Source organism: Pseudomonas sp. D47 (genome assembly GCF_045447305.1).
Classification (GTDB): Bacteria; Pseudomonadota; Gammaproteobacteria; order Pseudomonadales; family Pseudomonadaceae; genus Aquipseudomonas.
On record NZ_JBJGXU010000045.1, the window covers coordinates 1 to 47880 of the forward strand.

The window sequence follows — 47880 nt, forward strand, 5'->3', positions numbered from 1 at the left end:
ATAGCCTCGGAAAACCGATCCAATCAGGTATCTATGTGATCACCATGACCTCGCCTTGAGCGTTAACGGTACGATTCATATCCCAGAAGACTCTCCGATGAAGTACTCAGACGGGCCGCGAATGCTTCCTCGAACATGTGCCATGTTCGTACCTTTAATGTGTTGCAGGGCTGAACGAGTCCGTAAAAATCTCGCCTCATCCCTGCCGAAGATCACGTGACTAACGCCGAAATCGATCACGCCGAGGCTACACTCAATAGCTTGGCTCTATCACTAGCATGGAGCTCTGCCCAAAATGCTGAACGACTTTTCTGAGCCATCCATTTGGTAGGTGCAGTTCAGCTCACCAGCAATCAAACCTTCGCGCGGAAACTGCGCTTTGCTCGTGCCCCCAGAGCAGTCTGCCTTCCTGAATCAAGGCAACCGCTTCAGCTGAAAATGTAGAAAAGGTGGTAAGGCCACAATAGAAGCCCGTGATGATCAGAAGGCGCCATTCAGGGCTTAGGGTGGGACGCGCGACTAGAAAGGCGATGGCCAGACCGATGATATAACCCTCAACCATGTTCGCGACCAAAGTGCCTGGAGGAATCGTGGGAACAGGGCGTTTAGCTTCATGGCCAGTAGCCCGAGTATCTAGCTGCTAAACAGTACTCATCGCTCTGTGGGCTGTTGAACCAAAATGACAGCGTCATCGCCCATCACGGTGGCGATCACAGCATTTTCAGTGGGCCAGTTCACTATGACGGTGCCGCGCGGGTGCTGTATTTCAACGCAGATATTCGATGATGATGAGTGGGACTTGGCCCCGGCCAACGGCACGGGTAGATGACTTGGCCGGATGCATACGACGCTTACTACGGCGTGATCATGATTGGTGAAGCGTCAGCCGCAGTGACAGGAAGGTAGGATGGTTACGCGACCAATTGAAGCCGAGGGGCGAGCGCGAGATCGTCTTTTGGCATAGTCGCCAGGAGTCGTGCGACTTAGACTTGTGGAAGCTTGGCAGAAAGCAGCACCTCAAGCTTTTCAATACGCTCTTGGACTGCCCAAGCACGATCCCGCTGAACGCTGAACCTCTTGGCAGCTACTTTCTGTTCTACGTGCACCAGGTAACGGTTGCGGCCGTAGGTATAGCGCATCGTGACTTTTGCTCGGGGCTTCCTACTCGACCGACTCCGTGAAGGTCAGCTCAAAGAACAGCCCGTCGGAGTTCTAGCGTGCAGAGGACTCAACACTTGAGACTTGTCTTATAGTTCAGCGACCATCTTTCCTCAGAACTCAATGCCTCATGAGAACCAAAAATTTTAGGCCTCGGAGATTTGGATCGCTAGCAAGGGCCGGGTGAGGAATCAAGTAACAGCTTTGTTTCAAGCGCGTCAAGGAACTGAAGAATTTCGCCGACAAGACGCCGCTGGTCTTCTACAGGTGTGGCACTGGATGACTCTTCCAGCGTCCGGCACGCCTCGACCAGACACTGATGATTAGCCAACTGCGCGCTGCCTCTGATCCTATGGACCAGTCGAACCATCCCCTCGTGATGGCCCTGCCGCAGTGCCGCAACAAGTTTTTTGCCGTCCTCTTTGTTGGTACACAGGAGTTGCTCAACTAGCGGTCCGTACGCATCAGGGTTCAGCGCGCGAAGTTTCTCCAGCTCGCTGCCGGCACGCGCGGCTGACGACCGGCGCTCGGCTTGCAGTGCAATTTCTGCAAGTAAAGGGGATAGGGTCTCAACACCCAGTGGTTTGAATAGGCAGCGGGTCATCCCCGCTGCCATACAGCGGTCTACGATTTCGTTTTGAGCGTTAGCAGTCAAACCAAAAATAGGGTGCGGGGAAGCAGCTAGATCGCATTCTTGGTCCCTCATTCGACTCGTCAGCTCGTAGCCATCCATGTGCGGCATGTTGCAATCGGTGATGGTCAAATCAAAAGGCGGCTTTGCATCGCTCCATAGTCGCAACGCTGCCTCGCCGTCGTTGCAGGGTACCGCCTCATGCCCCAAGTATTCTATTTGCTGGCATAACAACAGGCGGTTGGGCGCATGATCTTCAGCTACTAGGATTTTTAGTCGGTGGAAAGAGTTGCCGGCTGTAAGCGCACCATCGACATGATTATGTAATGCCTCTGCGGGCTCGGCGTCGAAGCGTAGCGTGAAGCGTGAGCCCACACCCTTCTGGCTCTCAACACTCAGCGCCATGCCCAGCACCTGTACCAGGCTATTACAAATACTCAATCCCAAACCGGTTCCGCCTTTTTGATCGGCGTGGGGACCGGCCTGGACAAAGGGCTCGAAAATTTCTTGCTGCTCTACCTCGCTCAAACCGGTGCCTGTATCGCCAATTTGGATTTCGTACGCGTAACGACCTTCGACTGGCGGTTCCGGCAATTCACGCAACAGCACATAGACCGAGCCCTGCTCGGTGAACTTGACCGCGTTACTGATAAGGTTCGCTACGATCTGATTGAGCATCAGCGGATCGATCATCACCCCTGGATGGAGAACATCCATTACAAGGCGATAATCTAATCGCTTTTTGAGTGCGTTTGGTTCGAACAAACGGTGAACAGATTCAATTAATTGGCTCAGATGGGTAGGACGCGGCGACGCTACCATGGCGCCTGCCTCAATTTTCGACAGATCCAGAATGTCACCTATTAGAGACAGTAGGGACTGCGCCGACTGATGCGCCACCTCGAGGCTCTCCTCCATCTGCTCTGGGCTGGCCTGCTGCAGGCGTAACAACTCGATCAAGCCGATCAAAGCACTGATAGGCGTACGGATCTCGTGACTCATACTCGCCAGAAACGCTGACTTAGAACGGCTAGCTTGTACGGCCTCCTCTTTAGCAATCTCTAACTGAGTGACCAGGTGTTCTCGCTCGGAGATATCCAGCCAGCCACCGATTAAGCCCAACGCTGCCCCGGCAGTATCGCGGTACGGCAGTATCCAGTGGTAAAGCCGGTGATGCTGTCCAAACATCTCTACATCAACATCATTCAGTCTCGGCTGCCCTTGCTTGAGCACATCCATATAAATGTGGTGATGGCTTGAACTGAACTCCGGGGTCGAATGGCTACTTTCTATCAAGGTTTTGCCGATCAGCTCTTCCCGGCTTTTTTTAACGAAATCCAGATAGGCTTGGTTGCAATGCACCAGCCGGGCCTCCTGATCCCGCACATACAACGCTAAGGGCGCACCATCGATGAGCGTCCGGCTAAACTCTAATTGGTTTTCCAGATCACGTTCTGCTTTCCGACGTTTTTGGATCTGCCTGCGCAAGTAGTAAATCCATATGAGAAAAACCAGCCCGAATAGGAGGGCTACGCCGATAATTTGGTACACCAGATCGTGATAGGTACTCCAAGAACTGGCCGCCGCCGGGGGGGTATTGCTGCGCCACCGGTCTGTCAGTCCCTTTAGTGCTTGCGGTGAGATTTGCAGAAGCGCGACGTCCAGAATGTCCTTTAAGATCAGATTATCAGGAGCAACCGCCATCGCGACTCTGGCGTACGAAGGACCAAAGACCGACGCGATATGCAGATCTGAGCGAAAATGCTGGGTAACGAAATAATCGGCGCCAAACCAAGTATGTACGGCGCCGTCGACCTTGCCTTCGGCCAGCATCTCCAGCCCGCGCGTAGCATTGTCAACTGGGACGATCTTGATCTTCGGGTAATGCTGCGTCACCCATTCCGACAGCGGATTACCTTGAGTAAGGGCAAGGCGCATGCCATTGAGCCCCTCAAGACCATGGATGCCTGTTTCAGAGCGGCGGGTGACCACTACGAACGGGCTTATAATGTAGGGTCGAGTAAATTGTCTCGGCTCAATCCAATGATCACCGATTATCAGTGTCGCTAGGACATCCACTTGATGGTTTTGCAGCTGGTTAACCATGTCGCTGACGCTGTCGCTACGTTCGATCTGAAATTTCAGTCCTGTGTAGCGCTCGATCAGCTTTAACAGTTCAATGCTTAAGCCTCGCAGCTGTCCTTTTTCGTCGTAGAAACTCAGCGGCACATTTGCCCCCGCTACTATCAGCTTTGGGTTCGGATGTGCGGCAATCCAAGCCTTCTGCTCTAAGGTCAACGCTAGGGACTGACGTGCCAGAACACAGTCGTCACTCAACCCCCAACTGGACGTGAGTCGTTGCATATCTGCCAAGAGAATAGCAGCTAGTGAACGGTTCAGAGCGTCCAGCAACTGCGGCCGCCACGCACTGACCGCGAAATCAATGTCGGCCTGGGGCGAAACATCCGCGTCGTCAGCGACATACACATCGTCTCGGTAGAACCGTGAGGTCAAGTATTCTGCAGTGATAGCGCCACTGCGCATGGCGTCAACTTGGTTGTACGTTAGTGCGGTCAGGGCTGTCAGGTGATTGGTGTACGAAATGAGGGTGGCCCCGGGGTACCGCTGACGTAGCCGAGAGGCCAAAGCTTCATTAGGCCCGATGTAAGCAAGGCGTTCATTGGCTAAATTAGTGGTGGACTTGTCTCTATCGCTGCTGCGTCTAAGAAGGATTTTACGATTGAGCAGATAGGGAGTAGTGGCATTCACCAAAAGGTTTGGAGCAACAGTCGCGTCATTGAACGCGAGCATATCAACTTCGTCCCGAGCAATGGCCTCTAAAGCTTCGACTCGATTTTTATAACGAAGAATTTTGAATTGCAAACCAAGCATCGGCTGCAGGGTACCCAGAACATCAGCAGTAAGTCCCTCGAAGACGCCGGTATCGTACCCCATATACATTGGCGGTCGCGAACCTCCCCAGATTGCAACCCTCACCGCAGGGGCGCGGTCAAGCCAAGCACGGGTATGAGGCGCGAAGGACACTGGAATCGAGTGTGTTGGAGTGCGCACCAATAACCTCACCTCATCAGCCGCCACGGCTGGCACAACGCCCAGTACCCATCCGGATATAGGAAGAAAAAACCAAGTAAAACACTTAAGTGATAAATTCACGTTCCAGATCCGTTCGGGTAGTAGATAGTCATCGGCACCGGCGGCAGGCGTCGATGGTGTCCAATGAGGGAGGCGCCAGCACGTCTGGCTGGCCGCCGCGAAAAAATGCGCTCCCAGCGAGAATCTGTTCAGATGCGCTTGGCAAAAATAGATTTCTCACGACAGACTATGTCAGATTAATCATCATCCTTTAAAGGCTAGGTGCTCGCACTGATAATGCTAAAATCTGGCAACGCGCCTGAACGCTTTACCCTTTGTTTTCATACGATTGCGGAAACGCGCTCTTGCGGTTCTTTTTCAGAAGGTAGATTTCATGAGGTGGTCCGAGTTAAAGCCGCTGCAAATAGCTCTGCTTGATGATCATGCGCTTATTAGGGACGCACTGAAGGCGCGGCTGTCGCTGGAGCCCACGTTCAAAGTTGCCGGCATTTACTCGACCAGTCGAGGCCTGATGGAGGGTCTGCGCGAGGCACCAGTCGATTTGCTGATTCTGGATTACCAGTTGTCCGATGGTGAAATGGACGGCCTGCGCTTAATCGACTGGCTGCGTAAACAGTACCCGGAATTACGCATTGTGGTTTTCTCATCAATGGAGCGTCCCGCTACTGTGAACATGAGTATCCGCGCAGGTGCCAGAGGTTTTGTGGGTAAATCCCAGGAGTCTGACGACCTGATACGTGCAATTCGAACCGTGGCGCTAGATCGCATATACCTGGCGCCCAATATGGCCAGCGAACTGGAAAAATTACCTGTACCTCAGGACCAGGATGTCGGTGACAGTTTGGAAACTCATGCGCTAGCTAACTTCTCTGAGCTTTCGCCTAAGGAAAGCGAAGTCCTGCGTTGCTGCCTGGACGGCTTATCCGTTTCACAGATCGCCGAGAAATTTTCTCGCAGCCGTAAGACAATCAGCGGGCAGAAACAGTCGGCGTTTCGAAAACTAGGCATCCGAACCGATACAGAGCTGTTTAAGCTGCAGAATCAGCTGGGCTTCTCATAAGGTAATGAGAAACACGCCAGGCATGGCGGTTGAGCCCAGAGGGCCCTTTCCTAACAGAAGCGGTTCATCGAGTTCACTTTTTTCAAGCGCATCCACAATGTCATTTATACCTAATTCTCCTGAGCTATTCGCCTTGCCCAAGAGTGTTAGACAAGGTGAGCAAAATAGGCCCCGCTGGACTTAACAGCAGAAATGGCGTTCAGCAATTCCGACATATTGTCCTGCTTGCTGACGAAACCGCGTGCGCCCATCTCCTGGCAGCGTATTACGACATGCCTAGCGGTCTCTGAACTCAGCACGATGATGCTCACCGGTAGCCGGAGGTCAGTGATTTGTTTGATGACGCCAAATCCGTCCAGACCGGGAAGGCCCAAGTCCAGTATCAGCCAAGACGGCTTAAGTCGCTGTACCAGCTCCAGCACGTCTTCGCCGTTATCTGACTCCGCGACAATAGTGTAACCCTCATCACGCAGCAACGCGCTGACAGCCAGGCGAACAGATGGGTGATCATCAACCACGATTACTTGATTATTCATAAGATGTACTCATTGAGAGTGATGATGGAGTTTACGCATTTTTAAGATTCTACAAATACTAGCAAGGTGAAAATCCGCACTTTTGAGACAAATCCTAATTTATTCACGGCGCAAAGACTTTATTCTTAGCTGCATAAGGGCTTGCACAGAGCAAAGCGACAGCGGTTTAGAATATGTACTGACTGAAAAAAGGAAACTCTTTTCTTATGGCTTGTTACCACTAGCTTTTTTAGCATAAGGCTGGCGCTTAACAAATGATATTGCTTTGAGGTTAAGTAATACATGAGTTTTATTCCAATTCAGCACCAACCTAGAATCCTAATTGTCGAGCGCTCGTTCGAGCTTGCAGTAGTGATAGATAGGATACTTTGCAGCATGCAACAATGGAGGATCTGCAGAGCTTCAGAAGTTGAAGAAAGCGTAGCTTTGAATTCAATTAACAATACGCCCTTTGATGCTTTAATCACCTCGCAATCAATGGCCCGAGGCCTGCTTCAAGAAATACAGGTGCGAAATTTGTTCATCTACAATTTTCAAGCTGCCGCAACGGATTTGCCGCTGGCAGCCATCGAATGCGTCGACCTCTCCACGGGTATCCCTGACTACCGGGCACTGAATCAGTTCATCGGCACGCTACGTGTGAAGGCAAAAGAGTCGATGTAAAACTGAGATAATTTCGGTTGTGAACGCTGGACGATTGTCCAATCTACCGTCCAATATGCGAGTGCATATCCAATCGGCTTCAATCAGATGGCTTCATGGTCGAATTAGACCTAGAGCCGCGCGATCTAGCTTTTCTTTAGCTGCAAAAACACGTCTCCCACGGGGGCGCTGGGCCGAAATCATCCGAATGCCGTTTGAACTGCGTATGTCCGTGATGATGCCGCTGGACAGATTGGGAATCTTATATTAAGAGATTTCACTCAATTCCGCCTTTGCCCTATAAGCACATCGACGATGTTGCTAGGTAATCATCTCGTCGTGTTGGCCGATCAACAATTACATGATCATCTTGTCGAGCGACTATATTAGACTTCCGACCAGCAAAGCGACATTACGATAAATAAGAACGATGCCGATTTATATGCGGAGAAGTCGTCTCGTTAATCACGTTTTAATAGCCAACCGTTATTGTGCAAACCAATTGCTCTATCTATTAAAGGTTTTCCCGATGCATCGATTGTTTCTATTTTGGCTGCTGTTGTTTTCCGGTTTTGCACACGCCGTCAGTCCCTTCGAGCCCAACATCGAATTTCTTCCAGCTAAAGAAGCGTTCACGTTTACCTCCTCACGTTTGGATTCCGGCGAAACACAGTTGTTCTGGCAGATCGCCGATGGCTATTACCTGTACCAGCAGCGCCTCAAATTCGACGGTCTTGCCGAAGCGCAAAATCCCAAGCTGCCGGAGGGTGAAGACCACAGCGACGAGTTCTTCGGCCAGCAGCAGGTGTATCGTCAAGCGCTAGAACTGAAGATTCCCGCCGGCGTCACCGGCAAGATCAAGGTGGGCTTTCAAGGCTGCGCCGATGCCGGCCTGTGTTATCCGACCCAGACGCAAGTGGTGGACCTGGGCGGCACTACCGCCGCGTCGGCCGTCAATGAAGCGCCTGATCAAGCGTTGGCCAGCGGCCTGCAAAAACGGGCTTTGGTCTGGAGCCTATTAATATTTTTCGGCTTGGGACTATTGCTGGCCTTCACGCCATGTTCCCTGCCAATGCTGCCAATCTTGGCCGGTTTGGTGGTGGGCAGCGGGGCCGGGCAGAGGCGCGGTCTGGCGCTGGCGGGCAGCTGCGTGGTCTGCATGGCCTTGGTGTACGCCGCGATGGGCGTGCTAAGGGCTCCAAACGAGCTGATGCTCATGGGCTCGGCCGAGCAAGTGTTGCCTGCGCTGTTGCAGGCCACACCCTCTTCATAGGACTGACAATGTCTTGGGAGTACACGCGACCGCTTTCGTAGCCCTTACTTTGCAGGCCCTCTGGGCTTAGGTGATCCTTCGGACTCTGATAGCAGTCGGCTATACGCATCCTCTAAGCCTTCCCGAGTTTGCGCGGGCAATGCTGGTTTCTTCTCTCGCTTGGGCGTCGAAGGGAGATTGGACGGTGAACCCGGTGGATGGAGCTCCTCGAAAGTCTTACGCTCCTCGGCTGTAAGGGATGAAACAAAAATCTTCTCGCTCACCCGTGCAGCTCGATCGTCCTTGGTGAAGCTCAACACGTTGGATGGCACCGGCACCGGGAACGGACAACGAAGGTCAGGCCTGCCCCCGGTTTTGCTCTTATGAATGCTGAGACGAATTAGCTCTTCGACGTCGTCCCTACTGCTGGAGTAGGCGGCTGAAAGGTATGCCTTGTTGACGTCCTCCAAAGTAATCGTATGGCGACGGGCTGCACGGGCTTCAAGATACGCCACCTTGATCAGTTGAACCGCCAGACGCTTTATACCGAACGTCCAGCGATACAGCTCATGTACCAGGGCACTTGGATCTGCAGATACGCGCCCCCCGCTCACCCGTATGCATTCTAGAACATATTCCTTCCAGGCCTTCGAGTCAGGATGGTCCGGTAGCATGATACGGGGTTCAGAGAGAAGCCGTTGCTTGTCCTCACTATTCCTTGTCAGCAATTTGTGACCCAGGCTGTAGTTGGCCACATAGATCATTGGAACCCCAAGCCCGGCCATGGTGAGGAGAATATCCGTAACGCGGGCCACCCCTTGACCAGTGCTCTGATGCTGCATCTCTTCGAGCATCATTAGTGATACACCATCACGATTCACCCTACGCCGGCACTCCGTCAGTAGCTTTGATGTATTCGCTCTAACTCCTGTCGCGTCGCCACCGAGGAAGTCTTCCAACAGCTGCCTGCCGCCAGCCTTACCCCTGGCGCTGGCGTACCAATACGAGATCAATATATGAGGTTCGTGGTAATGAGCGGATGCATAAGGTGCAGGTCCAGGCATCACCTTCATCAGCGCACTGATAGTTTGGCTCTTCCCAACCCCTGCAAGGCCGGTGAGGCAGATAGGAAACGCCTCGTTCTCCGGGGGGTGATACAGCCGCCGCTGATATTGCTGGTCCGTGGAAAAACTCTCAGCCGAAAAGCTGCGCGCACGATCAACGCTGTCTTTGATGAAGTCCAAAGAAAACTGGTTGGGAAGGAAAATCGTCTTCAGTACCTCTGACAAACGCTCAGCGGCCAATGCAGGACTCAACTCCTCAAGCCCGGCTACCGGATCAGGTTGCACTGTAATCAAACTCCGGATATCAGCCAGCGTGTCCAGCCCGTCAAAGCGCGCAGAAAAGATGTTAGTCATTGCCTTTCCCCATCAACCGCTTCTGGTCGGCGGCATCACGCTCAGCAGCTCCGCCCTTCGCAGGGCGCCCAGGCTTGCGGATACCACTGTCCCAGGCCTTGCCAGTGGCGTGAAGAAATTGGGCATTGCGATCCTGAAGGATTGCGGGCTGCTCTTCACGAAGCTGCGCATTGCCGCGCAGCCGATTCTCATTGAGCGCCTGAAGATCCGACAGCGAAATGTCGACGCTGCTGGGATGGACGCTCGCTGGCTTTACAAAGTCCAGCTCGTACAAAACACCTTCTAATTCGACCCAGATATGTCTGACACACATGATCATGACATAAGCGGTTACCGGTATCTGGCCATTGAACGCAATCCGGTCAAAAACTTCGGTTCCAATCAACTTCGATGAATTGTATTTACGACCGTAAAAATAAACGCCACTCCTTTTGATGTGCGCCGGACGAGGAGTCAGAAATTCTCTCACTGCGTAGTCAAAACTCACCTCCGTGCCGGAATCGTAACCAAGATCACTATAGAATTTGTAAATGTTATGTGGCGTGGGACTGAAGCCCACCTCCAACATCTCAGGCGTCATCTTCCCTTCAGTACCTGAAGCATGGTTATCGTAAATAGCTTGCAGAATATGCCGCTTGCATATCTCTACAAAGTTGAGAGAGCTATGAAAGTGTGTTGGCTGATCATTGTCAGATTTGGTCCTAGGATGCGACGATTCAACCGTTGCTTTCGACTGACCCGAGTGAGTAGGAGTCAGTTCAAGTCTGGATAACCAACTCATCATTTCGCCACGGGCCACTGCTTCTGAACGAATCGGTACGCCCATGGTAGAGCCTGGTCCACGGTCAAAGACGATGTTTTGCGGCAGTCCGTAAGTGGGCCAGTCTTCTTTTCTGATCGTCAGGCCAAACAACGATGCAAATTTGACCTTGCAAATGGCCATTGAGAACAGGGCCATGCGGTAGGCTTCCATGGTTTCTTTGTTTTCGGAGAAACCCAAGGCGACTACAGCACCAGACTGGCCACACACCCCTCGAACTATACAGGCCGAATCCATAGCGGATCCTTCGAGCAAGCCAGATATCTTGCCTTTGGGGTTATAGCCGTCAAATTCAACAAGTTGGTTTACATTGACCAAGTCATGGGAAAAGCTTCCAACAAACCCGGACTTAGCTCGAGCCCCACTGGTACCTCTACGTGCCTTCCTATATGCCTTGGTGCTTATCGCCTGACCAAGGTAGTAATCGTACTGTCCTTTTGTGGGGAAAGGCTTACCTTCGGGGTGATAGAACTTCTTATTTCCTGCCGATGTTGTAAAAGGAATACAACCGAATTCACCCACCAGCACGGCACCAAAGATTTCAGCGTCAGATTTAGTTTTATCGTTGTATTTGATGAACCCGTCCAGGATAGAAGTCTGCATTTCGGCCGTAGCAGGAGATCGGGATTTACGTCCTGACTTTGGCGGCCTTCCCAACATTTGCCCGTCTGCGGTCTGTTCCCTTTTGCCTCTACCGCAGCGGTCGAACTTGGGCATAAGCGCCCACTTCGAGCGGCCGAACACCAGATAGCTAAAAAACCAAAACCTCAACCGGGCTGCATTCTGAGAAGGTGACTGATTGGCAGCATGAGCGTTGATGATCGATTCGGGATTGTCGTTCGAGAGGATCTCTTCAGCATGATCTACCAACTCCGCTATGGCGAGGTAACGCTTGTTAACCATTTCATCGTAGCTTTTCGTTGCCCTTACCCGATCTTTTTCCAATTGATCCACTGAAATGCCCCGGATGGCCATTAACCAAGGAGGTGTGGCGTCACTACCGCATTCCACAAGATCACCATTGGTCAGGGCCAGATCAAATTCAGGCCGGGAAAGCGTTAGCAAACTCGCAGTGGTGCCCTCTTCATCAAAAAATACAAGGCGTGCCCTGTTTGCCCTGCCGTCACCTGCAAGGAAATAGTATTCGACATCCTTCGTCAGCCCTTTGAATCCTTCAGGTGCTCTCAGCTTAGAACCAGTGATCATTCGGAAAGCCCGGCAAAAAGTGAGCTATAGACCTGCAGAACATCCGGCGCATCCGTCACCAATGGATGATTGATAAGGATCGGGTCAAACAAACTGACCGGTAGTTTGCGCTCCCATATGTCTTTGTAGATCTTCGTCAGAAACAGATCACGCCGCCCCCACCGCTGTCCGTACCTCAAGGCAACGGACGCTACTGGTCTCCCTTGAGTGACACAGTCTTCGATGTCGTGTGAGAAATCCTCGAGAAGATTTGATTCGAGACTGATCTCGCGATCATGGTAGCCATACAGAAGATCCAAGTTGGCCACTAGGACTGGATCCAGCAGATCCCTGGAAACCCTCACAGTCCTGATGCCTGCACTGTGATAGTAAATCTCTTCCAAGGCGTGCCGTAAGCGAGCTTTCTCGCGGTTTTCTTTCTGTTTCGCCAAGCTTTTCAAACTTCCCCGAGCGACCTCATCAAAATCCATCGCATTCAACTTTACCGTCCAGTTCACGGCATAGGGGTCCGAGCCTTGCGGCTGGATATAGAGAAGCAGATCGCCCAAATAGGGGTGGGGAACCCTCTGGCGCTCACCATCATCGTAGGTCACGACAGCTGTAGCGTGTTTGAGACCGATTTCCTCTGCAACCAATGATGTTCCCTTCACTGGCAGAAGTTTCAGCCCAGCAGCTAAGGGGTTTCCTTGAAGTGGATGAACTTGTGGAATGGGGCTGAGCATTTTCTGCTCATGCAACTCGAACACGTCGGGGTTATAAAGAGCCAGTTGTGCGAAAATTCTTTCAGGGGTAGAAAGAAGATGCAGTGCTCGTCCAAGCTTCCTGCTATTAAGGCGGCATATACGAGAGCCCTTGGGCGCTTCACCAGGGACCGCATAAATTCCGGATAAGTAAATATCTCCCCATTTGAAGCGGCCTTGTCGACCTATTATGCGGAGTAACGATTTCTTTAGATCCACTTATGTTATCTACCATCCATTCAATCCTTAGCAGGTGACGAATAACAGTCCACCTACATCGGTTGAATAAGCTATCCAATAGCGCGGGCACGGCGATAGCTACACCACGCGCAGTATACTTTTCTGGAGACGAGCGGAGCCGTGCAGGGCTTGACGCCCTACGCGAGGGGATAGACAATGGATTCGTCAGGAGTCGAAAGCTGACTTATCCTCAAAGGCCCAAGGTCACACTTGGGCCTTTGTCTATCTGGCTCCTGGGTTTCTATCCAGATTCCATGTTGTTTTTCCTCAGGCTTCAGTAATAGGCACTTAAACTATCTCGTTTGAGATAGCTGCGCTTTGGCAGTAACCTCGACGTTAATTAGGTAAAATTTGCATCAGTTATTTGTAATGCATCTTCAGTTTCAGTACTGCCTTTAGTAAACGTCACTTAATGATGCATGGTACCGCCGAAAAATGTCGGTTGACAACTGGAATAAAACATCTAAGTTGCGCCTCCGCCGGCGCTTTTTTACTGACTTCCCAGTGTTTTCGGTGCTTGGAGCGCCAAAAACCGGCATGCATAGATGACCCGGTAATTAAAAAAATTTGGTAAATCCCCCCAGTTATGGGACCTACGATTCGTGAATAATCGTCTACCTGTTTAGGCGAAATTGATCCGTAGCACGAGTAGCCGGCCGCTAAACTCATTTCCTCTGTTTCCGCTCGGAGGCCACATGAGCGTCACTTCAGGTCACGAATGGGTGAGTGGGCAATTCCCTCGGCTGGACTGGCTACCCGACGAAACACTATTCAGCCTATGCAGTCGACAGCATCTGGTAATGGGTAACCTAGACCCTGCGACTACATCGACTGCGATGTTGGGCCTATCTGAGAAATTTATAAAGCATGATATTCCTTGCGGCATAGCAGCTTTAGAACAGAATGGATTTCATTATTGGGGAAACGCTGATTCGATTCTCTTACATCACACAATATTCTCAGTATTTGTACCGTTCCAAAATAAAATCAAAATTGAAGATGCAATAATAACTATAAAAAGCGATCGAATTGATTCACTTAAATATCGACTTGGTTTGGTATCAAGTGGTTTTGGCGCTGAACACCCGTTGAAAGCATGTACGTGTTGTATGCGCGAGGATGTGTACGCCCATGGTATAGCTTACTGGCACCTCACACACCAATATCCAGGTGTGTTGATCTGTCCACGCCACCAAGCTTGGCTCATGGTATCCACCAAAAGTAGGCGGTGGTCAGGTAGGTTTGAATGGTCGCTACCTACCAAGGACTGCTTGATCCATCAGGCCTGCTCACAGAAACTGTGGTTACGCCCGGTTTTCCTGAACTTGGCAAACAATGTCATCGATCTTTCGGTCATCGGCAGAGTAATGTCCCTCGAGTCCTGCGCCGTCGCTGCGACCTATCGAACAGCTGTGCTCCAAGGGGGTAGATCTGCATCGCTGCTTGATCGCATAGAGCCGCTTCGCCGCTTTCATCTGTTTGAATCATTGCCGCAAGATGAGAAAAGCACTGAGTCATTTATGAACCAGCTTATCCGTACCCCCCGCAGAAGCATTCATCCTTTGAAGCATCTGGTGCTGATTGATTGGCTATTTGATGACCTGCACTCGTTCCTAGAGTCCTACAAAGCTGAAGTGGCCAGATCAGCCCAGCAAGTGGCAAGCGCTCCATCGCGGGCACCTGATAAGCGAGTCTCGCTATCAAGCTCTCCAGCCAAAAAAGCTCTCAGGCCCAAACGACTAAAGGGCCAGGTCAAGGAGGAGCTGCTGTCAAAACTGGCTGAGGGCGTGTCGAAACAGGTGCTTTGTGACGAGTTTCAAATCTCTGTCTCCACGATCAATAAGCTATTACGTGCCCATCCAGCGACCTACGCCATGGCACTTAAAGCGAGGCACTGCCGCGAGATTGATGAGCACAGGAGTCAGTGGCAACACTTGCACAGTTTGTATCCTGAATTGGGAGTTCAGGCTTTGAGGGACACAATGCCTCCTCTCTACGCCTGGCTTTACCGAAACGACAAAGCCTGGCTGATAGCCGAAGTGCAAACCTTCGCCAAACCAGCGCACGTGAACAAACGACATGTTGACTGGGAGGCCCGGGATTATCGGCTACTGAGCATGTTACAAACGGCGTGCGAATCGATCGCTTTACCGCAGCGCGGTCCGGCCACAATGGCCCAGCTGTACGCCATGATCCCCATGCTATCGACTTGCCTGGAAAATCGGGGCCAATACCCCGACTCCAGAGTATACCTGTCTACGGTGCTGGGTCGCTCCAAGCCGCAAGACCTCCCCGTCCAGGGATAGGGCATTAATGCACCCGAGCGTACCTAGCTAAGGTCGAACAAGCTTGACGACTACGACCTCTGAAGTCCCCAATCACTCGACGTTTTCCAAGAATCGACACAACTGTTTTCGGGACAGTGATCTGTTTCGCTGGCTGTTTAATGAGGTACTGCGTCGCTGCATGAACGCAGGCCTGCTCAAGGGGGATGGCTTAGCCGTGGACGCCAGCATCGTCACAGCGGATGCGAGTCGGCAGCGTGGCACACCGGGCGAAGAACCGGTGTTACCGCAAGCACCTGAATGATCCATTTACCGAAACTTTACTGATTCTGGCTCCTAGTTTGCAAACCATCACCAGAGTTAGTTTTTTTGCCGATCGGGTTGGATCAGCGTGGCATCGGCCCCTGGTTCAATGCGGCATCAGCCTGCGGAGCAAGCATTAAGGAGTCCTTTTGACATTTGGCATGAACACTCTCAACATCAATCTGAATGACATCGGCGGTCGCTCTAACACGACTGCTCACGCATAAAGAAATAGATGGCCAATCTCCAAGAGGGCATTGCGCACATGGACCTCGCACGACTCGAGCAACTCGTAAGCGGACAGGGAGAGTGCGTCAATGGCTGCGACCTGTCAGCTGAGGACGCTGCCATCTTTGTGCAGGACAAATTTTCGCATTATTCGTTTTGCCTGGTCCAAAACTGGACGCTGCTCGAGCTGGAAGCCTGCAACGAAGAGTGCGATGCTCTTCGTTCCCGTGGCTTGGAGCCAATGGTCGTCTATGCGCGCAGCGTCGTACTCGATAGTCGTGAGCGCTTTAATCCTGGAGACTGGGTACGTAGCTCCTTCCAAATGAGCTACGACGACACAGGACTCTTTTTTACCAAAAACACGTTGTATGTTCTGCTCGGTAACGGCTCCCGGCAGAAAATCACACTTAGGGATCTTTTGAGCTTGAAATGAGCTTCCCGGCAGCGCGAATCCAATGCACAACTCTTGGACACGAAAGGATTGAACGATAGGTTCAGCACGTGGCAGCGCCCTGTCACCCACCCACCACCCAGACACCGCCGTTGATCTATTCGCTTGAAGATCCATCATCTACAACATGTGGATCAGGAGCGAGTCGAGCTTGTGCCCGTGTTGATTCTGGGTATGCCTGGCAAGGGCAGCACCTGCTTGGGCTTCATCCGCCTAGCTCTGCCATTGATCGGGGCAGAATTGCAGCATGGATATACCATCGGCCGTAGAGTGTGAAAGCCCGCTTGGGTGAAGGCGGACGCAGAATGAGGACTCGGATGAGGACAGGACCAGTGCCCAATCCCACTAAGGTAGTCCTCCTCCACAAAATGTGGATATAACCGTTCTTCCGCCTGATAGGTATTCCAAAGCGAATCTACAGTTCGCATTTGGCGATCATACGAGGCCGCATTAACCAGGAAATCATCACAGGACTCGTAGACTAGGATAATCGCCTCCAAGATTCCCCAAATCTCCCGTGAGTCTATGTAAGGTGAGCGAACAGTTGGCGAACTCTCCGGTGGCTGGAGTATGCGGCCCATCTTCTTCCGGAGCTCCAGAACCTGAAGTGCAACGTCGCCGGTCATAGTCGGTAAAACGGTTTCCGCCTTGTCATGCAGAGCGCGAGCAGCGGCCAGATACGAAATGACCTTCTGCGTCGAACATAGCCGATGGAATGTCACTGCACGTCGAAGCGCCAGCGCATCCAAATTTGGAGTTGAAGGCGCTTCACAGAGTTGCCTGCCTTTACACCCTCTCCACATCACATCCAGGCTGTGCCCCTTATAGGAAAAGGGCCTTTCGCAGAAGTGGCAACGCTCTAAAAGGACCGTGTTGTGTTTGTGGCACACCGTCACCTTAGGATAGGTGTAGCGCCTCCAGTAGGAAAACCCCTGGCTTTCCAAATCCTCCCTGACACAGTCCGGGCAGTAAGCAGAGCTGAGCATGTCTAGGCGGGAGGCCTTCGAAGCGTACAGAGGTCCAGAATAGGAGATGTCCTGGTCGACCTTGATAACATGCTTCGCTGCCAACATTGTGTGGTTGTGAACCAACCGGTTAAACCCGTAGCAGCCTCGCCAGCCTGTAAGTCCAGCAATTTTTCGCAACTGCTTGGTGTCGAAGGAGCTGCGAGGAGACAGATCATCTAGTAGCGAGCGCTCTGGCGAGTACTGATTGATATGAATTGTTCGTATCACAAACGAGATGAGGGATTCATCGGGCTGGATCTGCAAAAGCATCAGAAGGTCCTGAGGTTGGCTGCGGCCGAGTGTAGGCACCAAACGAAAAACGCTATTGCATGAGGGATGCCGTGAAACGGCTCCCTGAAAGCTGCGACAGTTTTTTATCTTCTAAACCACCGGAGAAAGCGTCACTGGCTAGTCAACCGGAGGATCGGAGGCGCCAGCGACAGACTTTATTTAGTTCCGACAGACTTTATTTCGTAGCTTCACATAGATGCATTTTCCACCTATCGAGGTGTCCGGTTTCATTCGGCCACTACAGGTGCCGTATTACTCCACCGTCACCGACTTCGCCAAGTTACGCGGCTGGTCAACGTCGGTGCCCTTGAGCACAGCCACGTAGTACGACAGCAGCTGCAGCGGGATGGTGTAGAGGATCGGCGACAGGGTGTCGTGGATGTGCGGCATGTTGATGACGTGGGTGCCTTCGCCATTGGTCATGCCGGCTTTTTCGTCGGCGAACACGATCAGTTGGCCGCCACGGGCGCGCACTTCCTGCAGGTTGGATTTGAGCTTTTCCAGCAGTTCGTTGTTTGGCGCGACGGTGACCACAGGCATGTCGTCATCCACCAGGGCCAGTGGGCCGTGTTTCAGTTCACCGGCTGGGTAGGCTTCGGCGTGGATGTACGAGATTTCCTTGAGTTTCAGCGAGCCCTCCATCGCGACTGGGTATTGCGCGCCACGGCCGAGGAACAGGGTGTGGTTTTTGTCGGCGAACAGTTCGGCGACTTTTTCCACGGTGCTGTCCATGGCCAGGGCTTCGCCCAGGCGGGTCGGCAGGCGGCGCAGTTCTTCCACCAGCGTGGCTTCAACACCTTCGGCGAGGGTGCCGCGCACCTGGCCCAGGGACAGGGTCAGCAACAACAAGCCAACCAGTTGGGTGGTGAAGGCTTTGGTGGAGGCTACGCCAATTTCGCGACCGGCTTGGGTCAGCAGGGTCAGGTCGGATTCGCGCACCAGGGAGCTGATACTGACGTTGCAGATCGCCAGGCTGGCGAGGAAGCCCAACTCTTTAGCGTTGCGCAGCGCAGCCAGGGTGTCGGCGGTTTCGCCGGACTGGGAGATGGTCACGAACAGGGTGTCGGGCTGCACCACCACTTTGCGGTAGCGGAATTCGCTGGCGACTTCGACCTGGCACGGGATGCCGGCCAGTTCTTCCAGCCAGTAACGGGCAACCATGCCGGCGTGGTAGCTGGTGCCGCAGGCGACGATTTGTACGTTGCGTACTTTGGCGAACAGCTCGGCGGCTTGTGGGCCGAAGGCGTTGACCAACACTTGGCTCTGGCTCAGGCGGCCTTCCAGGGTGCGTTGCACCACGGATGGCTGCTCGTGGATTTCCTTGAGCATGAAGTGGCGGAATTCGCCTTTGTCGGCAGCTTCGGCGCCGTCGCGGTATTGCACGGCTTCGCGCTCGACCGAATTGCCGTTAACGTCCCAGATCGCCACGCTTTCACGGCGGATGTCGGCGATATCGCCTTCTTCCAGGTACATGAAGCGGTCGGTGACCTGGCGCAGCGCCAGTTGGTCGGAGGCGAGGAAGTTTTCGCCCAGGCCCAGGCCGATCACCAGTGGGCTGCCACTGCGTGCGGCAACCACGCGGTCTGGCTGGCTGGCGCTGACCACAGCCAGGCCATAGGCGCCGTGCAGTTCCTTAACGGTAGCCTTGAGGGCGACGGTCAGGTCGCCGAGGTCCTTGAGCTTGTGGTTCAGCAGGTGGGCGATGACTTCGGTGTCGGTGTCCGAGGTGAACACATAGCCCAGGCCTTTGAGTTGCTCGCGCAGGACTTCGTGGTTTTCGATGATGCCGTTGTGCACCACGGCCAGGTCACCGGAGAAGTGCGGGTGCGCGTTGCGCTCGCACGGCGCACCGTGGGTGGCCCAGCGGGTGTGGGCGATGCCGAGGCGGCCGACCAGTGGCTCGCCGAGCAGCGCTTGCTCCAGCTCACTGACCTTGCCCGGGCGGCGCATGCGCTCAAGCTTGCCGGCATTGGTGAAGACGGCCACACCGGCGCTGTCGTAGCCGCGGTATTCGAGGCGCTTGAGGCCTTCAAGCAGGATGGCGGTGACGTTGCGTTCAGCGACTGCGCCTACAATTCCACACATGGTGTTTCTCCTAGATGATTGCCGCGCATATCAGCGTAATGCCGCGGGCTTGGATCTGGTCGCGGGCCTCAAGCGGCAGGCGATCATCGGTAATAAGGGTATGGACGCTGCTCCAGGGCAGTTCCAGGTTGGGAATCTTGCGGCCGATCTTGTCGGATTCGACCATCACCACCACTTCACGGGCGACCTCGGCCATCACGCGGCTCAGGCCCAGCAATTCATTGAAGGTGGTGGTGCCGCGCTGCAGATCGATGCCGTCGGCGCCGATAAACAGTTGATCAAAGTCGTAGGAGCGCAGCACTTGCTCGGCAACCTGGCCCTGGAACGAGTCGGAATGCGGGTCCCAGGTGCCGCCGGTCATGAGCAGCACCGGTTCATGCTCCAGCTCGCTCAAGGCGCGGGCTACGTGCAGGGAGTTGGTCATCACCACCAGGCCAGGCTGATGGCCCAGCTCGGGGATCATGGCGGCGGTGGTGCTGCCGCTGTCGATGATGATGCGTGCGTGTTCACGCAAACGCATCACCGCTGCACGGGCAATGGCGCGCTTGTAGGCCGAGATGGGTTGGGCAGCGTCGCCCACCAACTCCTGGGGCATGGTGATTGCGCCACCGTAGCGGCGCAGCAACAGGCCATTGCTTTCAAGAGCGGCCAAGTCCTTGCGGATGGTCACTTCCGAGGTTTCGAAACGCTTGGCCAATTCGTCCACGCTGACTTCGCCCTGTTCATTGAGCAAGGTCAGGATGTTGTGGCGTCGTTGGGGTGTATTTCGTTTCGACATGGCGATGATAAGTTTCGTTTCGAAAGATAGCGAAGGCAATCAAAACCTATTGGTGAAAGATCGTCAAGCGCCGGACTGCAAATTTTTGCAGGGCGCTCGAAGACACCCTCAAACAAATGTGGGAGCTGGCTTGCCTGCGATAGCGGATTGTCAGGCGACATCCATGTTGAATGTCAGACAGCTATCGCAGGCAAGCCAGCTCCCACAGGGAATAGCATCAGTTGGTCGGGTTGTGGATAACTCAGGTCTTCTTGATTTTGACCGGGCGTTTCCAACCGTCGATGTTGCGCTGACGGGCGCGGGCTACCGCCAGTTGAGACTTATCCACATCCTGATTGATGGTGGAACCCGCAGCGGTGTTGGATCCGTCGCCGATGGTGACGGGTGCAATCAGCGAGTTATTCGAGCCGATGAATACGTCCTCACCGATCGTCGTCTGATACTTGTTCGCGCCATCGTAGTTGCAGGTGATCGCACCCGCACCGATGTTGCTGCGAGCACCGATGACCGCATCACCGAGATAAGCCAAGTGGCCTGCCTTGGCATCGTCGCCCATGCGCGCGTTTTTCAGTTCAACGAAGTTACCCACATGTGCCCTGGCGCCCAGCACGCTGCCGGGACGCAAGCGCGCAAACGGGCCGGCATCGCTGCCCTCGCCCATCACTGCACCGTCGATATGGCTGTTGGCTTTGATCACCACGCCTTTGCGCAGGGTGCTGTCCTTGATCACGCAGTTCGGGCCAATCACCACGTCGTCTTCGATGATCACGCGGCCTTCGAGGATCACGTTGATGTCGATCAGCACGTCGCGGCCTACAGTGACTTCGCCGCGCACATCGAAACGTGCCGGGTCGCGCAAGGTTACGCCTTGGGCCATGAGGCGGCGGCCTTCGCGCAGTTGGTAGTGGCGCTCAAGCTCCGCAAGCTGCTTGCGGTCATTGGCGCCCTGCACTTCCATCGGGTCATGGGGCTGCTCGGTGGCGACCAGCAGGCCATCACTCACGGCCATCTCGATCACGTCGGTGAGGTAGTACTCGCCCTGGACGTTGTTGTTGGACAGGCGGCTCATCCAGTCAGCAAGATTATTGGCAGGGACGGCGAGAATCCCGGTGTTGCCTTCGGTAATCGCGCGCTGCGCTGGCGTGGCATCTTTGTGTTCGACGATGGCCGCAACCTTGCCGTCGGCGGTGCGCACGATGCGGCCATAGCCGGTGGGGTCATCCAGCTCAACGGTCAGCAGGCCCATCTGGCCGGGTACTACCTGCTTGAGCAGGCGTTGCAGGGTTTCCACTTCGATCAACGGCACGTCGCCGTAAAGGATCAGCACGGTGTCGGCGGTGATGAACGGCACGGCTTGCGCGGTGGCGTGGCCGGTGCCGAGTTGTTTGTCCTGCAAAACGAAATTCAGGTCATCTGCGGCCAGGCGTTCACGCACCACATCGGCGCCGTGGCCGATCACCACGTGAATCCGCTGCGGGTCCAGTTGCCGGGCGCTGTGGATAACATGGCCGAGCATGGAATTGCCCGCGACCGGGTGCAGCACTTTGGGCAGGGCCGAACGCATGCGGGTGCCCTGACCTGCGGCGAGAATGACGATTTCGAGAGACATGAATGGCTACCAATCCTGGGCGGTCCGGCTTCAGACCAGAGAAGTGTTTTGCTAAAAAAGAAAAAGGGTAGCCGAGGCTACCCTTTTTAATCAATCGCGCATAAGCATGACGGCGTGGCCGCTTACTTCTTGCGCAACTGCTGGAGCGTGCGCAGCTGAGCTGCAGCCTCGGCCAGACGTACAGCAGCAGCGCTGTAGTCGAAGTCCGCGCCCTTTTCGTTCAGGGCCTTCTCGGCAGCCTTGACGGCTTCCTGAGCGGAGGCTTCATCCAGGTCGCCAGCACGTTGCACGGTGTCGGCAAGTACCTTGACCATGTTCGGCTGAACCTCGAGGAAACCACCAGAGATGTAAAACACCTCACGTTCCCCGCCTTGCTTGGTCAGAGTGATCGGACCTGGCTTCAAGCTGGTGATCAGCGGAGCATGACCCATGGCGATACCAAGATCGCCGAGGTCGCCGTGCGCTGTTACAAACTCTACCAGACCGGAGAAAATTTCCCCTTCCGCGCTGACGATATCGCAATGGACTGTCATAGCCATCTGATTGCCTCAACCTGATGAGCGCCCGTTGCCGGGCGCCGGGATTACAGTTTCTTGGCTTTCTCGATCGCTTCTTCGATGCCGCCGACCATGTAGAACGCTTGTTCTGGCAGGTGGTCGTAGTCACCGTTGAGGATGCCTTTGAAGCCAGCAATGGTGTCTTTCAGGGAAACGTATTTACCCGAGGCACCGGTGAAGACTTCAGCCACGAAGAACGGCTGCGACAAGAAGCGCTGGATCTTACGAGCGCGGGATACCAACTGCTTGTCGGTTTCCGACAGCTCGTCCATACCCAGGATCGCAATGATGTCCTTCAGTTCTTTGTAACGCTGCAGCACGTACTGAACGCCGCGAGCGGTGTCGTAGTGCTCCTGGCCGATCACGTTCGGGTCCAGCTGGCGCGAAGTCGAGTCGAGTGGATCGACCGCTGGGTAGATACCCAGGGAAGCGATGTCACGGGACAGAACGACGGTGGCGTCCAAGTGGGCGAAGGTGGTCGCAGGCGATGGGTCAGTCAAGTCATCCGCAGGTACGTATACCGCTTGGATCGAGGTGATCGAACCTTCTTTGGTCGAAGTGATACGTTCTTGCAGAACGCCCATCTCTTCAGCCAGAGTCGGCTGGTAACCTACTGCCGAAGGCATACGGCCCAGCAGTGCGGATACTTCAGTACCGGCCAAGGTGTAACGGTAGATGTTGTCGACGAACAGCAGAACGTCGTTACCTTCGTCACGGAACTTCTCGGCCATGGTCAGGCCAGTCAGTGCTACGCGCAGACGGTTACCCGGCGGCTCGTTCATCTGACCGTAAACCAGTGCCACTTTGTCCAGAACGTTGGAGTCCTTCATCTCGTGGTAGAAGTCGTTACCCTCACGAGTACGCTCACCCACACCGGCGAACACGGAATAACCGCTGTGCTCGATGGCGATGTTACGGATCAGTTCCATCATGTTTACGGTTTTGCCTACACCGGCACCACCGAACAGACCGACTTTACCGCCTTTGGCGAACGGGCAAACCAAGTCGATAACCTTGATGCCGGTTTCCAGCAGATCGTTGCCACCAGCTTGTTCGGCGAACGAAGGTGCTGGGCGGTGAATGCCCCAGCGCTCTTCGGTGTCGATTGGGCCAGCTTCGTCGATTGGGTTACCGAGTACGTCCATGATCCGGCCCAGGGTCGCTTTACCGACCGGTACGGAGATGGCAGCGCCAGTGTCCAGAACATCCAGACCGCGCTTCAAGCCTTCGGTGGAACCCATTGCAATGGTACGAACCACGCCGTCGCCCAGCTGCTGCTGAACTTCCAGAGTGGTGCCTGCATCGCTTTGTACTTTCAAAGCGTTGTAGATGCTCGGTACGCTGTCGCGTGGAAATTCCACGTCGATGACGGCGCCGATGATTTGAACGATACGTCCGCTACTCATAGCTGGATCCTCTGAATATTTGAACCGTTAAACCGCGGCAGCGCCGCCGACGATTTCCGAGATCTCTTGGGTGATCGCAGCCTGACGCGCCTTGTTGTAGATCAGCTGCAAATCGCTGATCAGATCACCGGCGTTATCGGTAGCGTTTTTCATCGCGATCATCCGCGCCGCTTGTTCAGCTGCGTTGTTCTCGACCACCGCCTGGTACACCTGCGACTCCACGTAGCGCACCATCAAGCCATCAAGCAGCTCTTTGGCGTCTGGTTCGTAGAGGTAGTCCCAGTGGTGCTTGAGTTCCTGATCCGGAGTCGCCACCAGTGGAATCAATTGCTCCACGGTTGGCTGCTGGGTCATGGTGTTGATGAACTTGTTGGATACCACGGACAGGCGGTCAATCCGGCCTTCCAGGTACGCATCCAGCATCACCTTCACACTGCCGATCAAATCATTGATCGACGGCTCTTCACCCAGGTGGCTGATAGCTGCAACGACGTTACCGCCGAAGTTACGGAAAAAGGCCGCACCCTTGCTACCAACAACACACAGATCGATCTCGACGCCGTTTTCGCGGTTTACCGCCATGTCCTTGACCAGGGCCTTGAACAGGTTGGTATTCAGACCACCGCACAAACCACGGTCACTGCTCACTACCACATAACCCACACGCTTAACGTCGCGGTCGATCATGAACGGGTGGCGGTATTCCGGGTTGGCGTTGGCCAAATGCCCAATTACCTGGCGGATACGATCCGCATAAGGACGGCTAGCAGCCATGCGCATTTGTGCCTTGCGCATTTTGCTGACCGCCACTTTTTCCATGGCGCTGGTAATCTTTTGCGTGCTTTTGATGCTCGCAATCTTACTGCGAATCTCTTTTGCGCCTGCCATGTAACACCTATCAGGTTAGCAAGCGGGAGCCTTGCGGCTCCCGCTGCGGCTTACCAGGTTTGGGTGGCCTTGAACTTCTCGATACCGGCTTTCATGCCAGCATCGATATCGTCATTGAAGTCACCCTTCACGTTGATCTTCGCCATCAATTCGGCGTGATCGCGGTTGAAGTAAGCAATCAGCGCTTGTTCAAAGCTGCCGACCTTGGTGATTTCAACGTCGGTCAGGAACCCACGCTCAGCGGCATACAGCGACAACGCCATGTCAGCGATCGACATTGGGGCGTATTGCTTCTGCTTCATCAGCTCGGTAACGCGCTGACCATGCTCAAGTTGCTTACGGGTCGCTTCGTCCAGGTCAGAAGCGAACTGGGCGAATGCCGCCAGTTCACGGTACTGAGCCAGAGCGGTACGGATACCACCGGAGAGCTTCTTGATGATCTTGGTCTGAGCGGCACCACCCACACGGGATACCGAAACACCGGCGTTCACTGCAGGACGGATCCCGGAGTTAAACATGGCCGATTCCAGGAAGATCTGACCGTCGGTGATGGAAATCACGTTGGTCGGAACGAACGCGGAAACGTCGCCAGCCTGGGTTTCGATGATCGGCAGTGCGGTCAGGGAACCGGTTTTGCCGGTCACTGCGCCGTTGGTGAACTTCTCTACGTACTCTTCGGATACGCGGGATGCGCGCTCCAGCAGACGGGAGTGGAGATAGAACACGTCGCCTGGGTAAGCTTCACGGCCTGGTGGACGGCGCAGCAGCAGGGAAATCTGGCGGTAAGCCACTGCTTGCTTGGACAGATCGTCATAAACGATCAGCGCGTCTTCACCGCGGTCGCGGAAGAATTCACCCATGGTGCAACCGGAGTACGGTGCCAGGAATTGCAGCGCAGGAGATTCCGAAGCACTGGCAGCCACGATGATCGTGTTGGCCAGGGCACCGTTTTCTTCCAGCTTGCGAACCACGTTGGCGATGGTCGATTGTTTCTGACCGATTGCAACGTAGACGCAGAAAATGCCGCTGTTCTTCTGGTTTATGATCGCGTCGATCGCCAGAGCGGTTTTACCGATCTGACGGTCACCGATGATCAGCTCACGCTGGCCACGGCCGACTGGGATCATGGCATCGACAGCCTTGTAGCCAGTCTGTACAGGCTGGTCTACCGACTTACGCCAGATCACGCCTGGAGCAACTTTCTCGACCGCATCGGTCTCGGTGTTGTTCAGCGGACCTTTGCCGTCAACTGGGTTACCCAGTGCGTCGACTACGCGGCCCAGCAGTTCCTTACCAACCGGAACCTCCAGGATGCGGCCGGTGCACTTGGCGCTCATGCCTTCAGCCAGACTGGTGTACGCGCCCAATACAACGGCACCTACGGAGTCTTGCTCCAGGTTGAGAGCCATACCGTAGACGCCGCCCGGAAACTCGATCATCTCGCCGTACATTACGTCGGCCAGACCGTGAATCCGCACGATGCCGTCAGATACGCTGACGACTGTGCCTTCGTTACGGGCTTGGGAGGTCACATCGAGCTTGTCGATGCGGCCCTTGATAATTTCACTTATTTCGGAAGGATTGAGTTGCTGCATTGCTCTGCTGCCCCTTCAAACTCAAGATTTCAATGCTTCGGCAAGATTCGCGAGTTTGCCGCGAATCGAGCCATCGATAACCAGGTCGCCGGCGCGAATGATGACACCACCAATCAGGGTGGCATCCTCCGCAACTTGCAGGCGCACTTCCCGGTCGAGTCGTGCACTGAGAACCTTGGCGAGTTTGTCTTGCTGTTCTTGGTTCAATGCGAAAGCACTGGTCACTTCAACGTCTACCGACTTCTCTTGCTCGGCCTTGTACAGGTCGAACAGAGCGGCGATCTCCGGCAAAAGCGGGAGACGGTCGTTTTCGGCAACGACGTGGATGAAGTTCTGCACTTTCACATCAAACTTGTCGCCGCACACGTCAATAAACGTGGCGGCCTTGTCTGCGCTCGTCAGTCGCGGGGCCTTGAGCACGCGCTGCATGGTGTCGTCTTGCGACACTGCTGCAGCCAGGCCGAGCATGGCTGACCAAGAGGCCAGCTGCTGGTGGGCCTGGGCGTGCTCGAAGGCTGCCTTAGCGTAAGGTCGGGCCAACGTGGTCAATTCTGCCATGATCGCCCTCGCTTAAATTTCAGCAGCCAGTTTGTTTACCAGCTCCGCGTGCGCGTTTTGATCGATTGTGGCACCCAGGATCTTCTCAGCACCGCCGACGGCCAGAGCACCCAATTGGGCACGCAGCGCATCTTTGACACCGTTCAGTTCCTGCTCGATCTCGGCCTGAGCCTGAACCTTCACACGGTCAGCGTCGATACGGGCTTTTTCAACAGCCTCTTCAACGATCTGATTACCGCGTTTCTTGGCTTGCTCAATGATTTCAGCTGCCTGTGCCTTAGCATCGCGCAGTTGATGGCCCGCTTTCTCTTGGGCCAACTCCAGGTCGCGAGCTGCACGGGTGGCAGCGTCCAGTCCATCCGCGATCTTCTTTTGACGTTCATGCAAAGCTGCGATGACCGGAGGCCATACGAACTTCATGCAGAAAACGACAAAAATCAAGAACGCTAAGGACTGACCAATAATGGTTGCATTAATGTTCACGCCAATACCTCGCTCGTTCGTTGCACAACACACCAATCACTCGAAAAAACGAGTGATTAACCGGCGAGTTGACCAACGAAGGGGTTCGCGAAGGTGAAGAACAGAGCGATACCAACACCGATCATGGTCACGGCGTCGAGCAGGCCGGCAACGATGAACATTTTAACTTGCAGCATTGGCACCATTTCTGGCTGACGCGCTGCGCCTTCCAGGAACTTGCCGCCGAGCAGGCCGAAACCAATGGCAGTACCCAGGGCGCCCAGGCCGATCAACAGTGCAACAGCGATAGCGGTTAGACCAACTACAGTTTCCATCTTTCCTCCCGACTTTTACGTCGTATGGTTTAGGTATTTTAGATTTTAAAGCGGTAAAACAAATCGTTTCATAGCCCTGTTGGGCCACCTTCCCGTGTTACCGGGAAGGACATCAGACTAGTCGAGACTGGTCTTAATGGTTCTCTTCGTGCGCCATCGACAGGTAGACGATGGTCAGCATCATGAAGATGAAGGCCTGCAGGGTGATGATCAGGATGTGGAACACAGCCCACGCCCACTGCAGAACAATGCCCAGGCCGCTAAGCCAGAGCAGGCCGCTGCCGAACATCACAGCGATCAGAATGAACACCAGCTCGCCGGCATACATGTTGCCGAACAGTCGCAGGGCCAGGGAAATTGGCTTGGCGATCAGGGTCACGAATTCCAGCAGGAAGTTCACCGGGATCAGCAGGGCTTGAACAAAGATGTTCTTGCTGCCAAACGGGTGCAGGGTCAGTTCGCCGATGAAACCGCCGATGCCCTTGATCTTGATGCTGTAGAAAATGATCAACGCGAACACCGACAGGGCCATGCCCAGGGTAGCGTTCGGGTCAGTGGTCGATACGGCACGGAATGGAATGTGCGGGTCGCCGGAAATCGCCATGGCCAACTGAGGAATCCAGTCCACCGGGATCAGGTCGACGGCGTTCATCAGGAACACCCAGACGAAGATGGTCAGTGCCAGCGGCGCAATCACCGGGCTGCGGCCATGGAAGCTGTCTTTCACGCTGCCATCGACGAATTCGACCAATACTTCAACGAAGTTCTGCAAAGCACCTGGCTGACCGGAAGTCGCCTTCTTTGCCGCCATGCGGAAAATCAGGACGAAGATCAGACCCAATGCGACCGACCAGCCCAGAGTATCCAGGTGGAAAGCCCAGAAGCCCATTTCTTTGGCTTCTGCTGCGGAGTGGGCGAAGCCCCAGCCGCCGTTGGGAAGCTGACCGAAGGTCAGGTTCTGCAAGTGGTGCTGGATATAGCCCGAAGCGGTTGTTTCTGCCATGGTTGCCTCAAACGCCCTAAGGTTTCGAAAGTCTTGTTTTCATTAGCAGGGGAGCGAACCAGCTGACCAGTTGGGTCAACACGAAGACGCCGAATACAGCCAGCGGCGCCAATGGCTTCACACCTGCAAAGGTCAGTGCAAACAGCACTGCCGTCAAAATCAGTTTCCCTGCTTCGCCGGCATAAAAAGACCGGACGATAGCCTGGGCTGCTCGGGCGCCGGAAAACCGAAAGGCCCTATGAGCAAAATACATATTGGGCAGCAAGGCTATCAGGCCTCCGCAGAGTCCTGAATATCCGGCTACGACTCCATGCCAATACCAAAGCGCCAATGCGGCGATCAGCAAAATAACAAATTGAGCCAATAAAACCGGGAAAACGGCCAAGCGATGGAACGGCAACGTGTTTGGCGTGCGGGTTTCCATCACTCTTGCTCCTCAATGGTCGGCTGCCGAGAATCAATAACTTGGCATAATTTGTGCCGACAAAATGCGCGCAGAGTATAGGGGCGGTTCTGCCCCTATTCAACTGTCAGGTAGTGTTTTCCGATCACACGCTACATAAGCAAATGTTTCAGCGGATGTGGGCAAGGACGCCCTGAAGCTCATCGAGTGAGTTATATCCGATGACTAATTGCCCCTTGCCTTTCTTGCCGTGGCGAATTTGCACCGCAGAGCCCAGGCGCTCAGCCAGGCGCTGCTCGAGGCGCGCGATGTCCGGATCAGGTTTGGCGGTTTCGACCGGTGCAGGTTTACCGCTGAGCCACTGGCGAACTAAAGCCTCAGTCTGACGAACGGTAAGGCCTCGTGCGACAACGTGTCGCGCCCCTTCAACCTGTTGATTTTCCGGCAAACCGAGCAAAGCACGGGCATGACCCATTTCCAGGTCGCCATGGGACAGCATGGTCTTGATGACTTCCGGCAGCGCAATCAGGCGCAACAAGTTGGACACGGTCACGCGGGACTTGCCCACTGCATCCGCGACTTCCTGCTGAGTCAGTTTGAATTCCTGCTGCAAACGCTGCAGGGCGATCGCTTCCTCGATTGGATTGAGGTCTTCACGCTGGATGTTCTCGATCAACGCCATGGCGATGGCGGTTTCGTCCGGCACATCGCGCACCATCGCCGGGATGGTGTCCTTGCCGGCCTGTTGGCTGGCACGCCAGCGGCGTTCACCGGCGATGATTTCAAAGCGACCACCGCCAATCGGGCGGACCACGATCGGCTGCATCACGCCCTGGGCCTTGATCGAATTGGCCAGTTCTTCCAGCGCCTGGGGGTCCATGTCCCGGCGTGGCTGGTATTTGCCGCGCTGGATCAGGTCCAGCGGCAGGTGTTGCAGCTCGCGCTCGTCGGCCTGCACCGCTTGTTCTTCAAGCGAAGTGACAGTCGGACCACTCAGCAGTGCATCCAGTCCACGTCCGAGACCTCGTTTCTTGACGGCCATGGGGGTTCCTTAAGTTGGCTGGGCTGCAGCGGTGCGTGAGTTACGGCGTTGACGGCGAACCATCTCGCCAGCCAGCGCCAGGTAGGCAATGGCTCCACGCGATGATTTGTCGTACGCCAGCGCGGGCATGCCATAGCTTGGCGCTTCGGCCAAACGGATGTTGCGTGGGATCACGGTGTCGTAAAGCTGTTCGCCAAAGTGTTCCTTGAGCTGCGCCGACACATCGTTCATCAGGCTCAGGCGCGGGTCGTACATGGTCCGCAGCAGGCCTTCGATTTTCAGGTTGGGGTTGAGCAACTCAGCGATACGCTTGATGTTATCCACAAGGTCGCTCAAGCCTTCGAGCGCGAAGTACTCGCACTGCATGGGGATAATCACCCCATCTGCCGCGACCAAAGCGTTCAACGTGAGCATCGACAGCGACGGAGGGCAGTCGATCAAAATGTAATCGTAGTTCTCGCGGATCGGCGCCAGGGCGCTGCGCAGACGGCTTTCTTTCATCTGCATTTCCAGCAGCACCACTTCCGCCGCGGTCAAATCGCGGTTGGCCGGCAGCAGTTGATAACCGCCGTGCTCGGAGTAGTGCATGGCCTGGGCCAGGTCGCACTCGCCAATCAGCAAGTCATAGACCGAGTTTTCCAGGCCGTGTTTATCCACACCGCTACCCATGGTGGCGTTGCCCTGTGGATCGAGATCGATCAACAGCACCCGGCGCTTGGTCGCGACCAGGGATGCTGCGAGGTTGATGCAGGTGGTGGTTTTGCCCACGCCACCTTTCTGGTTCGCTATCGCGAATACCTTAGCCATTCTTGCTTGTGTTCCCAATCATGCCGTGCGGCGCAGTATCAGCAGATGGCGTTGGCCTTGGCAACCGGGTACGGCCAAGGCGTGTTCGCTATCGAGGTGGAAGTCTGCCGGCAATGCTAACAGCTCGTCGCTTGGATGAACGCCCTTCATTGCCAGCCAACGGGTGTCGCGGTCGCCTAAGTGGCGGGTCCAGTTGCTGAAGTTCTCCATGCTGCTGAATGCCCGGGAAACAATTCCGTTGAAGGGCTGCTGCGGCGTGAAGGCTTCGACGCGACTGTGGATAACTTGAAGGTTATCCAGCTTGAGTTCGAGTTTGACCTGGGTCAGGAAGCGGGTTTTCTTGCCGTTGCTGTCCAGGCACGTGACTTGCGACTCTGGAAACAGGATGGCCAACGGGATGCCAGGCATGCCGCCGCCACTGCCAACGTCCAGCCAGCGGCCGTTTTCGATAAACGGCATCACGCTCAGGCTGTCGAGCAAATGACGCGAGACCATTTCGTTCGGGTCGCGCACCGCCGTCAGGTTGTAAGCCTTGTTCCATTTGATCAACAGGGCCAGGTAGCCCAGCAGCAACTCATGCTGGGCATCGGTCAAGTGCACACCCAACTGGCGTGCACCTGTGGATAACTCTTCGGCGTGTTGCGAGGTGACCAACGAACTCAAGCGCTTTGCTCCAACTGACGGCCCGCGCCGCGTTTTTTCAAATGAATCATCAACAGCGAAATGGCTGCCGGGGTGACGCCGGGAATACGTGAAGCCTGGCCGAGTGTCTCCGGCCGAGTTATCCCCAGCTTGCTTTGGATTTCTTTCGACAGCCCGGAAATCCCGGTGTAGTCGATATCCACAGGCAGCTTGGTGTCTTCACTGGCGCGCAGGCGAGCGATCTCATCCTGTTGGCGGTCAATGTAACCGGCGTATTTGGTCTTGATTTCAACTTGCTCGGCGACCTGTGGGTCTTCTGCGCCGTGGCCAGTCACTTCGACCAAACCAGCGTAGTCGATTTCCGGACGGGACAGCAGGTTTAGCAAGTTGTATTCGTGGGTCAGCGGCGTGCCGAATTTTTCGGCAATCGCGTCGCCCTGCTCGGTGCCCGGGCGAACCCAGGTACTTTTCAGGCGCTGCTCTTCCAGCGTGATGCTTTCGCGTTTTTTGCAGAAAGCGGCCCAGCGTGCGTCATCGACCAAGCCCAACTCGCGACCTTTTTCGGTCAGGCGTAGGTCGGCGTTGTCTTCACGCAGGATCAGGCGATATTCCGCCCGGGAGGTGAACATCCGGTACGGTTCCTGGGTGCCCAGGGTAATCAGGTCGTCAACCAACACGCCGATGTACGCCTCATCGCGACGCGGGCACCAGCTGTCTTTGCCCTGTGCACGCAGTGCCGCGTTGGTCCCGGCCAGCAAACCTTGGGCGCCGGCTTCTTCGTAACCGGTGGTGCCGTTGATTTGCCCAGCGAAGAACAGGCCGCCGATCACTTTGGTTTCCAGGCTGTACTTGAGGTCACGCGGGTCGAAGTAATCGTACTCGATGGCGTAGCCAGGGCGAACGATGTGCGCGTTTTCCATACCGCGAATCGACTGCACGATCTGGATTTGCACGTCGAACGGCAGGGACGTGGAAATCCCGTTCGGGTACAGCTCGTGAGTGGTCAAGCCTTCGGGTTCGATGAAGACCTGGTGGCTTTCCTTGTCGGCAAAGCGGTGGATCTTGTCTTCAATCGATGGGCAGTAACGCGGGCCAATGCCTTCGATCACCCCGGAATACATCGGCGAACGGTCGAGGTTCGCGGCAATGATTTCGTGGGTTCGGGCGTTGGTGTGGGTAATCCAGCAGCTCACCTGTTTGGGGTGCTGCTCTTTGGAACCCATGAACGACATCACCGGGATCGGTGTATCGCCGGCTTGTTCGGTCATCACCGAGAAATCCACAGAACGCCCGTCGATACGCGGCGGGGTCCCGGTTTTCAGGCGGCCGACGCGCAGCGGCAATTCACGCAAGCGTTTTGCCAGGGCAATCGACGGCGGATCACCAGCGCGGCCACCGGAATAGTTCTGCATACCGATGTGGATAAGTCCGCCGAGGAACGTACCGGTGGTCAACACCACGGATTCTGCGAGAAAACGCAGGCCCATTTGGGTGACTACACCGCGTACCTGATCCTGTTCGACGATCAGGTCATCCGCTGCTTGCTGAAATATCCACAGGTTCGGCTGGTTTTCCAGGGTTTCACGTACCGCGGCCTTGTACAGGATGCGGTCTGCCTGTGCCCGAGTAGCCCGTACGGCCGGGCCTTTGCGGCTGTTGAGCACGCGAAATTGAATACCACCTTTGTCGGTAGCCGTGGCCATGACGCCGCCCAGGGCATCGATTTCCTTGACCAGGTGGCTTTTGCCGATCCCGCCAATGGCGGGGTTGCAACTCATGGCACCGAGGGTTTCCACGTTGTGCGTCAGCAACAGGGTTTTGACGCCCATGCGTGCTGAGGCCAGTGCTGCCTCGGTACCGGCATGACCGCCGCCGATGACGATCACTTCAAAACGGGAAGGGAAATCCACCACGCACCTCGTGCCTGCTTATGTAGGTAATTAGGAATTGATTGGTTGAGCTGGTTTTAGAGCAATGGCCGCAAGTATAGGGACTTAGCCCTTCCTAAAGAACCCTTTGCACAAAATTTAACCAGCTGTGGATGAATCACAGACAATAGAAATTAAAAGAGAGAACTTTATAAGCTCTTTGTTTTTATGTTTATTTCTACTGAGCCTACTTTCTGTGGATAGATCTCTACAGCCCTTTATTTACGTTGTGTACAGCGATTCAAAAGTCTGTGGTCATGTGCCAATGAGGCCCTTGGATAAGTGCTTTAAGCCTGTGGATTAAACAGGTGGTTATCCACAAGGGGGTTTTTACTCAGGTTTCAAGCCCTGTTATCAACTGGGCACAGGGGCGGTTATTCACAGGGCTTAATCCACAGAAAAGTGCTCACGCGACCAAATAACGCCCACGCAAAAACCGCCACAACCTGGGTGGTGAATCAGAAGATGCAATGGAATGCCCTCAAGCGGGCGAAACAGACAGGCGCGAATGGCCTGTCTGTGGACAACGAAGGGTTATTTACCGATACAGAAGCTGGAAAAGATCCGCCCCAGCAAATCATCTGAGCTGAATGCGCCAGTGATCTCACCCAACAGCTGCTGCGCCTGACGTAAATCCTCAGCCAGCAGCTCCCCTGCCCCCGCCAAGGTCAGCTGTGCCCGACCGTGCTCCAACGCCGCGCTGGCATGGCGTAGCGCCTCCAGGTGCCTGCGGCGTGCACTGAAGCTGCTTTCCGAGGTTTGCTCATAGCCCATGCAAGCCTTGAGGTGGTCGCGCAGCAATTCCAGACCATCGCCGGCCGACTTTGCACTCAGGCTGATGGTGACGTGGCCATCCTCGCTGGTTTCCATGGCGATGGCTTCACCCGTCAGGTCGGCCTTGTTACGGATCAACGTCACGTTGGCCGGGTCCGGCCGCTGCTCGAGGAATTCCGGCCACAAGGCAAAAGGATCCACAGCCTCTGGCGCCGTGGCATCCACCACCAGCAGCACCCGATCTGCTTCGCCAATGGCCTTGAGGGCGCGTTCTACCCCGATCTTTTCCACCTGGTCATCGGTGTCGCGCAAACCGGCAGTGTCGACCACGTGCAGCGGCATGCCGTCGATGTGGATATGTTCACGCAGAATATCCCGGGTGGTGCCGGCAATCTCGGTAACGATGGCCGCCTCGCGACCTGCCAGGGCATTCAGTAGGCTCGACTTGCCGGCATTCGGTCGGCCGGCAATCACCATCGTCATACCGTCACGCAGCAGGGCGCCCTGCCCGGCTTCGCGCAGCACTGTGGATAACTCATCACGGACTTTATCCAGCATCGCCAGCACATGCCCATCGGCGAGGAAGTCGATTTCTTCCTCCGGAAAATCAATCGCGGCCTCGACGTAGATACGCAAGCTGATCAATTGCTCGGTCAGGTTATGCACACGCAATGAAAAGGCGCCCTGCAATGAGCGCAAAGCGTTGCGGGCTGCCTGTGCAGAACTCGCTTCGATCAAGTCGGCAATGGCTTCAGCCTGAGCCAGGTCGAGTTTGTCATTCAGGAATGCACGCTCACTGAATTCTCCCGGACGCGCCAAGCGGCAACCCAACTGCAGGCAGCGCTGCAGCAACATATCCAGCACAACCGGGCCGCCGTGGCCCTGAAGTTCCAGCACATCTTCACCGGTGAACGAGTTGGGGCCTGGAAAATACAGCGCCAAGCCTTCATCCAACACCGTTTCATCGGCATCCAGAAAGGGGCCGTAATGCGCGTATCGGGGTTTCAACTCGCGGCCGCTGATGGCCTGGGCTGCCACGCTGGCCAGCGGCCCGGAAATTCGAACGATACCGACACCGCCGCGACCTTGAGCGGTAGCGACAGCAGCGATGGTTTCACGAGGAGCGCTCATCAGCAGGTTCCAAAATAAAAGTGACGGAAAGCAAAACGCCCCACTAGGGGGCGTTTTGAGTGGTTATCCACAGAGTAAACTACGCCGCAGCTTTGGTAGCCGCTTCGATTTTACGCGTGATGTACCACTGTTGAGAGATCGACAACACGTTGTTGACCACCCAGTACAGCACCAGACCGGCTGGGAACCACAGGAAGAAGAAGGTGAAGATGATTGGCATCATTTTCATTACCTTGGCCTGCATCGGATCCGGCGGAGTCGGGTTCAAGCGCTGCTGGATGAACATGGTCGCGCCCATGATGATCGGCAGGATAAAGAACGGGTCTTTGATCGACAGGTCAGTTATCCACAGCATGAACGGAGCCTGGCGCATTTCCACGCTTTCCAGGAGAACCCAGTACAGCGACAGGAACACGGGCATCTGTACCAGAATCGGCAAGCATCCACCCAGCGGGTTGATCTTCTCTTTCTTGTACAGCTCCATCATGGCCTGCGACATTTTCTGCCGGTCATCACCATGTTGCTCTTTCAGAGCGGCCAGTTTCGGCGCCACAGCACGCATGCGTGCCATCGACTTGTAGCTGGCTGCCGACAGAGGGAAGAAGATCCCTTTGATCAGCATGGTCAGGAAGATGATCGAGAAACCCCAGTTACCGACGATGCTGTGGATATGTTGCAGCAGCCAGAAGATCGGCTGGGCAATGAACCACAGAATGCCGTAATCCACAGTCAGTTCCAGACCTGGGGACAACTCTTTCAGTACAGCTTGGCTTTTCGGGCCGGCATACAGCGTGGCGCTGGTTTCAGCCTTGGCACCTGGCGCGACGGTCAACGCCGGGCCAGTAAAACCAATGATGTAGTTGCCTTGGCTGTCTTTGCGGGTTTGAACCAGGTTGGCTTCACCCTTGTTCGGGATCCATGCGGTCACGAAGTAGTGTTGCAACCAGGCAACCCAGCCGCCTTGTACAGTCTCTTTCAGCGAGCCCTTGTCGATATCTTTCATCGACACTTTTTTGTACGGCTCGCCACTTGTCCACAGGGCTGCGCCCAGGTAAGTCGCGGTGCCGGTGGCGGTGCTGGAAGAAGGATCGGCACTGTTGTCACGCTTGAGCTGGGCAAACAGGTTGCCCGTCCACGGTTTGGCGCTTTCGTTGTCGATCAGGTAAGTGACCTTCAAATCGTACAAACCACGGGTGAAGCTGAAACGTTTGATGTAGTTGATGCCGTCCTGACTGAATTTCAGGTCAACATTCAACTGGTTCTGGCCATCAGCCAGTTGATAAGTCTTCTGTTCGGTCGAATAAACCGGACGACCGGTAGCACGAGCATCCGGACCGTCAGTGCCGGTCAGGCCACTTTGTGCCAGATAAGTACGTTCACCACCGTTGTCGAACAGTTGGAACGGTACATCTGGATGGTCTTGACGACGCGGATACAGCGGCAGTTTCAACTGCGCGATATCACCACCTTGTGGGTCGATAGCCAGGTCGAGCACATCCGTTTTCACGTGGATGAGGTCTTTGTTGGTGACCACTGGCGTTTCTAGAGGGGCGCTTGTCTCGCCATTCGCGCTGGGAACATCGGCACTCGCGGACGCATTGTTACCCAGTGGGGTGTCCGGAATAGCCGGCGCAGCCTGATTGGTAGCAACATTCTGAGTCGGCAGGGCAGCTTGGCCGTAGTCCTGGTTCCACTTAAGAACCATGACGTAGGACACGATTGCCAGGGCGACGATCAGGATCGTGCGTTTAATATCCATGATTACTCGGCCATCGAAGAAGAACGGGAGGTAGGGATAGGCGGAACCGGGTCATAACCACCGGGATTCCACGGATGACAGCGGCCTAAACGACGAAAGGCCAGCCAGCCACCGCGCAGAAGACCATGATTTTCTATGGCCTCTAACGCGTAGCAGGAACAACTGGGGTAGAAACGACAGTGGTCAGCCATCAGAGGACTAATGGCATAGCGGTAAAACTGGATCGGAACGAGGGCCAGTTTACGCATTGGTGCTGTCTACCCCTACAGTTTCGGTGCTGACTGCTGGTGCTGGCTTGTTGGTACGCGCCAAACGTTTCCAGAGCTTGCCGAAATGCTGAATCAATTCGGGGTTTTCTACGTCCCCCAAGCCTTTGCGCGCGACGATAACAATATCCCAACCAATCAGAGTTTCCTGGTGGAGGCGAAACGATTCGCGCATCAGACGCTTGAGGCGATTGCGCTCAACGGAGAGCTTTACGCTCTTCTTGCCGATCACCAACCCGAGACGGGGGTGATCCAGATCGTTGTTACGCGCAAGGAGCAGGAGATTTTTCCCCGGAACCTTGCCGGTGGGGGAGTCAAAGACTGCCTTGAAATGCCGGGGGGTTAGCAGACGCTTTTCCCGACTGAAGTCCTGACTCACCACCAGTACCGGATTATCAAACTGCCAGACGCGCACGACCTTTGGCGCGGCGACGCGACAGGACAGCACGGCCGTTCTTGGTAGCCATGCGAGCACGGAAGCCGTGAGTACGGGCGCGTTTGATGGTGCTTGGTTGGAAAGTACGTTTCATGGCGTTGTTACCTGGTTCGTCCACAACGGGCCGGAATGGCCCCCGTTTTAAGAGACCGGCGATTCTAGAGAAAGCAAGCCTCTAGGTCAATTTCCAACCAGCTTTTCCTTTAATTAGTTCTTCGCAGGCATTCAGGCCTTTTCTGTTCGCTGGCCGTTCATGAGCAATGCCATAGATATAAAAATAAAGAAGGAAGTTATTTAAAGCTTTTCTGTAAAGCTTATAAAAGCTAGGGAGGCGATTATCTGTGGATAACTGCCTTGAGCCCATATTCTGCGTGATGTACAGAGGATGACAACTAGGCGGGGAAACGGTGCTTAGCCTGTGCTGCGCTATCGGATAAGCTGTGGGTGGAATGGCTTGTTATCCACAGGCCAGTTACCCACAGACTTTCGACCCCACTTGTACAACGAGCTTAGGGGCGCTTATCCACAGAGCTTATGCACAGACCATTGGTCGCCTTTTTTACGGTTAACGCATTGATTTTGGGTGCCCTGTGCGCAACCTACATGTGGATAAGTGGACGGCTGGCCGCTACAATGGCGGCTGTTTTTGCCTCACCGGCTTTCAACTTAGGGGATATCCGTGTCAGTGGAACTTTGGCAGCAGTGCGTGGAGCTTTTGCGCGAAGAGCTGCCTGCCCAGCAATTCAACACCTGGATCCGTCCGCTACAGGTCGAAGCCGAAGGCGACGAGTTGCGTGTCTACGCGCCGAATCGTTTTGTTCTCGATTGGGTTAATGAGAAGTACCTGAGCCGCGTTCTCGAATTGCTCGATGAACACGGCAACGGCCTTGCGCCTGTGCTTTCTTTATTAATAGGCAGCAAACGTAGCTCTGCACCTCGTGCAGCGCCGAATGCACCGTTGGCGGCGAGCGCCTCGCAGGCTCAGGCCGCTGCGGTACCTGTTAATAACTCGCCTGCGCAAATTGCCCAGACGCCTTCGAAATCCTCGGCACAGAAAAACGCGCCTATAAATGAAGAGCCGTCCCGCGACAGCTTTGACCCGATGGCCGGCGCCAGCTCTCAACAGGCACCAGTTCGTGCCGAACAGCGCACCGTCCAGGTAGAAGGCGCGCTCAAGCACACCAGCTACTTGAACCGCACGTTCACCTTTGAAAACTTTGTCGAAGGTAAATCCAACCAGTTGGCCCGCGCGGCTGCCTGGCAGGTCGCCGACAACCCCAAGCACGGTTACAACCCGCTCTTCCTTTATGGCGGTGTCGGTTTGGGTAAAACTCACTTGATGCACGCTGTGGGTAACCACCTATTAAAGAAGAACCCGAATGCCAAGGTCGTGTACCTGCACTCGGAGCGCTTCGTTGCTGACATGGTCAAGGCCTTGCAGCTCAACGCAATCAACGAGTTCAAGCGGTTCTACCGCTCCGTTGATGCCTTGCTGATCGATGACATTCAATTTTTCGCTCGCAAGGAACGTTCTCAGGAAGAGTTTTTCCACACCTTCAACGCCCTGCTCGAAGGCGGCCAGCAGGTCATCTTGACCAGCGACCGTTACCCGAAGGAAATCGAAGGCCTGGAAGAACGCTTGAAGTCGCGTTTTGGCTGGGGCCTGACCGTTGCGGTAGAGCCGCCGGAACTGGAAACCCGCGTCGCGATCCTGATGAAGAAGGCCGACCAGGCGAAAGTCGATTTGCCGCATGACGCTGCTTTCTTCATTGCCCAACGCATTCGCTCCAACGTGCGTGAGTTGGAAGGCGCGCTCAAGCGCGTCATCGCTCACTCGCACTTCATGGGCCGCGACATCACCATCGAGTTGATTCGTGAATCCCTGAAAGACCTGCTGGCGCTGCAAGATAAGCTGGTGAGTGTGGATAACATCCAGCGCACCGTGGCTGAGTACTACAAGATCAAGATTTCCGACCTGCTGTCCAAGCGCCGCTCGCGTTCGGTGGCACGTCCACGTCAGGTAGCGATGGCGCTCTCCAAAGAGCTGACCAACCACAGCCTGCCGGAAATCGGTGATGTGTTTGGCGGTCGCGACCACACCACGGTCTTGCACGCGTGCCGCAAGATCAACGAACTTAAGGAATCCGACGCGGATATTCGCGAGGACTACAAGAACCTGCTGCGTACACTGACTACTTGATGACACCAGCGCAGCTTATTAAGGCAAGGGACTAGACCATGCATTTCACCATTCAACGCGAAGCCCTGTTGAAACCCCTGCAACTGGTCGCAGGCGTCGTCGAGCGCCGACAGACCTTGCCGGTGCTCTCCAACGTATTGCTGGTTGTCGAAGGCCAGCAACTGTCCTTGACCGGTACCGACTTGGAAGTCGAGCTGGTCGGTCGTGTGCAGCTGGAAGAGCCTGCTGAACCGGGCGAAATCACTGTGCCGGCGCGCAAGCTGATGGACATCTGCAAAAGCTTGCCTAATGAAGCGCTTATCGACATCAAGGTCGATGAGCAGAAGTTGGTGGTCAAGGCCGGCCGCAGCCGTTTTACGCTGTCCACGTTGCCAGCCAATGACTTCCCGACTGTCGAGGAAGGCCCTGGCTCGCTGACCTGCAGCCTGGAGCAAAGCAAACTGCGCCGTTTGATCGAGCGCACCAGCTTCGCCATGGCTCAACAGGACGTTCGCTACTACCTCAACGGTATGTTGCTGGAAGTCTCGGAAGGCATTATCCGCGCCGTGGCCACCGACGGACACCGTTTGGCGATGTGCTCAATGCGTGCCGATATTGGTCAGCCGGATCGGCACCAAGTGATCGTCCCGCGCAAAGGTATCCTCGAATTGGCGCGTCTGCTTACCGAGCCGGATGGTAACGTCAGTATCGTTTTGGGCCAGCACCACATTCGCGCCACCACCAGTGAATTCACGTTCACTTCCAAATTGGTCGACGGCAAGTTCCCGGATTACGAGCGCGTACTGCCTAAAGGCGGCGACAAACTGGTGATCGGTGATCGTCAGGCCCTGCGTGAAGCGTTCAGCCGTACCGCGATTCTGTCGAACGAAAAGTACCGTGGTATCCGTCTGCAACTGGCCAACGGTCAGCTGAAAATCCAGGCGAATAACCCGGAGCAGGAAGAAGCGGAAGAAGAAGTGGGCGTTGACTACAACGGCGGCTCGCTGGAGATCGGCTTCAACGTGAGCTACCTGTTGGACGTACTGGGTGTAATGACCACCGAACAGGTTCGTCTGATTCTGTCGGACTCCAACAGCAGCGCCCTGGTGCAAGAATCCGATAACGACGACTCGGCTTACGTTGTTATGCCGATGCGTCTGTAATCATGTTCAGCAGAAGCTAGATGTCCCTCAGTCGCGTCTCGGTCACCGCGGTGCGCAATTTGCACCCGGTGACCTTCTCCCCTTCCCCCCGCATCAATATCCTCCACGGCGCCAACGGTAGTGGCAAAACCAGCGTGCTGGAAGCCATTCATTTGCTTGGGCTCGCCCGTTCCTTTCGCAGCGCCCGTCTGTTGCCGGTGATTCAGTACGAGCAATTGGCGTGCACAGTGTTTGGCCAAGTCGAATTGGCTGAAGGCGGCCATAGCAGCCTGGGGATATCTCGCGATCGCGGTGGGGAGTTTCAAATTCGCATTGACGGGCAAAATGCCCGCAGTGCAGCGCAACTGGCGGAAATTCTGCCATTGCAACTGATCAACCCCGACAGCTTCCGCCTGTTGGAAGGTGCACCAAAAATCCGCAGGCAATTCCTCGATTGGGGAGTGTTCCACGTGGAACCGCGGTTCATGGCCACTTGGCAGCGCCTGCAGAAGGCCCTGCGGCAGCGGAACTCATGGCTGCGGCATGGTACACTTGACGCCGCTTCACAAGCAGCCTGGGACCGGGAACTGTGCCTGGCCAGCGATGAAATAGATGAATACCGCCGCGCCTATATCAAAGCCTTGAAACCAGTCTTTGAGCAGACCTTGAGTGAGTTGTTGGATCTCGAGGGGCTGACGCTGAGCTACTACCGTGGTTGGGATAAAGAGCGTGACCTGAGCGCAGTGCTCGCCACGTCCTTGCAACGGGATCAGCAAATTGGCCATACACAGGCAGGCCCCCAACGGGCTGATTTGCGCCTTAGATTAGGCGCACACAACGCCGCGGATATCTTGTCCCGTGGCCAGCAGAAGTTGGTGGTGTGCGCACTGCGTATTGCCCAAGGGCATTTGGTTAGCCAAGCCCGACGCGGTCAGTGTATTTATCTGGTGGATGACTTGCCGTCTGAACTCGACGAGCAACATCGACGGGCGTTGTGCCGCTTGTTGGAAGACTTACGCTGCCAGGTGTTTATCACCTGTGTAGACCACGAATTATTGAGGGAAGGCTGGCAGACGGAAACGCCAGTCGCCTTGTTCCACGTGGAACAAGGCCGTATCACCCAGACCCACGACCATCGGGAGTGAAGGCATGAGCGAAGAAAACACGTACGACTCGACCAGCATTAAAGTGCTGAAAGGTTTGGATGCCGTACGCAAACGTCCCGGTATGTACATTGGCGACACCGATGATGGTAGCGGTCTGCACCACATGGTGTTCGAGGTGGTCGACAACTCCATCGACGAAGCTCTGGCCGGTCACTGCGACGACATCAGCATTATCATCCACCCGGATGAGTCCATCACCGTGCGCGACAACGGTCGCGGTATTCCGGTAGATGTGCACAAAGAAGAAGGCGTTTCGGCGGCAGAGGTCATCATGACCGTGCTCCACGCCGGCGGTAAGTTCGACGACAACTCCTATAAAGTCTCCGGCGGTTTGCACGGTGTAGGTGTGTCGGTGGTGAACGCCCTCTCCGAACTGTTGGTGCTGACCGTGCGTCGCAGTGGCAAGATCTGGGAGCAAACTTACGTTCACGGCGTTCCGCAAGAACCGATGAAAATCGTCGGCGAAAGCGAAACGACCGGTACCCAGATTCACTTCCGTCCCTCCGACGAAACCTTCAAAAATATCCACTTCAGCTGGGACATCCTGGCCAAGCGGATTCGTGAACTGTCCTTCCTGAACTCCGGTGTTGGCATCGTCCTCAAGGACGAGCGCAGCGGCAAGGAAGAGCTGTTCAAGTACGAAGGCGGTCTGCGTGCGTTCGTTGAATACCTGAACACCAACAAGACTGCGGTCAACCAGGTGTTCCACTTCAACATTCAGCGTGAAGACGGCATCGGCGTGGAAATCGCCCTGCAGTGGAACGACAGCTTCAACGAGAACCTGTTGTGCTTCACCAACAACATTCCACAGCGCGATGGCGGTACTCACTTGGTGGGTTTCCGTTCCGCACTGACGCGTAACCTGAACACCTACATCGAAGCCGAAGGCTTGGCCAAGAAGCACAAAGTCGCCACCACCGGTGACGACGCACGTGAAGGCCTGACCGCGATTATCTCGGTAAAAGTACCTGATCCTAAGTTCAGCTCCCAGACCAAAGACAAGCTGGTGTCTTCCGAAGTGAAGACCGCAGTGGAACAGGAGATGGGTAAATACTTCTCCGACTTCCTGCTGGAGAACCCGAACGAAGCCAAGCTGGTTGTCGGCAAGATGATCGACGCTGCACGTGCCCGTGAAGCGGCGCGTAAAGCCCGTGAGATGACCCGCCGTAAAGGCGCGCTGGATATTGCCGGCCTACCGGGCAAACTGGCTGACTGCCAGGAGAAGGACCCTGCCCTCTCCGAACTGTACCTAGTGGAAGGTGACTCTGCTGGCGGTTCCGCCAAGCAGGGTCGTAACCGTCGCACCCAGGCTATCCTGCCGTTGAAGGGTAAGATCCTCAACGTCGAGAAGGCCCGCTTCGACAAGATGATTTCCTCACAGGAAGTGGGCACCTTGATCACGGCGTTGGGCTGCGGCATCGGCCGTGACGAGTACAACATCGACAAGCTGCGCTATCACAACATCATCATCATGACCGATGCTGACGTCGACGGTTCGCACATCCGTACGCTGCTGCTGACCTTCTTCTTCCGTCAGTTGCCGGAACTGATCGAGCGTGGCTACATCTACATCGCTCAGCCGCCGTTGTACAAAGTGAAAAAGGGCAAGCAAGAGCAATACATCAAAGACGACGACGCCATGGAAGAGTACATGACGCAGTCGGCCCTGGAAGATGCCAGCCTGCACTTGAACGACGAAGCACCGGGTATCTCCGGTGAGGCGCTGGAGCGTCTGGTTAACGACTTCCGCATGGTGATGAAGACTCTCAAGCGTTTGTCGCGCCTGTACCCTCAGGAGCTGACCGAGCACTTCATCTACCTGCCATCGGTAAGCCTGGAGCAGTTGGGCGATCACGCTCACATGCAGAACTGGCTGGCTCAATATGAAGTTCGCCTGCGCACTTCTGAGAAGTCCGGCCTGGTGTACAAAGCCAGCCTGCGTGAAGACCGTGAGCGTAACGTGTGGCTGCCGGAGGTTGAATTGATCTCCCATGGCCTGTCGAACTACGTCACGTTCAACCGCGACTTCTTCGGCAGTAACGACTACAAAACCGTCGTTACCCTCGGCGCGCAATTGAGCACCCTGCTGGACGACGGTGCTTACATTCAGCGTGGCGAGCGCAAGAAGCAGGTCAAGGAATTCAAAGAAGCCCTTGATTGGCTGATGGCAGAAAGCACCAAGCGCCACACCATCCAGCGATATAAAGGTCTGGGCGAGATGAACCCGGATCAGCTGTGGGAAACCACTATGGACCCAGCTCAGCGTCGCATGCTGCGTGTGACCATCGAAGACGCCATTGGCGCAGACCAGATCTTCAACACCCTGATGGGTGATGCGGTCGAGCCTCGTCGTGACTTCATCGAGAGCAATGCCTTGGCGGTGTCCAACCTGGACTTCTGATCAGGTGTAGGTTTTCAAAATAGATGAGAAAAATCTCAAATAGTTGAATCACGCTACACAAAAAAGCCAACGCTCATCAAGCGTTGGCTTTTTTGTATCCGAACCTTTAACTGTTTTTGGATAAGCGATTCAGCTTTATAAAATCGCCGAATTGTTATTAAAAGATCAGAAAATATACGATGTCTATGTCGTTATTCGACAAGTCTATTTTAATAAGTATTTATAGAGCGTTTTTATATATAACACGTAACTATAAGATGACGGTATTTTCAATATTAACGCTATAAAGGAATTGTCAGTAGCGTTAGCTTGGCTTAACATCGTTGGTCTGATTATTGCGTTCCGCTCTCAATCAACATGCCAGTACGTACAAGACGTATAGGGCGAGATTGAGTTGTCGAATTCATGGCAATGCGCGCTATTGTCGGCGTAGACGATTCTTAAAGAAAAAAGAGGAGGATTAGAATGTAAAAACGCGATCAACCTTGGGAGGATGACCGCGCCGGATGCAGCTTAGATTACTACTGTGGTGGCAGTAATCTCTGCTTTTTTTCGACGTGTGTCAACTCTCCCCCAACCCTTCGACCTTATCGAGGCTCCTCGAGGGCACAGTGTTGCCTTTTGAATAGCCTCCATGAGCTCCCTGGCGCTTGCCTGAATCTGCGTCAAGGACTCGTTCGACTTGGAGAAATGTCATGACCGTAAGAAAGGTTGTAACCCGCAGATCCTGCCACTTCCGAGGCTATCTACCCTCACTTAAGAATGGCAAAGCTATCCCTTGGGAATCCCAGCTGGAGGGAGCTTTTCTAAGACTCTTGGAGCTCTCTCCACAGATACTCCGGTACACGGTGCAGCCAAGCAAAGAAACGCTCGTTATGGACGGACGCAACGTTACCTATTACCCAGACGTGTGCGCTGTGTTGTGTGACGGCAGTGAGCGCTGGTTCGAGGTTAAGCCCGCTGCCAGGCTTTTGATACGAAGCGTCAAGCTTCGAATGGAAGCTGCTGCCGTCCATTTCAGGCAAACCGATCGTGTGTTCTCCGTTATTAGTGACACAGTGCTTTTGGCCGACCCGTTTTCTGAAAATCTCCGTGATTTGATGTACTACCGTAGGGGGGAGGTACTCATTAACAGCAGCCTCATAACTGCGAAATCACTATTAAACGCATATCCGCCAAAGACAGTTTTAGAGCTGTGTGAACTAGTCGGTCGTGACACTGCATGGCGCCTGCTTGGACTTGGTTATGTCGGAGTGAACCTCGAAGAAAACTTAACACCCTTCTCTCCAATTTACTTGCAGGGAGGTCACCGTCATGGAAACTTTTTCGCTTAAGTTGAAATTAGTGGTGACGTACAACGGAACCAGGTTGACACTAGTAAAACGACTTAAGAATCGCCAACTGCTTTGGTTAGATGACCTGGGTGAGCCATTCAAAGTGACTGAGGTAGAGTTTTATAAACAATATGAAGCTCGTCAGTTATTTGTGGACGAGGAGCAACAATATCTGGGTGTGATTCCCACGTTTCGGAACGCGCCCCCCGACCTCACTTGCCACCCAAAACATCACTCCGCTGAAGCCATACGCCGGCGGTCCTATCTGACTCGACTCATTGATTGCATCAGTCAAAAGCTACCTTGCAACAAGGATTTAAGAGGGTTGATTCAAGAAACTGCTAGGGAGCTAAACGACTCAATTACCCCGCCGTCTGTTTCTACGGTAAGGCGGTGGTTCGTTCTATTTCAGACGGGAAATGTTGAAAAACTGGTTCCGCTCCATACAAAAAAAGGTCGCCGTCAGCTCATAGTCGGAGAGTTAGAGGATTTGGTGACTGACGTTCTCGACGAAAAGTTTTTCAAGCTCGAGCGGCCCCTGCTATCTACGGCATACGAGGAGTTAAGGACAAAGATCAACGATGTAAACGCGGGTCGCCTTCCTTCGAAAAGGCTCGTGCTGCCGTCGGAGATGAGTTTCAGGCGATATGTAGCCGGCCTGGACAGTTATGAGGTGGATAAGGGGCGTTTGGGGGATCACGCTGCGAATCAACTTCATCGTGAAGCCATTGGAAAACTGGTGGTTAAGAGAATTCTAGATCGCTGGGAAATTGACCACACACCGTTAGATCTCTTGGTGGTGGATCCGGAAACCGGTAGCCACATTGGTAGACCTTATCTCACCATAGTGTTAGATCGTCATTCTCGAATGGTAATGGGGTATCTCATCCATTTCTCAGCCCCAAATACGGAGAGCGTCCTGCGTGTAATCGAGCGGGCGATACGACCTAAAGCAGTCCTCCTCTCCCGTTTTCCTTCGGTGAAATGCGAATGGAGAGCTCATGGACTTCCTGCGCGCATCGTTCCTGACAACGCTGCTGAGTTTCACGCGGAGGACCTAGTTAACGCGTTCAACGAAATGGGAATTGAAATCATGTATCCAGCTTCCCGCGCACCTCAAATGAAGGGGGCTGTGGAGCGTTTTTTTCGTACGTTGAATACTGGTCTTGTGCACTGCCTTCCAGGAACAACCTTCTCAAATAGTCGAGAGCGAGGTAACTATCCGTCAGAAAAACGTGCCTGCCTGACGCTTATGGATTTTGAAGCGGCTTTAGTGAAATGGATCGTTGACGTCTATCAACAGACCTCCCATCGAAGTCTTCCATCAAAAATGAGTCCGGCAGAGTGCTGGCTCCAAGGCGAGTCCAAACGACGAATTTGTCTTCCGACGGATTTGGATGCACTTGAGGCGGTCCTCGCCAGGCGTAAGGAAGCCCAAGTTCACCACTATGGTGTTGAAGTCGGAACTCATCTCTACCATTCACCAGAGCTAGCAGAGCTAAAAATGAAGCTAGCAGATAAGGAAAAAATCCAAGTCCGTTATCGAGACGAATTAGGTCATGTATGGGTTCATGACCGATTCAGGAACGTGTTTATCCAAGTTCCAGCGAAGGACAGACGTATTATTGGTATGAGCCGAGAAACCTATAACCTGGCACGCGCTAAGTTACGTGAGTCTGGAAAATCTTCACCTGAGTTCGATGCAATCAATCAAGCATATCGAGCCATTATGGCTGACGTTGAGGACTTGAAGCGCTCTCAAAAACTACGCGTGCGCCGTGACGCAGCAAAAGTGGGTTTTGATCGTAGCGG

At 54.6% G+C, this 47880-nt stretch carries 37 protein-coding genes and 3 pseudogenes; 12 read left to right on the forward strand and 28 right to left on the reverse strand.

Features of this window, described 5'->3' with window-relative positions; all coding sequences use genetic code 11:
* Nucleotides 1–391: 391 nt before the first annotated feature.
* Together ACI77I_RS23420 and ACI77I_RS23425 are read right to left on the reverse strand one after the other, a co-directional pair.
* A pseudogene (locus ACI77I_RS23420) lies at nucleotides 392–633 on the reverse strand (fluoride efflux transporter CrcB); the annotation flags it as partial.
* A gap of 694 nt (nucleotides 634–1327) precedes the next feature.
* A complete protein-coding gene (locus ACI77I_RS23425; RefSeq protein WP_406998525.1) occupies nucleotides 1328–4963 on the reverse strand; it encodes an ATP-binding protein in 3636 nt (1211 codons plus the stop codon).
* Nucleotides 4964–5276: 313 nt separating this feature from the next.
* Between ACI77I_RS23425 and ACI77I_RS23430 the strand changes: the two genes are divergently transcribed.
* A complete protein-coding gene (locus ACI77I_RS23430) occupies nucleotides 5277–5963 on the forward strand; it encodes a response regulator (protein WP_406998526.1) in 687 nt (228 codons plus the stop codon).
* 146 nt (nucleotides 5964–6109) lie between these two features.
* Here the strand turns inward: ACI77I_RS23430 and ACI77I_RS23435 are convergent, their stop codons facing one another.
* Nucleotides 6110–6499 (reverse strand): response regulator transcription factor, encoded by a 390-nt coding sequence (locus tag ACI77I_RS23435; protein WP_406998527.1) that lies wholly within the window; start codon nucleotides 6497–6499, stop codon nucleotides 6110–6112.
* A 282-nt stretch (nucleotides 6500–6781) separates the two neighbouring features.
* On the opposite strand from ACI77I_RS23435, the gene ACI77I_RS23440 reads away from it, so the two are divergent.
* Both ACI77I_RS23440 and ACI77I_RS23445 read left to right on the forward strand, forming a co-directional pair.
* Nucleotides 6782–7162 (forward strand): hypothetical protein, encoded by a 381-nt coding sequence (locus tag ACI77I_RS23440; protein ID WP_406998528.1) that lies wholly within the window; start codon nucleotides 6782–6784, stop codon nucleotides 7160–7162.
* A gap of 508 nt (nucleotides 7163–7670) precedes the next feature.
* Nucleotides 7671–8381, forward strand: a pseudogene (locus ACI77I_RS23445) (protein-disulfide reductase DsbD domain-containing protein); the annotation flags it as partial.
* A gap of 77 nt (nucleotides 8382–8458) precedes the next feature.
* Here the strand turns inward: ACI77I_RS23445 and ACI77I_RS23450 are convergent.
* The 3 genes from ACI77I_RS23450 to ACI77I_RS23460 are packed head-to-tail and all read right to left on the reverse strand — an operon-like array spanning nucleotide 8459 to nucleotide 12559.
* Nucleotides 8459–9811: a transposase gene (locus ACI77I_RS23450; protein WP_406998529.1), complete on the reverse strand. Its 1353-nt coding sequence runs from the start codon at nucleotides 9809–9811 to the stop codon at nucleotides 8459–8461.
* Complete coding sequence (locus tag ACI77I_RS23455; RefSeq protein WP_406998530.1) at nucleotides 9804–11837, reverse strand: transposase; 2034 nt, start codon at nucleotides 11835–11837, stop codon at nucleotides 9804–9806. The genes ACI77I_RS23450 and ACI77I_RS23455 overlap by 8 nt, the downstream gene beginning before the upstream one ends.
* Nucleotides 11834–12559: a transposase gene (locus ACI77I_RS23460; protein ID WP_406998531.1), complete on the reverse strand. Its 726-nt coding sequence runs from the start codon at nucleotides 12557–12559 to the stop codon at nucleotides 11834–11836. The genes ACI77I_RS23455 and ACI77I_RS23460 overlap by 4 nt, the downstream gene beginning before the upstream one ends.
* A 953-nt stretch (nucleotides 12560–13512) precedes the next feature.
* Between ACI77I_RS23460 and ACI77I_RS23465 the strand changes: the two genes are divergently transcribed.
* From ACI77I_RS23465 to ACI77I_RS23475, 3 genes and pseudogenes are all read left to right on the forward strand, one after another.
* On the forward strand, nucleotides 13513–15123 hold the full coding sequence (locus tag ACI77I_RS23465; protein ID WP_406998532.1) for a TnsD family Tn7-like transposition protein: 1611 nt from the start codon (nucleotides 13513–13515) through the stop codon (nucleotides 15121–15123).
* A gap of 61 nt (nucleotides 15124–15184) precedes the next feature.
* Nucleotides 15185–15379: pseudogene (locus ACI77I_RS23470) on the forward strand (IS5/IS1182 family transposase); the annotation flags it as partial.
* A 261-nt stretch (nucleotides 15380–15640) separates the two neighbouring features.
* The gene (locus tag ACI77I_RS23475; protein ID WP_406998533.1) at nucleotides 15641–16066 is read left to right on the forward strand and encodes a DUF6957 family protein; all 426 of its coding nucleotides are present in this window, start codon (nucleotides 15641–15643) and stop codon (nucleotides 16064–16066) included.
* 152 nt (nucleotides 16067–16218) lie between these two features.
* On the opposite strand, the gene ACI77I_RS23480 is transcribed toward ACI77I_RS23475, so the two are convergent.
* The 22 genes from ACI77I_RS23480 to rpmH all read right to left on the reverse strand — a co-directional run bounded on the left by ACI77I_RS23480 (nucleotide 16219) and on the right by rpmH (nucleotide 37940).
* Complete coding sequence (locus ACI77I_RS23480) at nucleotides 16219–17361, reverse strand: TniQ family protein (RefSeq protein WP_406998534.1); 1143 nt, start codon at nucleotides 17359–17361, stop codon at nucleotides 16219–16221.
* A gap of 273 nt (nucleotides 17362–17634) precedes the next feature.
* On the reverse strand, nucleotides 17635–19467 hold the full coding sequence (gene glmS, locus ACI77I_RS23485; protein ID WP_159961249.1) for a glutamine--fructose-6-phosphate transaminase (isomerizing): 1833 nt from the start codon (nucleotides 19465–19467) through the stop codon (nucleotides 17635–17637).
* Nucleotides 19468–19477: 10 nt separating this feature from the next.
* Nucleotides 19478–20245, reverse strand: coding sequence for a DeoR/GlpR family DNA-binding transcription regulator (locus ACI77I_RS23490; protein ID WP_049710825.1), 768 nt, complete (start codon nucleotides 20243–20245; stop codon nucleotides 19478–19480).
* Between the two features lie 241 nt (nucleotides 20246–20486).
* Entirely contained in the window at nucleotides 20487–21854 is a 1368-nt protein-coding gene (glmU, locus tag ACI77I_RS23495; RefSeq protein ID WP_094949084.1) for a bifunctional UDP-N-acetylglucosamine diphosphorylase/glucosamine-1-phosphate N-acetyltransferase GlmU, read from the reverse strand.
* Between the two features lie 122 nt (nucleotides 21855–21976).
* Nucleotides 21977–22393, reverse strand: coding sequence for a F0F1 ATP synthase subunit epsilon (locus tag ACI77I_RS23500; RefSeq protein ID WP_094949085.1), 417 nt, complete (start codon nucleotides 22391–22393; stop codon nucleotides 21977–21979).
* Nucleotides 22394–22437: 44 nt separating this feature from the next.
* On the reverse strand, nucleotides 22438–23817 hold the full coding sequence (gene atpD, locus ACI77I_RS23505; protein WP_083356001.1) for a F0F1 ATP synthase subunit beta: 1380 nt from the start codon (nucleotides 23815–23817) through the stop codon (nucleotides 22438–22440).
* A 27-nt stretch (nucleotides 23818–23844) separates the two neighbouring features.
* The gene (atpG, locus tag ACI77I_RS23510; protein WP_083356000.1) at nucleotides 23845–24705 is read right to left on the reverse strand and encodes a F0F1 ATP synthase subunit gamma; all 861 of its coding nucleotides are present in this window, start codon (nucleotides 24703–24705) and stop codon (nucleotides 23845–23847) included.
* A 50-nt stretch (nucleotides 24706–24755) separates the two neighbouring features.
* Complete coding sequence (atpA, locus tag ACI77I_RS23515) at nucleotides 24756–26300, reverse strand: F0F1 ATP synthase subunit alpha (RefSeq protein ID WP_094949086.1); 1545 nt, start codon at nucleotides 26298–26300, stop codon at nucleotides 24756–24758.
* A 21-nt stretch (nucleotides 26301–26321) separates the two neighbouring features.
* Nucleotides 26322–26858 (reverse strand): F0F1 ATP synthase subunit delta, encoded by a 537-nt coding sequence (locus tag ACI77I_RS23520; protein ID WP_003213551.1) that lies wholly within the window; start codon nucleotides 26856–26858, stop codon nucleotides 26322–26324.
* 12 nt (nucleotides 26859–26870) lie between these two features.
* Nucleotides 26871–27341 (reverse strand): F0F1 ATP synthase subunit B, encoded by a 471-nt coding sequence (locus ACI77I_RS23525; RefSeq protein WP_083355998.1) that lies wholly within the window; start codon nucleotides 27339–27341, stop codon nucleotides 26871–26873.
* Nucleotides 27342–27397: 56 nt separating this feature from the next.
* On the reverse strand, nucleotides 27398–27655 hold the full coding sequence (gene atpE / locus ACI77I_RS23530) for a F0F1 ATP synthase subunit C (protein WP_002555987.1): 258 nt from the start codon (nucleotides 27653–27655) through the stop codon (nucleotides 27398–27400).
* A 133-nt stretch (nucleotides 27656–27788) separates the two neighbouring features.
* Nucleotides 27789–28658, reverse strand: a complete 870-nt coding sequence (gene atpB / locus ACI77I_RS23535) for a F0F1 ATP synthase subunit A (protein WP_017736231.1) — start codon at nucleotides 28656–28658, stop codon at nucleotides 27789–27791.
* A gap of 16 nt (nucleotides 28659–28674) precedes the next feature.
* Nucleotides 28675–29082, reverse strand: coding sequence for a F0F1 ATP synthase subunit I (locus tag ACI77I_RS23540; protein ID WP_010565865.1), 408 nt, complete (start codon nucleotides 29080–29082; stop codon nucleotides 28675–28677).
* A 148-nt stretch (nucleotides 29083–29230) separates the two neighbouring features.
* On the reverse strand, nucleotides 29231–30103 hold the full coding sequence (locus ACI77I_RS23545; RefSeq protein ID WP_094949087.1) for a ParB/RepB/Spo0J family partition protein: 873 nt from the start codon (nucleotides 30101–30103) through the stop codon (nucleotides 29231–29233).
* Nucleotides 30104–30112: 9 nt separating this feature from the next.
* Nucleotides 30113–30910: a ParA family protein gene (locus ACI77I_RS23550; protein WP_094949088.1), complete on the reverse strand. Its 798-nt coding sequence runs from the start codon at nucleotides 30908–30910 to the stop codon at nucleotides 30113–30115.
* A gap of 18 nt (nucleotides 30911–30928) precedes the next feature.
* Entirely contained in the window at nucleotides 30929–31573 is a 645-nt protein-coding gene (gene rsmG, locus ACI77I_RS23555; protein WP_094949089.1) for a 16S rRNA (guanine(527)-N(7))-methyltransferase RsmG, read from the reverse strand.
* Nucleotides 31570–33462 (reverse strand): tRNA uridine-5-carboxymethylaminomethyl(34) synthesis enzyme MnmG, encoded by a 1893-nt coding sequence (mnmG, locus tag ACI77I_RS23560; RefSeq protein ID WP_094949098.1) that lies wholly within the window; start codon nucleotides 33460–33462, stop codon nucleotides 31570–31572. The genes rsmG and mnmG overlap by 4 nt, the downstream gene beginning before the upstream one ends.
* A gap of 552 nt (nucleotides 33463–34014) precedes the next feature.
* A complete protein-coding gene (gene mnmE, locus ACI77I_RS23565; RefSeq protein ID WP_406998535.1) occupies nucleotides 34015–35385 on the reverse strand; it encodes a tRNA uridine-5-carboxymethylaminomethyl(34) synthesis GTPase MnmE in 1371 nt (456 codons plus the stop codon).
* 79 nt (nucleotides 35386–35464) lie between these two features.
* The gene (yidC, locus tag ACI77I_RS23570) at nucleotides 35465–37144 is read right to left on the reverse strand and encodes a membrane protein insertase YidC (RefSeq protein WP_263274228.1); all 1680 of its coding nucleotides are present in this window, start codon (nucleotides 37142–37144) and stop codon (nucleotides 35465–35467) included.
* A gap of 2 nt (nucleotides 37145–37146) precedes the next feature.
* Nucleotides 37147–37392 (reverse strand): membrane protein insertion efficiency factor YidD, encoded by a 246-nt coding sequence (gene yidD / locus ACI77I_RS23575; protein ID WP_083355989.1) that lies wholly within the window; start codon nucleotides 37390–37392, stop codon nucleotides 37147–37149.
* The gene (gene rnpA, locus ACI77I_RS23580; RefSeq protein WP_218193654.1) at nucleotides 37385–37789 is read right to left on the reverse strand and encodes a ribonuclease P protein component; all 405 of its coding nucleotides are present in this window, start codon (nucleotides 37787–37789) and stop codon (nucleotides 37385–37387) included. The genes yidD and rnpA overlap by 8 nt, the downstream gene beginning before the upstream one ends.
* A 16-nt stretch (nucleotides 37790–37805) precedes the next feature.
* Nucleotides 37806–37940 (reverse strand): 50S ribosomal protein L34, encoded by a 135-nt coding sequence (rpmH, locus tag ACI77I_RS23585; RefSeq protein ID WP_003213577.1) that lies wholly within the window; start codon nucleotides 37938–37940, stop codon nucleotides 37806–37808.
* A gap of 585 nt (nucleotides 37941–38525) precedes the next feature.
* Here rpmH and dnaA point away from each other — a divergent pair.
* The 6 genes from dnaA to ACI77I_RS23615 all read left to right on the forward strand — a co-directional run.
* Nucleotides 38526–40046 (forward strand): chromosomal replication initiator protein DnaA, encoded by a 1521-nt coding sequence (dnaA, locus tag ACI77I_RS23590; protein ID WP_242153663.1) that lies wholly within the window; start codon nucleotides 38526–38528, stop codon nucleotides 40044–40046.
* Between the two features lie 38 nt (nucleotides 40047–40084).
* Nucleotides 40085–41188: a DNA polymerase III subunit beta gene (dnaN, locus tag ACI77I_RS23595; protein ID WP_083355987.1), complete on the forward strand. Its 1104-nt coding sequence runs from the start codon at nucleotides 40085–40087 to the stop codon at nucleotides 41186–41188.
* Between the two features lie 20 nt (nucleotides 41189–41208).
* Nucleotides 41209–42312 carry a DNA replication/repair protein RecF gene (gene recF / locus ACI77I_RS23600; protein ID WP_094949093.1) on the forward strand — a complete coding sequence of 368 codons (1104 nt, stop codon included), beginning with the start codon at nucleotides 41209–41211 and terminating at the stop codon, nucleotides 42310–42312.
* Nucleotides 42313–42316: 4 nt separating this feature from the next.
* Nucleotides 42317–44734, forward strand: a complete 2418-nt coding sequence (gene gyrB, locus ACI77I_RS23605; RefSeq protein ID WP_094949094.1) for a DNA topoisomerase (ATP-hydrolyzing) subunit B — start codon at nucleotides 42317–42319, stop codon at nucleotides 44732–44734.
* Between the two features lie 695 nt (nucleotides 44735–45429).
* Entirely contained in the window at nucleotides 45430–46068 is a 639-nt protein-coding gene (locus ACI77I_RS23610; RefSeq protein ID WP_406998536.1) for a transposase, read from the forward strand.
* On the forward strand, nucleotides 46049–47880 hold a 1832-nt coding region (locus ACI77I_RS23615), incomplete at its 3' end, for an integrase (RefSeq protein ID WP_406998537.1). The genes ACI77I_RS23610 and ACI77I_RS23615, both read left to right, overlap by 20 nt.

Coding starts and splice junctions, on each gene's coding strand:
- ACI77I_RS23540 (WP_010565865.1), bottom strand. CDS start 29,082: ATGGAAACCCGCACGCCAAACACGTTGCCGTTCCATCGCTTGGCCGTT.
- ACI77I_RS23610 (WP_406998536.1), top strand. CDS start 45,430: ATGACCGTAAGAAAGGTTGTAACCCGCAGATCCTGCCACTTCCGAGGC.
- dnaN (WP_083355987.1), top strand. CDS start 40,085: ATGCATTTCACCATTCAACGCGAAGCCCTGTTGAAACCCCTGCAACTG.
- glmS (WP_159961249.1), bottom strand. CDS start 19,467: ATGTGTGGAATTGTAGGCGCAGTCGCTGAACGCAACGTCACCGCCATC.
- ACI77I_RS23475 (WP_406998533.1), top strand. CDS start 15,641: ATGGCCAATCTCCAAGAGGGCATTGCGCACATGGACCTCGCACGACTC.
- ACI77I_RS23465 (WP_406998532.1), top strand. CDS start 13,513: ATGAGCGTCACTTCAGGTCACGAATGGGTGAGTGGGCAATTCCCTCGG.
- gyrB (WP_094949094.1), top strand. CDS start 42,317: ATGAGCGAAGAAAACACGTACGACTCGACCAGCATTAAAGTGCTGAAA.
- ACI77I_RS23430 (WP_406998526.1), top strand. CDS start 5,277: ATGAGGTGGTCCGAGTTAAAGCCGCTGCAAATAGCTCTGCTTGATGAT.
- ACI77I_RS23520 (WP_003213551.1), bottom strand. CDS start 26,858: ATGGCAGAATTGACCACGTTGGCCCGACCTTACGCTAAGGCAGCCTTC.
- ACI77I_RS23460 (WP_406998531.1), bottom strand. CDS start 12,559: ATGCTCAGCCCCATTCCACAAGTTCATCCACTTCAAGGAAACCCCTTA.
- atpD (WP_083356001.1), bottom strand. CDS start 23,817: ATGAGTAGCGGACGTATCGTTCAAATCATCGGCGCCGTCATCGACGTG.
- atpE (WP_002555987.1), bottom strand. CDS start 27,655: ATGGAAACTGTAGTTGGTCTAACCGCTATCGCTGTTGCACTGTTGATC.
- atpB (WP_017736231.1), bottom strand. CDS start 28,658: ATGGCAGAAACAACCGCTTCGGGCTATATCCAGCACCACTTGCAGAAC.
- rpmH (WP_003213577.1), bottom strand. CDS start 37,940: ATGAAACGTACTTTCCAACCAAGCACCATCAAACGCGCCCGTACTCAC.
- ACI77I_RS23440 (WP_406998528.1), top strand. CDS start 6,782: ATGAGTTTTATTCCAATTCAGCACCAACCTAGAATCCTAATTGTCGAG.
- atpG (WP_083356000.1), bottom strand. CDS start 24,705: ATGGCAGGCGCAAAAGAGATTCGCAGTAAGATTGCGAGCATCAAAAGC.
- yidC (WP_263274228.1), bottom strand. CDS start 37,144: ATGGATATTAAACGCACGATCCTGATCGTCGCCCTGGCAATCGTGTCC.
- ACI77I_RS23550 (WP_094949088.1), bottom strand. CDS start 30,910: ATGGCTAAGGTATTCGCGATAGCGAACCAGAAAGGTGGCGTGGGCAAA.
- yidD (WP_083355989.1), bottom strand. CDS start 37,392: ATGCGTAAACTGGCCCTCGTTCCGATCCAGTTTTACCGCTATGCCATT.
- ACI77I_RS23435 (WP_406998527.1), bottom strand. CDS start 6,499: ATGAATAATCAAGTAATCGTGGTTGATGATCACCCATCTGTTCGCCTG.
- atpA (WP_094949086.1), bottom strand. CDS start 26,300: ATGCAGCAACTCAATCCTTCCGAAATAAGTGAAATTATCAAGGGCCGC.
- ACI77I_RS23500 (WP_094949085.1), bottom strand. CDS start 22,393: ATGGCTATGACAGTCCATTGCGATATCGTCAGCGCGGAAGGGGAAATT.
- recF (WP_094949093.1), top strand. CDS start 41,209: ATGTCCCTCAGTCGCGTCTCGGTCACCGCGGTGCGCAATTTGCACCCG.
- ACI77I_RS23455 (WP_406998530.1), bottom strand. CDS start 11,837: ATGATCACTGGTTCTAAGCTGAGAGCACCTGAAGGATTCAAAGGGCTG.
- ACI77I_RS23490 (WP_049710825.1), bottom strand. CDS start 20,245: ATGTCGAAACGAAATACACCCCAACGACGCCACAACATCCTGACCTTG.
- glmU (WP_094949084.1), bottom strand. CDS start 21,854: ATGTCTCTCGAAATCGTCATTCTCGCCGCAGGTCAGGGCACCCGCATG.
- ACI77I_RS23480 (WP_406998534.1), bottom strand. CDS start 17,361: ATGCTTTTGCAGATCCAGCCCGATGAATCCCTCATCTCGTTTGTGATA.
- ACI77I_RS23545 (WP_094949087.1), bottom strand. CDS start 30,103: ATGGCCGTCAAGAAACGAGGTCTCGGACGTGGACTGGATGCACTGCTG.
- mnmE (WP_406998535.1), bottom strand. CDS start 35,385: ATGAGCGCTCCTCGTGAAACCATCGCTGCTGTCGCTACCGCTCAAGGT.
- ACI77I_RS23450 (WP_406998529.1), bottom strand. CDS start 9,811: ATGACTAACATCTTTTCTGCGCGCTTTGACGGGCTGGACACGCTGGCT.